The sequence below is a fragment of the Pedobacter frigidisoli genome, from assembly GCF_004331675.1.
Classification (GTDB): domain Bacteria; phylum Bacteroidota; class Bacteroidia; order Sphingobacteriales; family Sphingobacteriaceae; genus Pedobacter; species Pedobacter frigidisoli.
Map to the genome: position 1 here is coordinate 57672 of NZ_SJSN01000014.1, position 57671 is coordinate 115342.

At 37.1% G+C, this 57671-nt stretch carries 56 protein-coding genes (2 of these 56 cut by a window edge); 36 read left to right on the forward strand and 20 right to left on the reverse strand.

The annotated features are described in order from the left end of the window. Positions 1 to 514 carry the 3' end of a ferredoxin--NADP reductase gene (locus EZ449_RS16680; protein WP_131560934.1) on the forward strand. Its footprint begins 530 nt before the window's first position, so only the last 514 of its 1044 coding nucleotides appear in the window; its start codon lies beyond the left edge, outside the window; the stop codon is at positions 512 to 514. 207 nt (positions 515 to 721) lie between these two features. Here the strand turns inward: EZ449_RS16680 and EZ449_RS16685 are convergent, their stop codons facing one another. The 3 genes from EZ449_RS16685 to EZ449_RS16695 all read right to left on the reverse strand — a co-directional run bounded on the left by EZ449_RS16685 (position 722) and on the right by EZ449_RS16695 (position 2224). Continuing rightward, positions 722 to 1036: a helix-turn-helix domain-containing protein gene (locus EZ449_RS16685; RefSeq protein ID WP_131560936.1), complete on the reverse strand. Its 315-nt coding sequence runs from the start codon at positions 1034 to 1036 to the stop codon at positions 722 to 724. Beyond that, on the reverse strand, positions 1036 to 1389 hold the full coding sequence (locus EZ449_RS16690) for a type II toxin-antitoxin system RelE/ParE family toxin (protein WP_131560939.1): 354 nt from the start codon (positions 1387 to 1389) through the stop codon (positions 1036 to 1038). Before EZ449_RS16690 ends, EZ449_RS16685 begins: the two co-directional genes overlap by 1 nt. A gap of 253 nt (positions 1390 to 1642) precedes the next feature. Continuing rightward, entirely contained in the window at positions 1643 to 2224 is a 582-nt protein-coding gene (locus tag EZ449_RS16695; protein WP_131560941.1) for a hypothetical protein, read from the reverse strand. A 154-nt stretch (positions 2225 to 2378) separates the two neighbouring features. Here EZ449_RS16695 and EZ449_RS16700 point away from each other — a divergent pair, with 154 nt between their 5' ends. The 6 genes from EZ449_RS16700 (at position 2379) to EZ449_RS16725 (ending at position 11485) form a co-directional block, all read left to right on the forward strand. Continuing rightward, entirely contained in the window at positions 2379 to 3338 is a 960-nt protein-coding gene (locus EZ449_RS16700; RefSeq protein ID WP_131560943.1) for a hypothetical protein, read from the forward strand. 111 nt (positions 3339 to 3449) lie between these two features. Beyond that, the gene (uvrA, locus tag EZ449_RS16705) at positions 3450 to 6359 is read left to right on the forward strand and encodes an excinuclease ABC subunit UvrA (RefSeq protein WP_131560945.1); all 2910 of its coding nucleotides are present in this window, start codon (positions 3450 to 3452) and stop codon (positions 6357 to 6359) included. Positions 6360 to 6490: 131 nt separating this feature from the next. Beyond that, the gene (locus tag EZ449_RS16710) at positions 6491 to 7258 is read left to right on the forward strand and encodes a TatD family hydrolase (RefSeq protein ID WP_131560947.1); all 768 of its coding nucleotides are present in this window, start codon (positions 6491 to 6493) and stop codon (positions 7256 to 7258) included. A gap of 237 nt (positions 7259 to 7495) precedes the next feature. Next, positions 7496 to 8515 carry an asparaginase gene (locus EZ449_RS16715; protein WP_131560949.1) on the forward strand — a complete coding sequence of 340 codons (1020 nt, stop codon included), beginning with the start codon at positions 7496 to 7498 and terminating at the stop codon, positions 8513 to 8515. Positions 8516 to 8977: 462 nt separating this feature from the next. Beyond that, positions 8978 to 10390: an MBL fold metallo-hydrolase gene (locus tag EZ449_RS16720; protein WP_131560951.1), complete on the forward strand. Its 1413-nt coding sequence runs from the start codon at positions 8978 to 8980 to the stop codon at positions 10388 to 10390. Positions 10391 to 10504: 114 nt separating this feature from the next. Beyond that, positions 10505 to 11485 carry a YpdA family putative bacillithiol disulfide reductase gene (locus EZ449_RS16725; protein WP_131560953.1) on the forward strand — a complete coding sequence of 327 codons (981 nt, stop codon included), beginning with the start codon at positions 10505 to 10507 and terminating at the stop codon, positions 11483 to 11485. 160 nt (positions 11486 to 11645) lie between these two features. On the opposite strand, the gene EZ449_RS16730 is transcribed toward EZ449_RS16725, so the two are convergent. From EZ449_RS16730 to EZ449_RS16740, 3 genes are read right to left on the reverse strand one after another with little or no spacing between them, the layout of a single operon-like run. Then, a complete protein-coding gene (locus EZ449_RS16730) occupies positions 11646 to 12455 on the reverse strand; it encodes an alpha/beta hydrolase (protein WP_131560956.1) in 810 nt (269 codons plus the stop codon). A gap of 4 nt (positions 12456 to 12459) precedes the next feature. Beyond that, positions 12460 to 12999: a hypothetical protein gene (locus EZ449_RS16735; protein ID WP_131560958.1), complete on the reverse strand. Its 540-nt coding sequence runs from the start codon at positions 12997 to 12999 to the stop codon at positions 12460 to 12462. 34 nt (positions 13000 to 13033) lie between these two features. Beyond that, complete coding sequence (locus EZ449_RS16740) at positions 13034 to 14026, reverse strand: alpha/beta hydrolase (protein ID WP_131560960.1); 993 nt, start codon at positions 14024 to 14026, stop codon at positions 13034 to 13036. A 289-nt stretch (positions 14027 to 14315) separates the two neighbouring features. Here EZ449_RS16740 and EZ449_RS16745 point away from each other — a divergent pair, with 289 nt between their 5' ends. The 5 genes from EZ449_RS16745 (at position 14316) to EZ449_RS16765 (ending at position 18634) form a co-directional block, all read left to right on the forward strand. After that, entirely contained in the window at positions 14316 to 15287 is a 972-nt protein-coding gene (locus EZ449_RS16745) for a polyprenyl synthetase family protein (RefSeq protein WP_131561112.1), read from the forward strand. Then, on the forward strand, positions 15287 to 16339 hold the full coding sequence (locus tag EZ449_RS16750; protein WP_131560962.1) for a TerC/Alx family metal homeostasis membrane protein: 1053 nt from the start codon (positions 15287 to 15289) through the stop codon (positions 16337 to 16339). Before EZ449_RS16745 ends, EZ449_RS16750 begins: the two co-directional genes overlap by 1 nt. 256 nt (positions 16340 to 16595) lie before the next feature. After that, entirely contained in the window at positions 16596 to 16823 is a 228-nt protein-coding gene (locus EZ449_RS16755) for a hypothetical protein (RefSeq protein ID WP_131560965.1), read from the forward strand. Between the two features lies 1 nt (position 16824). Beyond that, entirely contained in the window at positions 16825 to 17112 is a 288-nt protein-coding gene (locus EZ449_RS23550; protein ID WP_131560967.1) for a type II toxin-antitoxin system RelE/ParE family toxin, read from the forward strand. Between the two features lie 76 nt (positions 17113 to 17188). Next, positions 17189 to 18634 carry a M20/M25/M40 family metallo-hydrolase gene (locus EZ449_RS16765; protein WP_131560969.1) on the forward strand — a complete coding sequence of 482 codons (1446 nt, stop codon included), beginning with the start codon at positions 17189 to 17191 and terminating at the stop codon, positions 18632 to 18634. 81 nt (positions 18635 to 18715) lie between these two features. On the opposite strand, the gene EZ449_RS16770 is transcribed toward EZ449_RS16765, so the two are convergent. Both EZ449_RS16770 and EZ449_RS16775 read right to left on the reverse strand, forming a co-directional pair. Further along, positions 18716 to 19096, reverse strand: a complete 381-nt coding sequence (locus tag EZ449_RS16770) for a hypothetical protein (RefSeq protein ID WP_131560971.1) — start codon at positions 19094 to 19096, stop codon at positions 18716 to 18718. A gap of 78 nt (positions 19097 to 19174) precedes the next feature. Beyond that, positions 19175 to 19603 carry a CBS domain-containing protein gene (locus EZ449_RS16775; RefSeq protein ID WP_131560973.1) on the reverse strand — a complete coding sequence of 143 codons (429 nt, stop codon included), beginning with the start codon at positions 19601 to 19603 and terminating at the stop codon, positions 19175 to 19177. Between the two features lie 318 nt (positions 19604 to 19921). Between EZ449_RS16775 and ahcY the strand changes: the two genes are divergently transcribed. Together ahcY and EZ449_RS16785 are read left to right on the forward strand one after the other, a co-directional pair. Continuing rightward, a complete protein-coding gene (gene ahcY, locus EZ449_RS16780; RefSeq protein ID WP_131560975.1) occupies positions 19922 to 21238 on the forward strand; it encodes an adenosylhomocysteinase in 1317 nt (438 codons plus the stop codon). A gap of 312 nt (positions 21239 to 21550) precedes the next feature. Next, positions 21551 to 21889: a DUF6370 family protein gene (locus EZ449_RS16785; RefSeq protein WP_131560977.1), complete on the forward strand. Its 339-nt coding sequence runs from the start codon at positions 21551 to 21553 to the stop codon at positions 21887 to 21889. A 166-nt stretch (positions 21890 to 22055) separates the two neighbouring features. On the opposite strand, the gene EZ449_RS23155 is transcribed toward EZ449_RS16785, so the two are convergent. The 4 genes from EZ449_RS23155 to EZ449_RS16800 form a co-directional block, all read right to left on the reverse strand. After that, positions 22056 to 22532 (reverse strand): polysaccharide deacetylase family protein, encoded by a 477-nt coding sequence (locus EZ449_RS23155; protein ID WP_225872351.1) that lies wholly within the window; start codon positions 22530 to 22532, stop codon positions 22056 to 22058. Then, complete coding sequence (locus tag EZ449_RS23160) at positions 22526 to 23035, reverse strand: hypothetical protein (RefSeq protein WP_225872352.1); 510 nt, start codon at positions 23033 to 23035, stop codon at positions 22526 to 22528. Before EZ449_RS23160 ends, EZ449_RS23155 begins: the two co-directional genes overlap by 7 nt. A 175-nt stretch (positions 23036 to 23210) precedes the next feature. Further along, entirely contained in the window at positions 23211 to 23591 is a 381-nt protein-coding gene (locus tag EZ449_RS16795; protein ID WP_131560979.1) for a GtrA family protein, read from the reverse strand. Between the two features lies 1 nt (position 23592). Beyond that, positions 23593 to 25233 carry an ArnT family glycosyltransferase gene (locus EZ449_RS16800; protein ID WP_131560981.1) on the reverse strand — a complete coding sequence of 547 codons (1641 nt, stop codon included), beginning with the start codon at positions 25231 to 25233 and terminating at the stop codon, positions 23593 to 23595. 83 nt (positions 25234 to 25316) lie between these two features. Between EZ449_RS16800 and EZ449_RS16805 the strand changes: the two genes are divergently transcribed. The 4 genes from EZ449_RS16805 (at position 25317) to gcvP (ending at position 31178) form a co-directional block, all read left to right on the forward strand. Then, positions 25317 to 26033, forward strand: coding sequence for a pyridoxine 5'-phosphate synthase (locus tag EZ449_RS16805; protein WP_131560983.1), 717 nt, complete (start codon positions 25317 to 25319; stop codon positions 26031 to 26033). A gap of 125 nt (positions 26034 to 26158) precedes the next feature. Further along, positions 26159 to 27049 carry an EamA family transporter gene (locus EZ449_RS16810; protein WP_131560985.1) on the forward strand — a complete coding sequence of 297 codons (891 nt, stop codon included), beginning with the start codon at positions 26159 to 26161 and terminating at the stop codon, positions 27047 to 27049. A 149-nt stretch (positions 27050 to 27198) separates the two neighbouring features. Continuing rightward, on the forward strand, positions 27199 to 27762 hold the full coding sequence (locus EZ449_RS16815; RefSeq protein WP_131560987.1) for a hypothetical protein: 564 nt from the start codon (positions 27199 to 27201) through the stop codon (positions 27760 to 27762). Positions 27763 to 28301: 539 nt separating this feature from the next. After that, complete coding sequence (gene gcvP, locus EZ449_RS16820) at positions 28302 to 31178, forward strand: aminomethyl-transferring glycine dehydrogenase (RefSeq protein ID WP_131560989.1); 2877 nt, start codon at positions 28302 to 28304, stop codon at positions 31176 to 31178. 11 nt (positions 31179 to 31189) lie between these two features. Here the strand turns inward: gcvP and EZ449_RS22720 are convergent, their stop codons facing one another. After that, complete coding sequence (locus EZ449_RS22720) at positions 31190 to 31363, reverse strand: hypothetical protein (protein WP_165499797.1); 174 nt, start codon at positions 31361 to 31363, stop codon at positions 31190 to 31192. A gap of 540 nt (positions 31364 to 31903) precedes the next feature. Between EZ449_RS22720 and EZ449_RS16825 the strand changes: the two genes are divergently transcribed. Beyond that, the gene (locus EZ449_RS16825; protein ID WP_131560992.1) at positions 31904 to 35767 is read left to right on the forward strand and encodes a TIM-barrel domain-containing protein; all 3864 of its coding nucleotides are present in this window, start codon (positions 31904 to 31906) and stop codon (positions 35765 to 35767) included. A 454-nt stretch (positions 35768 to 36221) separates the two neighbouring features. On the opposite strand, the gene EZ449_RS16830 is transcribed toward EZ449_RS16825, so the two are convergent. Next, positions 36222 to 36584, reverse strand: coding sequence for a VOC family protein (locus EZ449_RS16830; protein ID WP_131560994.1), 363 nt, complete (start codon positions 36582 to 36584; stop codon positions 36222 to 36224). A 356-nt stretch (positions 36585 to 36940) separates the two neighbouring features. Between EZ449_RS16830 and EZ449_RS16835 the strand changes: the two genes are divergently transcribed. After that, positions 36941 to 37525, forward strand: coding sequence for a YceI family protein (locus tag EZ449_RS16835; protein ID WP_131560996.1), 585 nt, complete (start codon positions 36941 to 36943; stop codon positions 37523 to 37525). Between the two features lie 468 nt (positions 37526 to 37993). On the opposite strand, the gene EZ449_RS16840 is transcribed toward EZ449_RS16835, so the two are convergent. Further along, positions 37994 to 38758 (reverse strand): MBL fold metallo-hydrolase, encoded by a 765-nt coding sequence (locus tag EZ449_RS16840; protein ID WP_205943029.1) that lies wholly within the window; start codon positions 38756 to 38758, stop codon positions 37994 to 37996. A gap of 52 nt (positions 38759 to 38810) precedes the next feature. Between EZ449_RS16840 and recJ the strand changes: the two genes are divergently transcribed. The 8 genes from recJ (at position 38811) to EZ449_RS16880 (ending at position 45100) form a co-directional block, all read left to right on the forward strand. Continuing rightward, positions 38811 to 40511, forward strand: a complete 1701-nt coding sequence (gene recJ, locus EZ449_RS16845; protein ID WP_131561001.1) for a single-stranded-DNA-specific exonuclease RecJ — start codon at positions 38811 to 38813, stop codon at positions 40509 to 40511. Positions 40512 to 40570: 59 nt separating this feature from the next. Then, a complete protein-coding gene (gene lptB / locus EZ449_RS16850; RefSeq protein WP_131561003.1) occupies positions 40571 to 41311 on the forward strand; it encodes an LPS export ABC transporter ATP-binding protein in 741 nt (246 codons plus the stop codon). Between the two features lie 9 nt (positions 41312 to 41320). After that, on the forward strand, positions 41321 to 42844 hold the full coding sequence (locus tag EZ449_RS16855) for a GH3 auxin-responsive promoter family protein (protein WP_131561005.1): 1524 nt from the start codon (positions 41321 to 41323) through the stop codon (positions 42842 to 42844). 30 nt (positions 42845 to 42874) lie between these two features. Further along, positions 42875 to 43279 carry a hypothetical protein gene (locus tag EZ449_RS16860; protein WP_131561007.1) on the forward strand — a complete coding sequence of 135 codons (405 nt, stop codon included), beginning with the start codon at positions 42875 to 42877 and terminating at the stop codon, positions 43277 to 43279. A 96-nt stretch (positions 43280 to 43375) separates the two neighbouring features. Continuing rightward, positions 43376 to 43810, forward strand: coding sequence for a YkvA family protein (locus tag EZ449_RS16865; RefSeq protein ID WP_131561010.1), 435 nt, complete (start codon positions 43376 to 43378; stop codon positions 43808 to 43810). Continuing rightward, positions 43791 to 44114, forward strand: coding sequence for a DUF2752 domain-containing protein (locus EZ449_RS16870; RefSeq protein WP_131561012.1), 324 nt, complete (start codon positions 43791 to 43793; stop codon positions 44112 to 44114). The genes EZ449_RS16865 and EZ449_RS16870 overlap by 20 nt, the downstream gene beginning before the upstream one ends. Positions 44115 to 44119: 5 nt before the next feature. Beyond that, positions 44120 to 44593, forward strand: coding sequence for a CCC motif membrane protein (locus EZ449_RS16875; protein ID WP_131561014.1), 474 nt, complete (start codon positions 44120 to 44122; stop codon positions 44591 to 44593). 96 nt (positions 44594 to 44689) lie between these two features. After that, positions 44690 to 45100 (forward strand): BrxA/BrxB family bacilliredoxin, encoded by a 411-nt coding sequence (locus tag EZ449_RS16880; protein WP_056088318.1) that lies wholly within the window; start codon positions 44690 to 44692, stop codon positions 45098 to 45100. Positions 45101 to 45183: 83 nt separating this feature from the next. Here the strand turns inward: EZ449_RS16880 and cdaA are convergent, their stop codons facing one another. Together cdaA and folP are read right to left on the reverse strand one after the other, a co-directional pair. Then, positions 45184 to 45975, reverse strand: coding sequence for a diadenylate cyclase CdaA (cdaA, locus tag EZ449_RS16885; protein WP_131561016.1), 792 nt, complete (start codon positions 45973 to 45975; stop codon positions 45184 to 45186). Between the two features lie 82 nt (positions 45976 to 46057). Beyond that, entirely contained in the window at positions 46058 to 46909 is an 852-nt protein-coding gene (gene folP, locus EZ449_RS16890) for a dihydropteroate synthase (RefSeq protein WP_131561018.1), read from the reverse strand. 99 nt (positions 46910 to 47008) lie between these two features. On the opposite strand from folP, the gene EZ449_RS16895 reads away from it, so the two are divergent. From EZ449_RS16895 to EZ449_RS16910, 4 genes are all read left to right on the forward strand, one after another. Beyond that, positions 47009 to 47554, forward strand: coding sequence for a DUF1599 domain-containing protein (locus EZ449_RS16895; protein ID WP_131561020.1), 546 nt, complete (start codon positions 47009 to 47011; stop codon positions 47552 to 47554). Continuing rightward, a complete protein-coding gene (locus EZ449_RS16900; RefSeq protein ID WP_131561022.1) occupies positions 47554 to 48705 on the forward strand; it encodes a BT_3928 family protein in 1152 nt (383 codons plus the stop codon). The genes EZ449_RS16895 and EZ449_RS16900 overlap by 1 nt, the downstream gene beginning before the upstream one ends. Continuing rightward, on the forward strand, positions 48705 to 49760 hold the full coding sequence (locus tag EZ449_RS16905; RefSeq protein WP_131561024.1) for an ABC transporter permease: 1056 nt from the start codon (positions 48705 to 48707) through the stop codon (positions 49758 to 49760). The genes EZ449_RS16900 and EZ449_RS16905 overlap by 1 nt, the downstream gene beginning before the upstream one ends. 77 nt (positions 49761 to 49837) lie before the next feature. Next, positions 49838 to 50380 (forward strand): shikimate kinase, encoded by a 543-nt coding sequence (locus tag EZ449_RS16910; RefSeq protein WP_131561026.1) that lies wholly within the window; start codon positions 49838 to 49840, stop codon positions 50378 to 50380. On the opposite strand, the gene crtD is transcribed toward EZ449_RS16910, so the two are convergent. Next, positions 50381 to 51844, reverse strand: a complete 1464-nt coding sequence (crtD, locus tag EZ449_RS16915) for a 1-hydroxycarotenoid 3,4-desaturase CrtD (RefSeq protein ID WP_131561028.1) — start codon at positions 51842 to 51844, stop codon at positions 50381 to 50383. It lies immediately after the preceding gene. 2 nt (positions 51845 to 51846) lie between these two features. After that, positions 51847 to 53550: a M28 family peptidase gene (locus EZ449_RS16920; protein ID WP_131561030.1), complete on the reverse strand. Its 1704-nt coding sequence runs from the start codon at positions 53548 to 53550 to the stop codon at positions 51847 to 51849. Between the two features lie 220 nt (positions 53551 to 53770). On the opposite strand from EZ449_RS16920, the gene EZ449_RS16925 reads away from it, so the two are divergent. Continuing rightward, positions 53771 to 54949, forward strand: a complete 1179-nt coding sequence (locus EZ449_RS16925) for an ATP-binding protein (RefSeq protein WP_131561032.1) — start codon at positions 53771 to 53773, stop codon at positions 54947 to 54949. Here EZ449_RS16925 and EZ449_RS16930 read toward each other — a convergent pair. Beyond that, complete coding sequence (locus tag EZ449_RS16930) at positions 54940 to 55398, reverse strand: DoxX family protein (protein WP_131561034.1); 459 nt, start codon at positions 55396 to 55398, stop codon at positions 54940 to 54942. The genes EZ449_RS16925 and EZ449_RS16930 overlap by 10 nt on opposite strands. 215 nt (positions 55399 to 55613) lie before the next feature. Here EZ449_RS16930 and EZ449_RS16935 point away from each other — a divergent pair, with 215 nt between their 5' ends. The 3 genes from EZ449_RS16935 to EZ449_RS16945 all read left to right on the forward strand — a co-directional run. Beyond that, positions 55614 to 55724 (forward strand): phenylalanyl-tRNA synthetase subunit alpha, encoded by a 111-nt coding sequence (locus EZ449_RS16935; protein WP_131561036.1) that lies wholly within the window; start codon positions 55614 to 55616, stop codon positions 55722 to 55724. A 153-nt stretch (positions 55725 to 55877) separates the two neighbouring features. Beyond that, positions 55878 to 57290, forward strand: a complete 1413-nt coding sequence (gene rlmD / locus EZ449_RS16940) for a 23S rRNA (uracil(1939)-C(5))-methyltransferase RlmD (protein ID WP_131561038.1) — start codon at positions 55878 to 55880, stop codon at positions 57288 to 57290. A gap of 132 nt (positions 57291 to 57422) precedes the next feature. Further along, positions 57423 to 57671, forward strand: the 5' portion of a protein-coding gene (locus EZ449_RS16945) for a hypothetical protein (protein ID WP_131561040.1). Its footprint extends 159 nt past the window's final position; only the first 249 of its 408 coding nucleotides appear in the window; it begins with the start codon at positions 57423 to 57425; the stop codon falls past the right edge of the window.

Genomic DNA, 57671 nt, shown 5'->3' on the forward strand with positions numbered 1-57671 from the left:
TAAAAACCTAATGACCGCCCGGTTAAATAAGTTTTATATCGAAAGACTTTTGAAAGAACATTTACATTTCGATAGAAGCAGTACGCTATTCTACACCTGCGGACCAATTATTTACATGGATTTATGTAGAATAACTTTGTTAGGAATGGGTTTTGACATCCAACAAATTAAAAGAGAAACGTTTGTGCTGCCTGAAGATGAAGTGGATGAAGATGACAGCTCAGAAAAGATTGTAGATAAAAATACCTATTCGGTTATATTGAATTTTAAGGGAGAAAGTTACAATCTCGATATTCCTTGGCCTAAACGAATTTTAGATGTTGCGCTTGAGCATAAAATTAAACTTCCTTATAGTTGCCGTGGAGGGGTTTGTAGCACTTGTGTAGCCAATTGTACAAAGGGCAACGTTCGTATGGATTATAATGAAGTGCTTACTGATGATGAAATTGAAAGGGGTAGGGTTTTGGTTTGTACGGGTCACCCGACGGAGAATGGAACGACGGTAGAGTGGTAACCCAAGTTTTAGTTGCCAGGTTATGCGATTATAAAAAGAAGAATTGTATTATATCTCCAGTCCAATATAATGTTATAGTTTACAGGGACGGGGATTTTTAATGCTGAAGTTCAATTGAAAAACGAAAGTTAAACCTTGAACCTTATACAAATGTCCAATCGAAGCTGTTCAGCCCCCGCTTTTAGCAATACCTTGTTATGTACAGTATTATTGTCCAATACTTATATTTAGGTTTGCCAATTCTACTTGTAGCCTCACTTTTGCTTTTAACGCTGTAAATACTCTCAATAAAGTGTCCATTGTTACATTGCTAGCGTTGTTTTCAAGACGTGAAATTTGTGCTTTTTGAACGCCAATAAGTTTGCCTAATTCTTCCTGTGTCAAATTACGTTCTTGTCGGGTTTGTTTAATCGCTTTTCCGATTAAGTCCATTTGAAGTTCATACTCAAAAAGGTTTCTTTCCGCAGTTCCTATCTTTCCGATAAGCTCGTCTTGCACTTGGTCTAATGTGTATGTTTTCATTATTTCTTATTTTTTAATTGTTTCTGTTCAAAATATTTTGTTCGTTGTCCGATTGCTTTTTGGATTTCATTGTCGGGAACTTTACTTCGTTTTTTTATAAATCCGTGTGTCGAAATAACCAACGTTTCAGTAGTAGAGGTTGTGTCCCAAAATGCAAGTAATCTATATTGAAGTCCTTGGTATAAAGCTCTGAATTCCCAAATTTCGTTATTAAGTTTTTTGAATAATTCAGGGTCGTGTTGAGTTTGTGCTCTACGAATGTTATAAAGAATTTTTTCGTAATGCTTTCTATCTAATCCTTTCAAGAATTCAAATGCTTCATCTAAAAATGTTATTTCAAAAAGTTTGTCCATTCATTAATTTGGTCAACGGTGCAAAGATAAGATAAGTTTCGTTATAACGAAACTTATGAGAGGTTTATCTTGTCGCGAGTATTCGGAAAAAATGGCACGTAACGGTTTGGCGCTTGGCGAATTTTTGATTTTATTTTCAGCAATTACCCACAGCACTAACTTAATAAATAATTACTGAACTCGCATATTGCTTGTCGCCCAAAAATTTGCAAAGCAACTGTTATGCGTTCGGCATTATTCGTCAGTTTTATTGTCATGGTAAAAACCAAGCTCGCCAACCACCCCAATAGTCGAAGTAATTCTCTCTAAATGTCCTAAGTTCATTTATTAAGGGTAAGTTGTTTTTTGTTGCAAACTCTACGTAATCTTTTGTTGTCTTAAATTCTGTGAACACTTTTTCGTCCAGGTCATAGATAAAAAAAGAATTTTTATAATCGTAAAATCCACTTTCTAAATTTCCAATTATTTTGTCGTTAACCACTTTAAATTTCGTCATTTCTATTTTCATGCTGTCACTGGTTTCAGCAACATTCATGTATCCATACTCTTCCCAATTTGTGTTGTCAACAACTACACCGTGTCCAATTGGAATTCTTGGTCCATCCCCAAATCCATGAAAACCCCAATGAGTAAAAAGGTAACATAAAAGTCCAGCCGAGAAAACGGAACTACTTATCAACCATAGTCTTATTTTTTTAGTTGACGCTCTGTCGAACCAACTATTAGGTTTGAATTTTGTGATTAATCTAAAAGATGAGAGAGTTAGAAGTGCATAGATTGAACTTAAAATTGAAATTTTTATTAATGATCCGATAAAGCCAATTATTACTTCCATTTTCTGTATGCGATGGTCTTGGTTTGTTCGTTTTGAGCTGCTTCTGGCAACTCACCACATTTTTAAACATTTCTTAACGAATATAAACGTTAGACTTAATTATGTTCTGATTACTTATAAAAAACCAACATTCATCTCACATCGTTTATCTGTTATGATGAAAACTTTCCTTTCGCTCTTTCTTTTTCTATTTGTTTCTCAACTTCATGCCCAAGACTCCTTAACCATCAAAAGAGAATCCGCCAATAAACAATACATCAATCTCTACAAGGAAAATTCTGATTTTGCCTACACTTCCCCAGCTGGAGAAATCGGTGCACCATCAAAATATGTCATCAATGGAAGATTGACCACAACCTATATGTTGCTTGGGAGTTATAAATCGCCGATTGCTTTTTCCATTATTCCCGATTTTACGGTTCGTGTTCGAAATGAGGCTTCAGCTGGTGTGCGTACACCAAGTTACAGGTTGGGTTTTGCAGCTTACGCCAGACTCAATACAAATCCAGAAAATTACAAATATGCTGAGTTGGCTTTTACTCACCATTCTAATGGACAAGATCAAGAGGCAATTAATACCGATGGATCAATTAACACCCTAACCGGAAATTTCAACGCCAATTATTTAACGGCGTCTTATCGCTTCGGTCATTTAACGCCGACTAATCCAGATGAAAGTTATTATTCTTTTAACCATCGTATCGGCTTACAATGGTTTAAGTTTTTTCGATATGAACCAGCGTTAGATTTAGGTTTTGGCTTTACACGGGTGTTGTATAATTTCTCTTGGAGGAAGTATGATGAGATTGAAAAAAATGCAAAGAATAAATCAAAAGTTAAAACCGAAAAAGAAACCTGGCGTTTGAATACAGAGTTATCTTATGCGGTTAATAAGATTCCGGTGAAAAATTTAGTAAATTTTGGGAAAAGGTTAAATGCGGAAATCAATTTTAATTATAGCTTTCCATTTATGAATAATGTGTTTTTAATGGCTGCAGTTGGCTATTATGGAGAGGATAATTACAATATTTATTTTCAGGATCACTATGGGTATATGCGTTTTGGTTTCTCCTCAGGTTTCCTTAGAAATAGAAGCCGACATTATGACAATTAATCCTTAATACAGATTGAATTACACTTTCTTTTTGATAAAATTTTTAGCATTTTTGCAGATTGGAATTCGGCCCTGTTTTTCGCTAAAATTCCATCCAATTTTCAATTAAATATGAGCAACAAATCTATCGACCTTGGCGAGCAGAAAGAAGTAGAAGTTTACGGAGCTAGGGTACATAATTTAAAAAATATTGATGTGAGTTTCCCTCGAAACCAACTGGTAGTTATTACTGGTTTGAGTGGAAGTGGGAAATCATCTTTGGCTTTCGATACCATTTACGCTGAAGGGCAACGCCGCTATATGGAAACATTTAGCGCATACAGTCGCCAGTTTATGGGTGGCATGGAGCGGCCAGATGTAGATAAGGTTTCAGGTTTAAGTCCGGTAATTGCCATTGAGCAAAAAACCACCAGCAAAAACCCACGCTCTACGGTTGGTACCATTACCGAGATTTACGATTTTATGCGTTTGCTTTACGCCCGTGTTGCCGATGCTTACTCATACAATACAGGTGAGAAAATGGAGCGCATGAGCGAAGACCAGATTCTGCAAAACATCTTCAATAAGTTTGATGGTGCGGCAGTAAATATTTTGGCGCCTGTTGTTAAAGGTAGAAAAGGGCATTATCGCGAACTATTCGAGCAGATCAGAAAGCAAGGTTATGTAAAGGTTCGTGTTGATGGAGAAATTAAGGATATTTCTGCGAAAATGCAGGTAGATCGTTATAAAATCCATGATATTGAGGTGGTAATCGATCGTTTAATTGTTGATGATAAGGATAAAAAACGCCTGTTAGACTCGCTACAAGTTGCCATGAAAATGGGTAAGGGCGTAATTAAAATCAGCGATAAGGATAACAATGTTGCCCATTTCAGTAAGTTTTTGATGTGCCCAACTACGGGAATCTCCTATGATGAACCTCAACCCAATAGCTTTTCGTTTAACTCGCCTTATGGTGCTTGCGAACGTTGCGATGGTTTGGGCTACATTTTCGTGGTGGATAAGGAATCGGTAATGCCGAACCCAAAATTGAGTATCTTGAACGGTGGTTTGGCTCCGCTCGGCGAATATCGCGATACCTGGATGTTCCAGGTTTTAAAGGCCTTGGCAAAGAAATACAGCTTTTCTTTATCAACCCCGATTGAAAAATTAGGTGATGAGGTAATCGATATTATCTTAAATGGTGCTCAGGATCTGATCAAGGTTGAGGTTGAATACAATAAATGGAACGTTCAGAATTACAACATTACTTTTGATGGAATCATCAAGATGTTGGAAGAGCAGAACGAGAAAAGGTCGGAAAGTGCGGTTGATGATATGGAGGCTTTTAGGAAACTAAAAACCTGCCCTGAATGCCATGGCGCAAGATTAAAAAAAGAAAGTCTGCATTTTAAAGTTGATGGAAAGAACATTTTTGATCTGGCATCAATGGATATTACAAATCTTCATTCATGGTTTAAACATGTTGACGAGAGACTTTCTGATCGCCAAAATATAATTGCAAAAGAAATTTTAAAAGAGATAAATGCTAGAATTGGTTTCCTGACTGATGTAGGTTTAACTTATTTAACTTTAGATAGAACCGCTCGCACACTTTCTGGTGGCGAGGCGCAACGGATTCGCTTGGCTACACAAATTGGGTCGCAATTGATGAATGTAATGTACATTCTCGACGAACCGAGTATTGGCTTGCACCAACGTGATAACGAAAGATTGATTAACGCCTTGAAGAATCTTCGAGATCTGGGTAACACCGTTTTGGTGGTAGAACACGATAAGGATATGATTTTAGAGGCCGACTGGGTAATTGATGTTGGTCCAGGGGCAGGTATTCACGGCGGACAAATTGTTGCTGAGGGAACTGCGAAAGAGATCCTGAAATCTAAAACCTTAACAGCCGATTATTTAAACGGCAAGAAAAAAATCGAAATACCTAAGGTCCGTAGAAAAGGAAATGGGCACAAATTATCCATCACTAAAGCTACAGGTCATAATTTAAAAGAGGTTTCGGTCGATTTTCCTTTGGGTAAATTCATTGCTGTAACTGGCGTTTCTGGTTCTGGAAAATCGAGTTTAATTACCGAAACTTTATACCCAATTTTAAATCATCATTTCTTTAGGGCAAAGAAAACGCCACTGCCTTACGAGAAAATTAGTGGTTTGAAAGAGATTGATAAGGTTATCGAGATCGATCAGGCGCCAATTGGGAGAACACCTCGTTCCAATCCATCAACTTATACAGGTGTTTTTTCTGATATTAGAAATCTGTTTGTTCAATTGCCAGAAGCGAAAATCCGCGGTTACAAACCAGGTCGTTTCTCTTTCAATGTTAAAGGTGGAAGATGCGAAACTTGCCAAGGTGGCGGGATGAAAGTTATTGAAATGAATTTCTTGCCAGATGTTCAGGTGCGTTGCGAAGAATGTGGTGGAAAAAGATATAACCGTGAAACTTTAGAAGTTCGTTTCCGCGGAAAATCGATTAGTGATGTTTTAGATATGAGCATTGAGGATGCTTGTGTTTTCTTCGAGAATATTCCGATCATTTATCGCAAAATTAAAACATTAAAAGATGTTGGTTTAGGCTACATCACGTTAGGACAATCTTCGGTTACTTTATCTGGTGGAGAGGCGCAGCGTGTTAAGTTGGCTACCGAACTTTCAAAAAAGGATACAGGTAAAACTTTCTATATTTTAGATGAACCTACAACCGGACTTCACTTTGAAGATATTAATGTGCTTTTAGGTGTGCTTCAAGAACTGGTTGAAAAGGGCAATACCATTTTAGTGATCGAACATAATTTGGATGTTGTAAAAGTTGCCGATTGGGTTATCGATTTAGGCGAAGAAGGTGGAGCAGGCGGAGGAAGAATTCTTTTCGAGGGCACGCCAGAGGGCTTAATACAAAACCCGATTAGTTTAACCGGAAAGTTTTTGAAGAAAGAAATGGCTTTAGAGTCCGAGGTCGGAAGTCTGAAGTCCGTAGTTAAAAAGCCGAAAAAAGCAAAAACCGAGAAGAAATAGTTAGGCTTTCGTCATTGCGAGGCACGAAGCAATCTTAAAGCGTAACGCTTTTGCATTAGGATTTATTCTTGCCTTGCAATGGCTAATATCGCATATCATCCATTTTCCATCACCCATCTTACATCATACCCATGTTATTTACCGATACCCATACCCATTTATATTACGAGCAGGATGCCGAAAAGCAAGGCCAATTAATGGAGCGTTGCTTTGAAAATGATGTAAATCGTTTGTTTTTACCCAATGTAGATGTAAAATCGATTGCGATGATTGATGATTTGGTGGCTAAATATCCAGACAATTGTTTTGCAATGGCGGGTTTACATCCTTGCGATGTAAAGGAAGATTATCTTTCACATTTGGATGAAATTTACAAAAGTATTTCGGACAGAAAAATTTATGCCATTGGCGAAATTGGTATCGATTTATATTGGGATAAAACCACTTTAGCCATTCAGCAAGACGCTTTTAGAAAACAGATTGGTTGGGCGAAAGATTTAGGTTTACCAATTGTAATTCATTGTCGCGAAGCTTTTGATGAGGTTTTTGAATTGCTGGAAAGTGAGCGTGACGAAAAATTACGAGGCATTTTTCATTGTTTTACCGGAAATGTTGCTCAAGCAAATCAAGCTATCGATCTTAATTTTTATTTGGGAATTGGTGGTGTGGTTACTTATAAAAAATCTGGTCTGGATGCGGTATTATCTGAAATCCCTTTAGCTAATCTAGTTTTAGAAACCGATTCTCCTTACTTGGCTCCAACGCCTTTCCGAGGTAAACCAAACGAAAGCAGTTATCTAATTTACATCGCTCAAAAATTAGCCGATATTTATGGTGTTTCTGTTGAAGAGATTGCGAATGTAACCACAGAGAATTCGAAGAAAGTTTTTGGAGTTTAAGGTTCTTCTCGCCTCATCGTCCTTGCGAGGCACGAAGCAATCTTTAAACTATGGCTTTTATAGCGATCGCATTAAGATTACTTCGTGCCTCGCAATGACGACCGTTCATACATGTTTTCTTACCTACTCCAAATATTAGATGAAAATTCTTGGTGTTCTCCGTGCCTTTGTGGTAAAAGCCTCGTAGAAATACAAATCTTTTGCGTTCTTTTGCGGTGAGCAACCTTTACCAACCAAATGACCAAGATCCTAATAATTTATACCGGTGGCACCATCGGTATGGTTAACGACCCTAGCAACGGAATGCTAGTTCCTTTCGACTTCGAGCAGATCAAAGAAAACGTTCCTGAGCTGGCCCGTTTAGATTACCACTTAGATGTGCATTCCTTTAATCCTGTTTTGGATTCATCAAATATGGATCCCGAAATATGGAAAACTTTGGCAGAACTGATTTACAATAAATACGATCTTTATGATGGTTTTGTAATTCTCCACGGCTCGGATACAATGGCTTTCACAGCATCAGCATTAAGTTTTATGTTGGAGAATTTGGGTAAACCTGTGGTGCTAACAGGATCTCAGTTGCCAATTGGCGAAATTAGAACGGATGCAAAAGAGAATTTAATTACTGCATTAGAAATCGCCGCAACCAAAGAAGATGGCAAGGCTTTATTTCCAGAGGTTTGTATTTATTTCGATTCGCAATTATTTAGAGGGAATCGTTCAATCAAGTATAATAGCGAAAAATTTGAAGCTTTCCGTTCACCAAATTATCCAATTTTGGCCGAAGCGGGCGTTCATCTTCAATTTCACAGAAACTATATTCTAAAACCAACATCAGGTAAATTAATCATTCATACCAACTTCAATTCGAACATTGGTGTGCTTAAATTATATCCCGGCATTACGCCACAAGCGGTTTCAGCTATAACCGATTCTAAGGTCGATGCCATTATTTTAGAAACCTTTGGCTCTGGAAATACCACAACTGCTCAGTGGTTCTTGGATAGTTTAAGGCAAGCAATCCTAAATGGAAAAATCATCATCGATATTTCTCAATGTAAAAAAGGATCGGTTCAATTGGGCCGTTACGAAACCAGTAGAGAATTACAAAAAATGGGTATTCTAAGCGGTTACGATTTAACTTTTGAGGCCACGGTTACCAAGTTGATGTTTGTTATGGGGCTGGGTTTAAGTCATGAGGAAAATCGGCAGTTAATGGAAGAATCGCTTCGTGGAGAACTTACAAAGGATTAATTTTTTGTAAGGCAATTGCTTAGCTTTTTTTAATGTCAGCCCCGCTCTTCGTTCAATCTTTTTGTTTAGGCATTTACATATCTAAAGGTTTGAGCAACAAAAAGGATATCACTGCCATCGGGCTTAATTGGCTAAAATAGTAACCCTAAACTGCGTAAAATAAGCCCGACCGGCAGCGGTATGCCGATTTTTCATCGGCATTTAGCAAAGGGTGGGACTAATGTAGCCTATTAACCACAGCTTTTGCTTTCCAAAATGTGCATCATCAATATAATATCCTTTACGGAGTGCTTTCGCTTACGATAATGTTATTAAGTAAAACTTCTGCAATTATGATGTTCATCATTTCGGTTATTCGTATTTAGCCCTATTTTTGTTAAACATATTCGTCATGCTGAACTTGATTCAGCATCTATTCAATAAGACCATGAAATAAATTCAGGGTGACGAACAAGGAAATACATGAAAATAGAACAAATATATACAGGTTGCCTAGCAGAGGCCGCATACTACATCGAAAGTAATGGCGAAGCGGCAATCATCGATCCACTTAGAGAAGTTTCCACTTATTTAAAGAAAGCCGAAAAAGCCGGAGCCAAAATCAAATATATTTTCGAAACTCATTTTCATGCAGATTTTGTTTCTGGTCATGTAGATTTAGCAGAGAAGTCTGGAGCTGACATTATTTATGGTCCGACAGCCAAAACAGAATTCAAATCGCACATCGCTAAAGATGGTGAGCAGTTTAAAATTGGTGCTTTAACCGTTACAGCATTGCATACACCCGGACATACGTTAGAATCTACAACTTATTTATTAACCGATGAAAATGGAAAAGACTACTGTATTTTCAGTGGGGATACGCTGTTCATTGGCGATGTTGGTCGCCCAGATTTAGCTCAGAAAGGAAGTTTAACAATGGAAGATTTAGCCGGAATGCTTTACGATTCGTTGAATGATAAAATCAAACCTTTGGCTGATGATGTAATCGTTTATCCCGCTCATGGCGCAGGTTCGGCATGTGGCAAGAGCATGAGTAAGGAAACTTTTGATACTTTAGGTCACCAAAAAGAAGTGAACTATGCTCTAAAGGCCGAAACCAAAGAACAATTTATAACTGAAGTTACGGACGGTATGATGCCACCGCCACAATATTTTGCTAAAAATGCAGCCATGAACAAAGGCAGCGTAGAAAGCATTAACGAAGTTTACGAAAAAGGTTTGAATGCTTTAACGCCTCAACAATTTGAAGACTTGGCAAACCAAACTGGAGCAATTATGTTGGATACTCGCGATCCACAGGTTTTTGCAAAAGGGTTTATTCCAAACGCTGTAAATATAGGTTTGAATGGACAATTTGCACCTTGGGTTGGTGCATTAATCACCGATCTTCAACAACCAATTTTATTAATTACCGATCAAGGTAAGGAACAAGAAACCATTACTCGATTAACCAGAGTTGGTTACGATAGTACAATCGGCTACTTGGATGGTGGTTTTGAAAGGTGGACAGATGCAGGAAAGGAAATCGATACCATTGAATCAATCTCTGCAGATGCTTTTGAACAAGCCGCACAAGAGAATGAAATTATTGCTTTAGATGTTCGTAAACCTGGAGAGTATGAATCGGAGCATTTGGATTTCACTTTAAGCCGACCGTTGGATTTTATTAACGAGTGGACAGGAGAAATCAATCCAAAATCAACATATTATATTCATTGTGCTGGCGGTTATCGTTCAATGATCGCTGCATCAATTTTAAAATCGCGTGGTGTAGAAAACGTAATCGACGTAGCTGGCGGCTATGGTGCAATCAAAAACACAGGTTTAAAAAGAACCGATTTTTCTTGTCCAAGTAAAGCAATGAAAGTTTAATCGAGGGTTTTGAACCACCTAAGAGACCTAATCATACCTTAGACAATTGCTCAAATATTTAATACAACAAACTTAAATGATCTTAGATGTCTAAGGTGGTCAATATTTTTTAGAATGTCTCAGAATCAAAATCATTACGATATATTAATAATCGGCGCTGGCCCCATCGGTATGGCTTGTGCAATCGAGGCACAAAAAGCAAATCTCAGCTACGTCATTATCGAGAAAGGCGCTCTAGTAAATAGCTTATTTAACTACCCAGTATTCATGACGTTTTTTTCCACTTCACAAAAGCTGGAAATTGGCGGTGTTCCGTTCGTTACGATTAGTCCGAAACCTAATCGCAATGAGGCTGTAGAATATTATCGTCGTGTTGCAGAGAAATTTAATCTAAATATTAAGCCTTTTGAAACCGTAAAGCAAGTAATAAAAAACGCCGATGTTTTCGAAATATCTACTTCAAAGGCTGAGTACACTGCTAATAATGTTGTAGTAGCAACAGGTTTTTACGATGTACCATTATTGATGAACATCCCTGGTGAGGATTTACCAAAAGTTACACACTATTACAAAGACCCACATTTATACGCTTTCCAAAACGTTGTGGTGGTTGGTGCCAATAATTCTGGTGTTGATGCCGCTTTAGAAACTTACCGTAAAGGCGCAAATGTAACTTTGGTTGTACGAAGTGGAGATCTTGGTCCGCATGTAAAATATTGGGTTCGCCCAGATATTCAAAACAGAATTAAGGAAAGTGAGATTACAGCGATTTTCAATTCTGAATTATTAGAAATAAGAGATGGTGAGGTGGATATTAAAACACAGGGTGGAATCAAAACTATTCCTAATGATTTTGTAATTGCCATGACTGGCTATCAACCCGATTTTTCGATGTTAAGAAAATTCGGAATCGATTTGCCAGAAAGTTTATGTCCTGCTTACAACGAAGAAACCATGGAAACCAATGTTAAAGGTTTGTATCTGGCTGGCGTAGTTTGCGGTGGATTGGATACGCACAAACTTTTTATCGAAAATTCGAGGATTCATGCTGGAATGATTGTGAAAAATATCGTGAGCCCGACTTACGAAGTTTAGTTGGCTTCTGTATTGGCGAACTTCGTCAGTCTCTAGGTTTTATAACAGCTAACAAGAACTGTCGTCATCCTGAACTTGATTCAGGATCTCAATGACAGGAAATATCAATCCACAAGCAACTTCAGTGGAGCAAGCTAATAGTTTAATTCTTCATACTTTTTTACTTCGTTTTTTGAAAAATAAATTCAAGGCCTTGGTAGGCGCTATTATGAAGAATAGTTAAGTGATCTTCTTTTGGCATGGGATTAAATGTGGTCGAAATATTTTTGTTTACTTTTAAAAGATCAGCTAATTTCTTCGCGTCAACTTCCATTTTTTTGCCTTCAGTTCCAACTGAGATATAAACTTTTGAATCTATAATTTTGGATGAAGCCATTTTTGCCCCTACCAATAATGATTCGTTATCCCACCATAAACTTGGACTAATAATGATATAATTGTTGAACAATTGCGATTTTTTTAATAAGATTTCAGTAGCCAATAAGCCGCCTAAAGATTGGCCAATAATCGTTTTCGATGTGCCCGCTTTATATTTTTCATTGATAAAAGGCTGTAATTCTTTCTCTATAAATGTGATAAAACTTGCTGATTTTCCTGTTGTTGGAAAATCTTTTAAATCTTTTTCTACTGTAGTTGGGAAAGTAAAATCTCGCTTTCTATCTATGTTAGCTATACCAACAACAATGCTCTGAGGCATTTTTTCTATCATTACCAAAAATTGTACAAGCCCAACGATATGTATAAAATCCTCATTGGCAGAACCATCCAATAAATAGATTACGGGATAGGTTTTTGCAGAATCTGCAGAATAACCATCAGGTAGGTAGATGTTTAATGTTCTGGTTTCCTTTAAGATGGATGATTGTATTTTTTGAACTTCTCCAAGCGTAAAAGGTTTAGCATTTTCTTTGTTTTGAGCTAACACTAGAGAACTGGAGATAAAAAATAGGATTATAAAAAGGTATTTCATGGAACTATGAGTTTGGCAAGGTTTGTTTGCCCCATTTGTAGGCTAGATTAATCATGAGAAAAATTATAATCAATTGAATGAACAAAAGAGAACTGCAAAGTATTTCTTGCAAGTCGAAAATTGGAATATGTTTATTTTTCAGAGTAACCTGAACTGGAGGATAAACCGTCCAGCCATTTCCAAGCGATTCGCCATTTGATGCATTCATAAATTTCCCAAACGAAGTAAAGAATGTAATACACCCTACTGATTTTGAAAGTATAAGGATAAGAATAATTCCAAAAAATATTGTAATTATATTTTGAGATTTTCGTTTGTAGCTATGTTTTTTTTCTTTGATTAAATATACCGTAAAACTGAAGATGATAAAAAGAATAGCAAAAAAAGGCCATGCCGGCGTAACTAAATAAGTATCGTGAAGATTGATGTCTATTTTATCGCTGAAAATAGCTGTTCCAAATAAAACTAGGCAGACGAATAATGCAAGGATTGCTGCCGATAACAACCAGAAAATTTCTTTTAAATATAGTTTTGATTTAGGCATTCAGATGTTTTGTTCTCAGTTTGTAAAAGGGATTTTAATTGGTATGTATTTTCAAAACATTCGCAACGAAATTATCAATGGCAGTTTCAACACTTAGTAAATCTTTCGAGGTAATGTACGATCCCATAACATGGTTGCCAGCATTTGGGATAGCCATTTTCCGCTTCAGCTCGCTCGGTGTTCCCAATTCATCGAACATTTTAAGCATGGCGTTTACTCGAACAACGGGATCTTGCTCTAGCTCATTTTTGTAATAATAGAGCATTAACACCGGTTGTTTTACCTTTTTAAAGGTGCTTTTTACCATAGTACTTTCAATAAATTCCTCTAGCTCAACCAACGATTCTAGTCGATAATTAGTGTACCAATATTTCTTGTATTCCTCCGTTCGGTCATCAACTTTACGTTCTTCACCGCCAACAACTTTCCTGGCGATTTGTAGACCCCAAGGATTATTCAATAACCAAGCATTCTTATCATTAATGGCAACATTTGGAGATAAGAGGATTAAACTATTAATCTCAGGATAGGTTGCAGCTAGTTTTAAGGCTACCGTTCCGCCTGTAGATGTACCAACTAAAATTACTTTTTTACCTAGTTTCTTACCGATGGCATAAGCTTCCTTGCTGGTTTCCCATAGCCTATCGGCTGTAAAGTGTTGCATGGGTGCAATGGTATCTATTCCATGATCTGCCAATCGAGCCAAGTATAAATTAGCATGTAATGCTTTCGCTAAATTTAAGTGAATTGGATTTCCCTCCATTTTCGATGCGGAAAAACCATGGAGGTAAACAACTGCATATTCTGTTTGTTGTTGCGTTGAATCGGCCCAAAAAATTTCGGCCTCATTGCCAGGCTTAATTTTGTTCTTGCTTTCTATATGCTGTAAGTAACTATCTAGATCTTTTAAGTCGGGAACTTTGGTAAGTTCAGGGTTGTAGAGTGGTTTCTTTGGTTTCGGTCCTAATAAATAGCTTAAAACCAGGAGTGTAGAAATTCCTATTAATATTTTATAACGCTTTTTCACAATGGTTTCATTTGGATTTGAACCTGGGTTTAAATGTAAGCTTTTGAAAGAAATTAGCAGAATTTATCTGCAATGTCATAAGAACGTTTGAGGGGGATTGCCTGCAGCGAACTTTCAATTTAAACCTGATCGTAGCGAGCATACCGATTTTTCATCGGTATAAAGTGGAGAGCAGGGCGGAAGAAATGAATGATTACCTCCATTCGTTTCCAAAACCTTAATAATGACATTATCCATTATCTTTTTAAGGGAAATTAGCTTAAGTTTGCAATCAAAATTTTTCGACTTAATGCCGGGAATCGACCTGATAAAAAAACCCATAGCTGCCGATATTAAAGCGTTTGAAAAAACCTTTAAAGAATCTATGCACAGCGACGCACCGTTGCTGGATAGGATTACCCATTACATCGTAAAGCAAAAAGGCAAGCAAATGCGACCAATGTTCGTGTTTTTTGCGGCCAAGTTATGTGGAGGAATTACCGAATCTACCCATCGTGGAGCTGCTTTGGTAGAGCTTTTGCATACGGCTACCTTGGTGCACGATGATGTGGTGGATAACGCTTATGAGCGACGAGGTTTTTTCTCGATCAATGCTTTATGGAAAAATAAGATTGCGGTTTTAGTTGGCGATTATTTGTTGGCTAAGGGATTGTTGCTTTCGGTAAACAATAACGAACATCGATTGTTACAAATTGTATCTGAGGCTGTAAAACAGATGAGTGAAGGTGAGTTGCTTCAGGTAGAAAAGGTGCGGAAGATGGACATTTCGGAAGAGTTATATTTTGATGTCATTCGTCAGAAAACAGCATCATTAATTGCTTCTTGTTGTGCTGCGGGCGCTTCGTCTGCGGGCGCTGATGACGAAACCATTGAGAAAATGCGCTTGTTTGGAGAAAAAGTGGGTATCGCTTTTCAAATAAAGGACGATACTTTCGATTTTGGAACAGATGATGTAGGCAAACCTTTGGGCATAGATATTAAGGAGAAGAAAGTAACCTTGCCTTTAATTTACGCTTTGAATAAAGCAGAAAAACCTGAACGGAAAAGGATCATCAACTTGGTGAAAAATCATCAAGACGATCCGATAAAAATTCAGCAGATTATAGATTTTGTAAATGCACAGGAGGGTGTTTATTATGCCAATCAGAAAATGTTGGAATACCAGAATGAGGCCTTTGCAATTTTGCACCAGTTTGAAGCTGGAGAGGCTAGAACTGGTTTGGAGCAGCTTGTACTTTACACCACTGAACGTAAAAAATAATGAGTAACGAATTACTTTTCAGCTTAGGTTTCCTTTTATTTGTAGTACTGATCTTGGCTCTAGATTTAGGTCTCTTTAGTCGAAAAGAGCACGTTATTAGCTTAAAGCAAGCTGGAGTAATGAGTTTGGTAATGGTCGCTTTGGCCATTGGTTTTTACTTTATCTTAATAACAGAAGGGCATCAGCTCCATGGAATTAAGGATTTTGCCCATCTCAAGGAAATCGTAGCCAAACATCAACACCATATTAATCTTATCCCAAACGATTTTGAGGCCAGCCTTGCAATTTACAAGCAAAACCTCGGCTTGGAGTTTTTAACGGGCTATGTAATTGAGTATGCACTCTCGGTTGATAATATTTTTGTAATCGTACTGATTTTTTCTGCCTTTGCTGTTGAGGAGAAATATTACCATCGCGTATTGTTTTGGGGTATTCTGGGTGCTATCATCATGCGCTTCATCTTCATTTTTGTTGGTGCAGCATTGATAGCAAAATTCGCTTGGATACTTTATTTATTTGGTGCTTTCTTGGTTTTTACCGGTGTAAAAATGTTTTTCAGTAAGGAAGAAGACGAAAAAATTGATCCTGAAAATCATCCTGTGGTTAAATGGGCATCGAAGATCTTTTCCATCCACCCGAAATACGAGGGCAAGAACTTTTTCTTTAAAATCGACCATAAAACATACGTTACGCCATTATTCTTGGTGCTTTTAATTGTCGAGTTTACCGATTTGCTTTTTGCGGTAGATTCTATTCCAGCAATTTTTGCCGTAACGAAAGATCCATATATTGTATTTTTCTCCAATATTTTTGCCATCATGGGTTTACGTTCCATGTTCTTTTTATTGGTCAACATTATTCACAAATTCCATTATTTAAAAACGGGTTTGGCCATATTATTAGCTTTTATTGGCGTAAAAATGCTTGGTCATGTTTACTTAGAAAAATGGGGTTTTACCACAGAGCATTCGCTGATTATAATTCTAGGTATATTGGTGATTAGTATTGTGGCATCGCTTGTTTTTCCGAAGAAGAAAGTAGCCCATAAATAAAGCGTTTCGTTGTTGCGAGAAATATTGCCTCTTCCGATTTTGAGAATCAAAGTCTGCATTTCATTTTAATGTTCGTCCTGCTTTCCGTTTTACTTCGTTGACGGCCGCAAGGGCTGCCACTACGTGCTCACTACAATCAGGTTTAAATAACTCGGGTTTTGTAATTCTTGGGTTGAGTTGCAGTATTCAAATACTATAGTGACAAATCAAATCGTATTGTAAATGAAATACTAAGAATCAATGATTATATTTGATTATGGAAACATTTGTAATTCAAACGGAGGGACCATCTCAAACCAAGGCTGTAAAGGATGCGCTAAAAGCCTTGCATGTAAAGATGTTAGCAATTGGAACAGAGGAGAATAAGTTGCTGCCAAGCCACGTTGCCGATTTAATGTATAAGGGATTAAATGAAGCTGACAGGAAAGAGTTTACCATCAATGAAGATTTTATGGAGTACGTTAAGTCTAAATACATAAAGTAAATTGCCGCTTACAATTGTTTGGACCGAAACCGCCAAAGAAACATATATTTATGTTTTAGATTACCTTGATGAATTCTGGGGAAAAAAGCATGTTAATAATTTCATTAAGAAAACTGACAAAGTTTTTAAGCTAGTAGCTTCCAATCCCCAAATGTTTCACAACATCTATGAAAATGACTCTGTAAGAAAAGGACTTCTTCATAAAAATTGCGCTTTCTTATATAGGATATCTGAAGAAAATATAGAATTGCTCGCCTTTTGGGATACAAGACAAGAACCTTTTCTTTAATCGAAAACGCAAAATAAACGTTACAGCTCAATACCTAAAAGTAATTTTTGTACTTTCAGAGCATAAACCATTCTTCATGAAATACCTTTTTTCAACTGCATTAATTTGTACTGCTTTATTCGCAAACGCTCAAGATAAATTTGGCGATGTTTTCGCTAAAATCAATTCTGATGTTCAGCAAAACTCTAAGGCTTATCAAACACTTAAATACGAAACTGAAACCATTGGACATCGATTAACGGGATCTACAAATGGAGCAAAGGCAGAACAATATGCTTATGATTTATTAAAATCTTACGGCTGTGATGTAAAATTTCAACCTTTCGAGGTGGAAAGTTGGGCTAGAAAAACAATCTCTGTAGAAATTGGTGCAGCTAAAAATAGTTTAACTAAAATGAAATCCGTAACACTTGCACATTCTCCAGTAAGTGCAGATGTAACAGGTGATATTGTAGATGCCGGTAATGGATTAGAAGTGGATTATCAGGCCAGTCCAGAAAAGTTTAAAGGAAAAATAGCCTTAATTTATTTGGGTGTTTTGCCAGGTTCGCCTGCTGGAACAAAAACTTTGCACCGTTCAGAAAAAACAGCTATTGCAACCAAATATGGTGCAATTGGTGTAATTATTATCAATACTGTGAAAGACGGTGTTCTCTTAACAGGAACGGCTTCCGTTACTGGTAAACTCATTCCAATCCCAGCGGTTTGTATCGGCTTGGAAGATGGAATAGCATTAAAGGAAAAACTAAAAGCGCAGCCTCAAATAGTGCATATCTCCATGACTAATTTCTCAGGTTTAATAAAAGCCAGAAATGTTGTAGCTACATTCAAGGGTTTAGAAATGCCAAAAGATAAAATTGTAGTTGGTGGCCATTTAGATAGTTGGGATTTAGCAACGGGTGCAATTGATAACGGCATCGGTTCATTCGCCATCATGGATATGGCCCGTACGTTTAAAAAACTGAATCTTAAGACAAAGCGTACGGTAGAGTTTGTATTATTCATGGGCGAGGAACAGGGTTTATTGGGCTCTAAAGCTTACATCGATCAAGCTAAAAAATCAAAAACTTTAGATCAGGTTAAGTTTATGTTGAACTATGATATGACCAATGATCCAAAAGGTTTCTCTACTTCTCGTGCTGAAATGAAAGATTTATTTACTACTTGGGGAACTGATATTGTAAAAATAGACACTGGATTTAAAAACCTTTTCAATGCTGGTGCAGGTTTGCACAGCGATCATCAACCGTTTATGCTGGAAGGTATCCCGACAGGTGGTGGTTTCGGTGGTAAATTGCCAAATAACTCTGGACCATTTTATCATTCAGATGGCGATTCATTTAAGCTGGTAGATGAGCAGGAATTAAAAAATACGGTTCGTTATAGCGCAATGTTAACTTATGCCTTGGCAAACACACCAAAAATCCCTGTAGGTGTGCAAGGTGAAGAAGAATTGAGGGCTTTCTTAGAATCTCAAAACTTAAAAGAACCGTTGACGATTGCAGGTGAGTGGAGGTGGTAAATTGATTGCTTAGATTCCTTCGGGTTGATTACATTGATTTTCCTGCGGTTTGATTGCACTGATAGATGGATTACACAGATCTTAGGATTTATTAAACAGAAAAAATCGAGCTATTAAGATTACTGTTATTGTCCAAAATGAAAAGCCCACCAAAACGTAGTCCCAATGTTGGGCCCACCCGCTTTTATTATTTTTTAATAGTTGTTTATTGGCTAAAATTGCTTGAATCGGTGGCATAAATGGAAATAGAATTATTACTATCTTTTCTTTAACTGTTAAGCCAATATTATTCCTCGCCCTTTTTAAAACTTCATAATTTATTCCGAGCTCATCTAACTTCTCGATTGAAAAATCCCTTTTCATAAATTCTTTTTTGATAACATTTGAAGTGCTACCATCTAAAGATATATCACCATTAATAATATTAAAAAGTTCTTGATCGGTTAGTTTTTCTATTTCCATTTAAATCACAAGTCAGTGCTTATACTTAAAAACAAATTGGGCAGAGTCTAAAATTTTCCTATTTAATCTTTATCCATTCTACCCACTAATATAGCTTTCCAATTGTGAAATCGTTTGTTTCTGATCTGCGATAATAAACTTTACCAAGTCGCCGATGGAAATCATGCCTTTCACTTCTTCGTTTTCTACAATTGGTAAATGTCGAATGTGCTTTTCGGTCATGAGTTCCATGCAATAGTCGATTGTATCACTTAGTTTAATGGTGATCGGATTTGCTGTCATGGCTTCTGTTATCAAGGTATCTTTAGATGATTTACCCTGAAGAATGATTTTTCTTGCATAATCGCGTTCGGTAAATATGCCCGAAAGTTTTTCGTTCTCCATTACCAGCACAGCGCTGATATTTTTATCCGTCATCACTTTTAAGGCATCCAACACGGAAATGCTTTCTGGTACGGCGATTATTCTAGCCTGTTTCGTATCAAGCAGTTGTTTAACTGATTTCATAATGGTTTAATTTGGTTAGAACAATTTAAGTAATAATTCGCTGAAAATCAAATGGTTTATTTTGGTTCTGGTAGGTTCTGCAAATAAAATAGAGTTCTAACTTAAATAAACCTGATGGTACGAAAAGCCTCCAATTTTTTCTATTGGAGCTTGTAGGTACAGCAGGAGTGAAATAGCGGGAGAATTACTGTATTTGCTTTCCAAAAAAGCATTAAATTTTAAACTATTTTACAATTCGCAAACCACCTTGCTCTGCCAATTATTTGGCTTTCACAAAGCTATGCCGTAACTTTGCATTACATTTAAAAACAAATAATTATGTCATCAGTAGAGACAACATACATCCCTTACAAAGTTAAGGACATTTCACTGGCAGAATGGGGCCGTAAAGAAATCGGATTAGCCGAAGCAGAAATGCCAGGTTTAATGAGTTTACGTAAAGAATTCGGTCCATCGCAACCGTTAAAAGGTGCTCGTATTGCAGGCTGTCTGCACATGACTATCCAAACGGCTGTATTAATCGAAACATTAACAGCACTTGGTGCTGAAGTTACTTGGTCTTCTTGTAATATTTTCTCCACACAAGATCACGCGGCTGCTGCAATTGCTGCTGCTGGTATTCAGGTTTATGCTTGGAAAGGCTTAAACGAAGAGGAATTTGATTGGTGTATTGAGCAAACTTTGCACTTCGGCCCGGAGCAACAACCATTAAACATGATTTTGGATGATGGTGGCGATTTAACCAACATGGTTTTTGATAAATATCCTGAACTAATTGCGGCAATTAAAGGTTTATCTGAAGAAACTACAACTGGTGTTCACCGTTTGTACGAAAGAATGAAAAACGGAACATTGCATGTACCGGCAATCAACGTTAACGATTCGGTAACAAAATCTAAGTTTGATAACAAATACGGATGTCGCGAATCTTTGGTAGATGCCATTCGTCGTGCTACTGATGTAATGATGGCTGGTAAAGTTGCTGTTGTTTGCGGTTACGGTGATGTGGGTAAAGGTTCTGCAGAATCTTTAAGCTCACAAGGTGTACGTGTAATCGTTACTGAAATCGACCCAATTTGTGCTTTGCAAGCGGCAATGGAAGGTTATGAAGTTAAAAAACTAGCTACTGCAATTAAAGAAGCAGATATCGTTGTAACTACAACTGGTAACTGTGATATCGTTCGCGAACAACATTTCAGAGCACTAAAGGATAAAGCGATTGTTTGTAACATCGGTCACTTCGATAACGAAATCGACATGGCTTGGTTAAACGGAAACTATGGCGATACCAAAATCGAAATTAAACCTCAAGTTGATAAATATACAATCGACGGTAAAGATGTAATTATCTTGGCTGAAGGTCGTTTGGTTAACTTAGGTTGCGCAACTGGTCACCCAAGTTTTGTAATGAGTAACTCGTTTACTAACCAAACTTTGGCGCAATTAGAACTTTGGACTAACACTGCTGCTTACGAAAACAAGGTTTATGTGTTACCTAAGCATTTAGATGAAAAAGTTGCTCGTTTACACTTAGAGAAAATCGGTGTAGAGTTAGATGTTTTAGATCAACACCAAGCTGATTATATCGGCGTACCTGTAGAAGGTCCTTTCAAGGCAGATAGTTATAGATACTAAAGCCCCACCCCAACCCTCCCCAGTAGGGAGGGAGCTGGATAATACTTAAAAGGGATGTGCATTTTGCATATCCCTTTTTTATTCCCCTCTTTTAGAGGGGTGCCTGCAAGGCGGGGTGTTCATTTAAGGAATTAAATTTATTCTTTTTTTGAAAACGGGCAAGTAGTGGTTCTTTGGGAATTGCAGTCCTGCTATCCATTCCCATCTTTTTATGTAAAAACATAAAAAGGATTTCCATTTCTATCAGGTTTATTTTACAAAATACAGCAATTCTTTTGCACATGAAAACCTACATTTGAAAAAATGAAAACAATGAAAAACCTAATATTTGCCTTGTTCTTTACTGTGTTTGCAATAAATACTAATGCACAAACAACTCCTAAAAATGCTGCAGCTGCGAAAGTAATCACTAAACAGACTGTAGATATTGCCTGTGGTGAATGCCAATTTAAAATGAAAGGCAAAGACTGCGAGCTTGCCGTAAAAATTGATGGTAAACCCTATTTTGTAGATGGGAAAGGAATTGATGATTTTGGCGATGCACATGGTAAACATGGATTTTGCAATGCCGTGAGTAAAGCAGAAGTAACTGGAGAAATTGTAAATAGTCGCTTCAAGGCGAGAGAAATAAAGTTATTGCCTACGAAGTGATACTTAACCGCAAAGGAAGCAAAGTTTATCGCAAAAAAACGCAAAGCTAATTTTATAGGCATTTCGTAATTATGTACTTAGCCTATATTTTCTAAAATGGCTCAAGTTTTGGCGACTAACTTAATTTTTCTTTGCGTCCTTTCTCAGCGTTCTTTGCGGTAAAACCTCATTCATACCCCTTTTCTAACCCTTGCCTTAAATCGAACAGCAACCACTGTTTATTCGTTACCTCTGCTTCTTTCGATTTTAATAACTGGATAAAATCCCTAACACCAATTTCTTCATTTCCATTTCCGTGGATGAGCACAATACTACCAGCATTTGGCTGCTGACCTTTGGCCAACCATGCATCACTTCCGATGGGGATTAAACCATATCCCTCAATTTTTTGAACTATGGTTTTATCAGAAACCAAACCAGGAAAACGGAAAAATACCGATGGAGTTAAGCCATTTTTAAGCATAAGTTTCTCATTTTCCAAGACTTCAACATCTAAATTAGTTCCTGGTGCAAGTAAGAAATTTTCAGCTAATGGCAGACTATTCACCTCGTGATTGTAAGTGTGATTCACCCAAGTAATATTTAACTCTTTTTTCTCTACCAAGTTTTTAAGCCAGTTCAAATCATCCTGATGTTTCAGCATCCACTTGCCTGATACCGAAATAGCCAATGGTGCAGGTTGTTCAATTTTTTTAACTCATCAAAAACCGATTGAAAAATTATCCTGTCTAAAGGCCTGTGTGATGGATAAAGATCGATAGTTAGCGTTATTCCTTTTTCGTTTGGAATGGAATGATCGATGCCTGCATTTTGCAGCTGAATATCTTTTGTAGCAGCGGCTTCTATAGACTTTACATAAGCTGTGTTCTTGAAAATAGCCAAGACATTTGAATATTCCAAGTTGCTAAGCGAATAATTGCTTGCCAAGTCTACTTTTGAATCTAAACTTTCAGGATTAACTAGGAGTAGGTATTTCTGATTGTTATTTATAAAAGCTCTTACAGCAATAAGTTTTTCAGATGCTCTTGTAGCTAGTGAGAAAATAGCCTTGTAACGTTTTATCCCCTGGAAGCTTTGACCTGAAACTGTAAGGTTTGCAAGAAAAAAAACTGCAACGGTTAGAAGAAACGATTTAGATAACCTCATAATTCCTTATTTAAAATCTTTCTAATTTAACTCAAAAATTTTATCTTTACCAATAACGCAATGGACAAAGAAAAAGTAAAGTTATGGTTTAAGCGGATAGGGGTTGTTGGGTTTTTATTCTTCCTGATAAAAGGATTGATTTGGCTTGTTATTTTTTATTTTATTGGCAAGAACGTTACTTAAAGGTAAACAGCATATTAGCCAAGAAATTCCAAACGAACACAATTACAATCGCAAAAAACTTCGCTACATAAAAATTCGTTCCATTTTTACGCTGGTGAAAAAGGTAAATAATAAAAGTATTCAAGCCTAATCCAATTAAACTGACTACTAAGAATTTACTAAATTCTGTGCCCCAATGTGTATTGGTACTCTGAAAAGTCCAAACCCGATTAATCAGATAATTGTTGGTTACCGCTAATGTAAAACCAATTGCATTTGCAACATACTTGTTTACTTTTATCTTTTCCTTAAAAAGCCAGGTCGCTCCAAAATCAATTGCCATTCCCAGCAAGCCAGTTAATCCAAATTTTAAAATGCGGAAGAATAAATCCATATTAATTTATTTTAACCAGATAAAAATGTTCTAAAACTTGAGGGCGAGTTTTAGCGTTGATGAATTTTCCAGTCAATTTGGTGATGTGATAATATTCAAAGGACTTTAACACTTCAGCATGGTATTCGGTTTTTAATCTTTCGAGTTCTGATTCTGATGCATAAATCACTAATTCTTTTTCATCCCTAAATTTGTTTAGTTCCTCGTAGCTCCAAAAATATTTTGCTTCACCGCTAACATAAAAATCAAATGAATAGGCATCGCCATAATTTAATACCGATGCTTTGGCATTCGGATGATTTTCATTTAACCATTTGGCTGCAACCATACCCGATTCATATTTCAATACTGATGGATAGAAAAATCCGGAAAGGAAAATCATCAGGCCTACGGATATAAATGCGCTTCTGGCAATTAATATTTGGGTTTTAATGCCTTTAAAAATTAAAATAGATGCAAGAAGCAGAATAACGGGTATACCAATTGAAAAATATTTACAATCGACCTGAAAAATAATGGCAATTGCTGCCAATAAGATTACAATTAGAAAGGCCAGTACCATTTGGATATTGTAAAATATTCTCAAAATTTTCCCATCAAGCTTTTGCAAAAATACCGCGGTTATAATGGCAAATTGAGGCAAAATAATCAAGATATAGTGTGGAAGTTGAAATTTCGATAAAGAAAACAATAAAAACGTAATGACAGCGCTTGCCCAAATAATAATACTTTCTGCTGGTAATTTTAACCTATTATTCTTTTTAAAAAGATTAACTACTGCCGTATAAAATAAAATCGACCAAGGTAAAAAAGCCCAAAGCGTGGTGTGCAAAAAGAACGATTTGTCGCCTTTGCCTTTTATAGGTCCGTTGTTAAAAAAGCGTCCGAACTGGCTATCCCAAAAGAAAAACTTGATTCCGGATGTTCCCTGTTTGCCAAAAAATAATTTTTCTGGATGTAAATCCCATTGGATGTATAAGGTGTACAGCTCAGGAATAATAAATGCTAAAATAAGTAAAATGGCAATCCACCATTTCGGCTTAAATAACTGCTTCCATTGCTTAGTTAGCAACCAATAAATAATAAATCCACCAAAAACGGGAATCAAAACAAAAATCCCTTTAATCATAATGGCACAAGCGGCAAAGAATGAACCTGCAATTAGGTGCCAAAATGAATTTGTATGTGCCTTGTAATAATGATAAATTGCTGCGAGCGTAAAGGTTGTAATGTATATCTCTGCCCGAACATCGAAAGTTGAAATGAGCACATGCAGCGAGCTTAAGAAAATGAGCACACTGATTAATCCTGTTTTTTCATTGTAAATAGCTTTAGCCAACTTGTAAACATACCAGGCTCCCAGTAATCCGAATAAAAACGAAGCCAGCTTATATGCAAATGCGTTGATGCCGAAAACCTTAAAAAACGCTGCTGCCAGCCAAAAAGTTAAATGTGGTTTATCTAGCCAATCTGCACCACGAACGTACAGGTTTGTCCAATCATTTCGTAAAACCATGTTTTTGGCAATCGATGCATAAAGTGCAGAATCAGGTTCCATCACACCGCCAAAAAGTGCCAACGAACTTACAACAACAATTATTGCAATTAAGATTTTATATACGGAAGTATCCTTTAAGTTCATTTACAGGAAGCAAATATGAGTAAAAAAAAGTCAAATTTATTTAAGGTTTCTGATTAACAGGAGCAAAGCCTTATCTTTGCTGTATGACAAAGTTATCGGTTAATATCAATAAAATTGCTACGCTTCGTAACAGTCGCGGCGGTAATAATCCTGATTTGGTTAAGGTTGCCTTAGATTGTGAGCGTTTCGGTACACAGGGAATTACGGTACATCCCCGCCCTGATGAACGCCACATTCGCTATCAAGATGTTTACGATTTAAAAGCTGCAATTGCTACGGAATTTAACATTGAAGGTAATTGCAGGGAAGATAAATTTGTCGATTTAGTTTTGGCGAACAAGCCTGCCCAAGTTACTTTAGTGCCAGATGCTGAAGGTCAGATTACATCAAACCATGGTTGGGATACCATTAAGCATAAGGATTATTTAAAAGAAATGGTTTCTGTCTTTCAAAAGGAAGGCATTCGTGTTTCCATTTTTGTTGACCCTGTAGTTGAAATGGTAGAAGGTGCTGCTGAAACAGGTACGGATAGAATTGAGTTGTATACCGAAGCTTATGCGCACAATTATTACGGGGATAGAGAAAAAGCAATCGTTAATTATATTGCAGCAGCTCATCATGCTAATCATTTAAAGCTGGGTATTAACGCCGGTCATGATTTAGACCTGCACAACCTGCATTATTTTGCTCAAAGCATCCCCGGTTTATTGGAAGTTTCTATTGGTCATGCGCTAATTAGCGATGCGCTTTATTTGGGATTAGAGACTACTGTTCATAAATATTTACAACAACTTGCTTAGTTTTAACCGCAAAGACTGCAAAGAAATTTGGCGCAAAGAAACGCAAAGTTAGGTGCTTAGTTTAAATTCAGCTTTGCGTGTCTTTGCGTTTTACTTAGTGTTCTTTGCGGTTAACCCTTAACTATATGCTTAAAGGAATTCTCCTTGTTTTTTTCGGTGCCTGCAGTTTCGGCATCCTTTCCACTTTTGTAAAACTTGCCTATCATGATGGTTACACTTTAGGTGATGTTACCGGTGCACAAGCATTTTTTGGGGCTGTGATTTTATGGGTTTTGTTTTTCTTTCAGAGCAGAACCTCAGCTTACAAAGCCAAAGAAATTAAGTTGATTACACCATGGTGGAAGATGATTCTTGCGGGAACTTGTACAGGTTTGGTTTCCGTATTTTACTATCAATGCGTTAAATTGGTTCCAAACTCGGTTGCGATTATATTGTTAATGCAATTTATTTGGATGAGTATTTTACTGGAATTAATCATCTATAAAAGGAAACCGACAGGTCTGCAGTTTTTGGCCATTCTTTTGGTTTTAGGCGGAACAGTTTTGGCCAGCGGAATGATTGAAACGAGCATCTCTAGCATAAATGTAAAAGGTATTGGCTTTGGCCTACTGGCTGCAATTTCTTACGCAGGCTTTTTAATGTTGAGTGGTAGAATTGGAAATGAATACCCGGCATTAAAGAAAAGTGCGCTCATGATTACTGGTGCTTGTATTTTAATCTTCCTAATTTTTCCGCCAACATTTCTATTTAATGGTGCACTAAATGGAAGTTTGTTAAAATGGGGCTTAATTATTTCCGTTTTCGGGACGGTAATTCCACCATTGTTTTATGCGGAAGGTGTGCCACAAATTGGGACGGCTTTAAGCTCGATCTTGAGTGCAGCCGAACTACCGGTAGCCGTAATGATGGCAGGCTTTGTGTTGCAAGAGCAGGTGTCTTTTTTGCGTTGGGTGGGTGTTTGCGTAATTTTATCGGCAATGGTTATGCCAAATCTGAAGTATTTGAAGAGACGTTGATGTTTAACCGCAAAGAAAGCAGAGTTGAATGCGCAAAGATCACAAAGCTGGGTGCTCAAATTTTTTACTTCTCTTCCTTTGCGAAAAACTTTGTGTTCTTTGCGGTTAGAATAAAAAATTAAATACCTTTAAAAAGCAAAATCATAAACATGAAAAAACTTACCATTTATATTTTATCATTCATCATTATTGGCTTCGCCGGATGTAAAACCAAAACCACCATTAATCAGGATGAGGCTGGTGAAGTAATTACTGATTATTTAAAAGCTAATCCTGAATATAAAACTGCTCGTTTTAACTTCGGAGAGATAAAGTTTAATAGCACAAACGATATGTTTGAGCTTGGAAAATATAAATCTTTAGCAAGCAAAGGATTGATAACACTAAGTTTAAAAGAGGCTAAGAAGAAATTTCTTTCAAAGGATAGCAGTTTTGTTTATCAAATCACATTAACGGATAAAGCGAGTCCCTTGGTTTTAAAACAAGATGGCAATAAGGCGACGGTAAAAGTTGTTACTTATGTTTTAGCCGATGAAAAACCCGTAGATTTTGCTCAGGTTAATTCTAGCACTGCAAAGGTGACGGTTTCGCTTAAAATGGTAACTACCGATTTTGAGCCTTTCGATAAAGATGCAAGCAAGAATAGCAACTTCATCACTAAAACTTACAAGTTAAAGTTGAGCAAGGATGAAGGCTGGAAAGTGCAGAAGTAATATAAAACTTAGATTGCCCTTGGCTAATGCCGAATGGCATGAAAAGCTAAAGCCAATATGGTTTATGCTGCAGTGTTAACTCTTAAACAGTAAAGCTAAACTTTATTTTGCAAATTCATTTTCGTCTGCTTTAGCAGACGGAACGTTGAGCAGGTGCAACGGGCTCTAGCCAAAATTGGCGCTTTGCAAACTGTGTTTTTTGCAGTTTCCTGATTTTCTAAACCCGACCGCCGCGAAAATACTTTTGTTGCTTTAAAAAGTTACTAACTCTTCTGAGCTAATCGTAATTAGAGTTAGTAACTTTTGCAATAAAAGATTGTAGCAAACGGCGGGAACAAACTTTAATTTCTGTACAGTCGTTGCTTTCCAAATAAATAGAATTCAAACAAGAATAAACAAACGTTTGTCCTGAAAACACAGCTTAAAATCTACTTTTATACTCGCTTTTAAACGTAAATAAGACACCTTTTTTACATAGGTAAATAGCAAAAAACAATTCCGAAATTCTTACCTTTGCGCCATCTTATTATTCATATAGCATGAGCTTAAATATCCACTACAAAGAAGAGTTTCAAAACCGACATATTGCGCCAAATCAAGAAGATACTGAGGCGATGTTGCAAACCGTTGGCGTAAATTCAATTGATGAACTGATTGAACAAACAGTTCCGGCAGCGATTAGGTTAAAACAGCCTTTAAATTTGCCGCCAGCGAAATCGGAAACGGAATATCTTGGTGCTTTAAAACAAACTTCATTGTTAAATAAAGTTTTCAAAAGCTTTATTGGTCAGGGTTATTATGATACGATTACGCCTGGTGTAATTTTGCGTAACGTATTTGAAAATCCGGGATGGTACACACAATACACGCCTTACCAAGCAGAAATTGCGCAAGGTCGTTTACAAGCGTTATTAAATTTCCAAACGATGGTTATCGATTTAACCGGGATGGAAATTGCCAATGCATCACTTTTAGATGAGGGTACAGCTGCGGCTGAGGCCATGTTTATGCAATATAGTACACGTAAAAATCAAGCTGCGAAAAAATATTTCGTATCGGAATTGGTTTTCGCTCAAACTATAGATATTTTAAAAACCCGTGCCAATCCTTACGGAATAGAATTGATTATTGGAAGTCATTTGGATTTCGTAGCTACCGAAGATTTCTTCGGAGCAATTGTTCAATATCCGGCAGGAAATGGTGAGGTTTTCGATTACAAAAACTTTGCATCAGAACTTCATAATCAAAATATTAAATTAACAGTTGCAGCTGATATTTTAAGCTTAACCTTATTAACGCCTCCGGGCGAATGGGGCGCTGATATTGTAGTAGGTACCACGCAACGTTTCGGTATTCCGATGGGTTTTGGCGGACCGCATGCAGCATTTTTCGCAACTAAAGAAGAATATAAACGTTCAATCCCTGGTCGTATTATCGGTGTAACCATCGATAGTCATGGCGATTACGCTTTACGTATGGCTTTGCAAACCCGCGAGCAACACATCCGTAGAGATAAAGCGACTTCAAACATTTGTACGGCGCAGGCTTTATTAGCAATTATGGCTGGTTTCTATGCAGCTTATCATGGTCCGAAAGGCTTAAATGCCATTGCAGAACGTACACACGGTTTGGCAATCAGCTTGGCTTCTACACTTAAAAACTTAGGCTACGAACAGTTAAGTTCTGTTTATTTCGATACGATTCGTTTCGAATTGGGCGATTTAAAAGGCGGCATCCAATCAGGATGTATTGATAACGAAATCAATTTAAACTATACAGGAAGCATCGCTACTATTTCTTTCGATGAAACCAGCACTTTTGAAGATGTGGCTTTGATTGCTAAAATCTTCGCAAAGGTTAAAGCAATTGCTGCTGATGAAGTGGAAGTTGTAGAAAACGTAGAAACGGTTATTCCAACGGAATTACAACGTACTTCAACCTATTTAACACACCCAATTTTCAATTCGCACCATTCAGAACATGAAATGTTGCGTTACATCAAATCTTTAGAGGCAAAAGATTTATCGCTTTGCCACTCCATGATTGCTTTGGGTAGCTGTACCATGAAATTAAATGCAACTGCAGAAATGATTCCGGTTACCTGGTCTCATTTTGGTCGAGTTCATCCATTTGCTCCAGCCGACCAGGTATTAGGTTATTATTCGGTTTTCAATGAGTTAGATAAATGGTTAAGTGAAATTACAGGTTTTGCAGCAATGAGTTTACAGCCAAACGCTGGTGCGCAAGGCGAGTATGCTGGTTTGATGGTTATCCGTGCTTACCACCACGATAGAGGCGATTTCCACCGTAACGTAGCTTTAATTCCTGCATCTGCTCACGGTACAAACCCTGCTTCTGCAGCAATGGCCGATATGAAAATCGTTGTGGTAAAATCGTTGGAAAACGGTAACATCGATGTTGAAGATTTAAAGGCAAAAGCAGAATTACATAAAGACAATTTATCTTGTCTGATGGTAACTTATCCGTCAACTCACGGCGTATTCGAAGAAAGCATTATCGAAATTTGTGAAACTATTCACGCCAACGGCGGACAAGTTTACATGGATGGTGCGAACATGAATGCACAGGTTGGTTTAACAAGTCCGGCTAATATTGGTGCCGATGTTTGTCACTTAAACTTGCACAAAACTTTCTGTATTCCTCACGGCGGTGGCGGTCCGGGTATGGGCCCAATCGGTGTGGCGAAACACTTAGTGCCTTATCTTCCTGGTCATGCCGTGGTTGATATCGATAAAGGAAAATCAATTTCTGCGGTTTCATCTGCACCTTGGGGTTCAGCATCAATCTTGATTATTTCTCACGCTTACATCGCCATGATGGGTGCTGAGGGATTAACCAATGCTACTAAGTACGCGATTTTAAACGCAAACTATATGAAAGCTCGTTTAGAGCAACATTATCCGGTGCTTTATTCTGGCGCTCAAGGTCGTTGTGCACACGAAATGATTTTAGATTGCCGCTCATTCAAAGCTTTCGGAATTGAAGTTACAGATATTGCAAAACGATTAATGGATTACGGTTTCCATGCACCAACGGTTTCATTCCCGGTTGCGGGTACTTTAATGGTTGAGCCTACAGAATCGGAGCCTAAACATGAGTTAGATCGTTTTTGTGATGCTTTAATTGCGATTAAAAATGAAATTACCGAAGTAGAAAATGGAACATTAGATAAAGTTGATAATCCACTTAAAAATGCACCTCATACAGTTTCGGTAATCACGGCTAATGAATGGGAGCATGCTTACAGCCGTCAAACAGCTGCGTTTCCGCTTCCTTATGTGTTAGAGCGCAAGTTTTGGCCATCCGTTGGTCGTGTTAACGATAGCCATGGCGACCGCTCATTAATTTGTGCTTGCCCGCCTGTAGAAAGTTATTTGGAAGAAATAGTTCCATAGGCCTCACCCTATTAAAGTTTGAGGTAATTGTCGTTTTGTGCAAGTCCCTCTCCAGAAGAGAGGGAACCAAAGATTGCGATTTGAACCATTAGGTTTAATGTTGTGTCCTCAAAACCCTCTCTTCTGGAGAGGGATGCTAAAGCATTTGCCAAAGCACAAACTTTCATTGGGTGAGGCCAAATCATCTGCAAGTTTTATGAATTCATTTTCATAAAGCTTGCAGATTTTTTTTGTTTATCCCCTTTCTGCACCTTGCTATCCCCTTTTGGAGGGGGCTGGGGGAGGATTTTTTTAATTTTAAAGTTTTTTTTTGGAAATGAGCGTCAGTATTTCAACGGAAACACCAGCCCCGCCATTCGTTTCGATCTTATTAAACAACTCCTGTCATTCTGAGGCACGAAGCATCTGTTTCATCGGTTGCAGGTGCTTCGTGCCTCAGCATGACAGCATATTCAAGGTTGCTGCAATCTAAAATATTTCCACTGTTGTCGAGTTTATAAACAATGGTTAAATGCCACGAATTACTAATCTAAAGGCCTTGGTTCGTGTCCTCACGAACTAAAGAGATTAAAAACTGCGCAAACGTTTTCGTATCATTCTCATTACTGCGATTATTTGGAGTTGCTTTTAGTAATTTTATCTTAAGGGAATAAGTCTTTAACTAACGATTTTTAACAGCTTAAATGCCTTTTTTTCTAACTCTAAACATCAAATAAACCTAAATAATGATTAACCAATCTTTAAGTCGGCAGTTAAAATATTCCATCTTATTTGTTTGCACATTTATCTTTTTCAGCATTTGTGTACAAGCTCAAGACAGAAAAAAAACTGAAGTTTCGCAAAGTTCAAATCCTGAAGTAAGCAAAGTTGTAGGTGCCAAAAAAATAAGTTCAACTACTGTTGAAGTTTTGTTTGCAAACGGCCAAAAATTAACTTTCGATTTCTATGGAAATAATATCTTTCGTCTTTTTCAGGATAATTCAGGAGGTGTAATGCGTGACCCTGAGGCTAAACCTGTGGCAAAAATTCTGGTCGATAACACGAGAAAAAGTGTTTCAGGCCTAACAGTAGCCGAAGAAAATAATTCAGTTTTCATTTCAACGGGCGAAGTAAATATTCAACTCGATAAAAATACCTCATCACTAAAAGTTTTTAATCAGAAAACCAAAGCTTTGGCTTTTGAAACTTTAAAGCCAATTGTTATTGAAAAGACGAATACCACATTAACCATCAAAGAAAATCCTGATGAATATTTTTATGGTGGTGGTGTGCAAAATGGTCGCTTTTCTCATAAAGGCAAAGCCATTGCCATCGAAAATCAAAACAGCTGGACAGATGGAGGTGTTGCCTCACCAAATCCTTTTTACTGGTCTACCAATGGTTATGGAATTATGTTCTACACTTTTAAAAAGGGAAAATATGATTTCGGTGGCAAAGAAAAAGGCTTGGTTAAACTATCGCATGAAACCAATTACCTTGATGTTTTTGTAATGGTTAATGATGGGGCTGTTCCTTTGTTAAATGATTTTTATCAGCTCACAGGTAATCCTGTTTTACTTCCAAAATTTGGTTTTTATCAAGGACATTTGAACGCATACAACCGCGATTTTTGGAAAGACGATGATAAAGGAATTCTATTTGAAGATGGGAAAAAATATAAGGAAAGTCAAAAGGATAACGGTGGAGTTAAGGAATCGCTAAATGGCGAGAAAAACAATTATCAGTTTTCGGCTCGTGCGGTAATCGACCGATACAAAGCCCAAGATATGCCCTTGGGCTGGATATTACCGAATGATGGTTACGGCGCAGGTTATGGGCAAACGGAAACGCTTGATGGCAACATTCAAAACCTAAAGAACTTTGGCGATTATGCCCGAAAAAATGGTGTAGAAATCGGCTTATGGACTCAATCTGACCTCCACCCGAAAACAGGTGTTAGTCCGCTTTTGCAAAGGGATATTGAAAAAGAAGTAAAAGATGCAGGTGTTCGTGTTTTGAAAACGGATGTGGCTTGGGTTGGTGCAGGCTATTCTTTCGGTTTAAATGGTGTCGCCGATGTAGCCAAAATTACCTCTACTTATGGCAATAATGCCAGACCGTTTATTATTTCTTTAGATGGCTGGGCCGGGACTCAGCGTTATGCGACCATCTGGAGCGGCGACCAGACAGGTGGTGTTTGGGAGTATATCCGCTTTCATATTCCAACTTATATTGGTTCAGGTTTGTCAGGTCAGCCGAATATTACTTCGGATATGGATGGTATTTTTGGAGGAAAAAACGGTACCATAAATACCAGAGATTTTCAATGGAAAACCTTTACGCCAATGGAATTGAATATGGATGGCTGGGGTGCAAATGAGAAATATCCGCATGCTCTTGGCGAATCTACAACATCCATTAACCGCAATTATTTAAAGCTTAAATCAGAACTTATTCCATACACTTACAGTATTGCAAAGCAAGCAGTAAATGGCTTGCCTATAATCAGGGCGATGTTTTTGGAATACCCAAATGATTATACAAAGGGTAAAAGAACACAATATCAATACCTATACGGGCCATCATTTCTGGTAGCTCCAATTTATCAGGCTACAAAAGCAGATGAAAAGGGAAACGATATTCGTGATGGCATTTATTTGCCCGATGGAATATGGGTTGATTATTTTACAGGAGAGAAGTTTGAGGGCGGACGAATCATCAATAACTTTGACGCCCCTGTTTGGAAACTTCCTGTTTTTGTTAAGAGTGGAGCCATTATTCCTATGGCAAATCCAAATAATAATGTTGCGGAAATCAATAAAAAACTTCGTGTTTTTGAAATCTATCCTGCTGGAAAAAGTTCTTTTACTGCTTATGATGATGATGGAATTACCGAAGCCTACAAACTTGGAAAAGGCACATCAACTTTAATTGAAAGTGATGAAGAGAATAAAAAGGTGAAGATTAATATTTCAACAACTCAAGGTGATTTTGATGGTTTTATAAAGGAAAAAGCTACGGAAATAAGAATTAATGTAACTGAAAAACCTAAATCCCTTTCAGCAAAAATTGGTAAGGAAAAAATTAAACTTAAGGAAGTTAATTCTCTTGTCGATTTTTCAAAATCAGAAAATGTTTATTATTATGATGCTGCGCCAAATTTCAATCAGTTCGCTACAAAAGGAAGCGATTTTGAAAAGGTTATCCTAACGAAGAACCCACAGGTTTGGGTAAAGTTAGCTCCTATCGATGTAACAGCAAATGCAACAACGATAGAAATTCAGGGATTTGTATTCGAACCATTGGATAAGCAAAAGGTAAAAACAGGTGTATTATCAGCACCACAAAATGTCAAGGTTAGCGACAAAAATAGCGAGGCTTACACTTTAAAACCTAGCTGGAGTAAAGTGGATAACGCTGATAATTATGAAATAGAATTCAATAAAATGCTTTACAGCACCATTAAAGATACCACTTTGTTGTTCGATGGTTTAAATCCCGAAACAAATTACAACTTCAAAATTCGTTCGGTGAATATGGATGGCCATTCTGATTGGTTTACATTTGAAGCAAAAACTGATGCCAATCCACTGCAATTTGCAATCCAAGGGATAGTTGCAGAAACCACAGCTAAAAATCAGGAGGGCGAGGAAATTGCCAATCTTTTTGATTTTGATGAAAGTAATATGTGGCACACCTTGTGGGGTGCTAAATCTGTTCCTTTTGAAGTGGTGATGGACTTACGTTCGGTTAACCAACTGGAGAAATTCAACTATGTTCCGCGACCATCACGTGGTAATGGTAACCTATTAAAGGGTACTGTTTATTACAGCAACAATAAAGAAAATTGGACAACTGCAGGAACTTTTGAGTGGGCAAATAACGGCGATGTTAAAACATTCAACTTCGCAAACCAACCAACGGCAAGATATATTAAGTTGGCGGTTACTGATGGAGTTGGTGGTTTTGGCTCGGGTAGAGAATTGTATGTTTTCAAGGTTCCTGGAACTGAAAGTTATTTGCCTGGCGATATTAACAACGACCGCCTGATTGATAGAAATGATTTAATCTCATACATCAATTATACAGGCTTGAAAAAAGGTGATGCCGATTTCGAGGGTTACATCAGCAATGGAGATATTAATAAAAACAACGTTATTGATGCTTATGATATTTCGATTGTGGCAACACAATTGGATGGAGGCGTAAAAGATAGCAATGCAGAAAAGCTAAGTGGGAAAATCGAAATCAGTGTACCAAAACAAAACTATGCAAAAGATGAAACGGTTGAAATCACGGTAAAAGGAATCAACTTAAGTTCTGTTAATGCTTTGAGTTTTGCCTTACCTTACAACCCACAGGATTTTGAGTTCGAAAGCGTAAAAACTATTTCAACCAACTCAATGGAAAACCTAACTTACGATAGGCTTCATACTGATGGTAGCAAAGTGCTTTACCCAACTTTTGTTAACGTGGGCAATAAGGAAACGATTAGCGGCACAAAAGATTTATTCATCATCAAACTGAAAGCCAAACGAAAAGTTAAATTTGAACTTAAGGCGATTGATGGATTATTGGTTGATAAAAAACTGAATTCGGTTAAGTTCTAGGATTTAATAATGCTTTTGCCATGGTCTGTGTCTTCATAGACCATTAAATTTTACGTGTAAACTTCGGTCTGTGGGGACACAGACCGAGGGCGTTTGATGTTGTCATTCTGAGGGATAATTTATGTGATAAAAATCAATACGTGTAATGTCTAAAGCGGTCGTCATTGCGAGAAACTATTCTTCATAGTTTCGTGGCAAACTCATTGCTACTTGTACATTGTAAAAGAGAAAGGTGGAGATTGCCACGAATATTACCGATGAAGAATCGGAGAATATTCTCGTAGGGACCGAAAACGTAAATGGTAGGAACGAAGAATCTTCAAGTAATAGAAACTACCTTAAATAAATTACTGAACTAAATTGGTTCGTTAAATTAAGCAGTGCTAATCGGTTGCGGATTCTTCATTACATTCAGAATGACAGTTTAATTTTGAGGTTGTTGCAAGTATAAAGCTTAACTAAACTCCCCAAAGTGCCACAAAATTCCAGCTGGGTCGTGCAGAAAACATTCTTTACCCCAACTCTCAACTCTGATTGGCGTTAACCTTACATTTTCATATTTACCTGGTAAATCAAGCGCCAAAAGTTCATCATAAAATCGATTGACATCATCAATCTCCATAAAAATCATGGTGTTATCTACCCAATCTTTAACGTAGGCATTTTGCAAATAAAAAGCCATGTTACCACTTTTAAAAACTGACATGCTGTCGCCTAGTGTTACTTCCTCGAAACCTAAATCACGGTAGAAACTTCTTGATGTTTCAAAATTTTTAGCGCCTATAAACGGGCGTATGGATTTTGCGTTGTGCTTCATAATAGAAAAAATTATACTCCAAGGTAATTATTTAACATCAATTTACATCCTGCAACCTTAAATAGGGGCAGTAAATTAATGTGTTTTAAACGGGATTGATTGATATCCTTTTGGCTGTCATTCTGAGCGCAGTCGAAGAATAGCCAAAAGATTTAACGGAAAGCCCGACTAACAATAATATCTAATCTGTATTTGCTTTTCAAATTAAAAAGAAACTTATTAAACCCCAACTACATTTTTTAGTCAATAGGGAAGTTTTATATAAACTGTTGGTTTTTGAAAATCTTAACATACATCAACGGCGTTAATAAAATGCATTACTTACATTTGTATCATAAATTAAAAAAACCAAAGAAATGAAATCAAAAATCTCTTCAATCTTTTTATTAGTTGCAGTTGTGTCATTATCAGCTTTTACAACTATTAAACCAGTTACTTACACAGTAGATGCAGCAAAATCGACCATTACTTGGGTTGGTAAAAAAGTTACAGGTTCACATAATGGAACAATCGCTTTACAATCAGGTACCCTTATTGTGAATGGTAAAAATGTAACTGGTGGCACTTTCACTATCGATATGAACTCGATTAAAGATGCCGATGGTAGTGCAAAATTAGAAGGTCACTTAAAAGCAGACGATTTTTTCGGTACAGCTAAATTCGCAACTTCAACTTTCGTAATTACTAAAGTTGCTGGTTCTGGTGCAAACGTAACGGTAACAGGTAATTTAACCATTAAAGGAATTACTAAACCATTAAGTTTCCCTGCAACTGTAACTGTTAATGCAGATGGAACAGCTTCAGCTTTAGCGGGTAAAATCACTGTAGATAGAACTAAATACGATATCCGTTACGGTTCTAAATCATTCTTTGATAGTATTGGCGACAAAGCAATTGATGATAACTTCGAAATCGGAGTGAAATTAGTGGCTAAAAAATAATTTTTCCGAAACGGGAATAGAAAAAGGTTTGCTCTTCGGGGCGAACCTTTTTTGGTTTAAAGCTTTATTAGGATTTTGGAAAGCAATACCTGTGATTTTTATGATTGTTTGTTCCCGCCATTCGCTACAATCTTTTTATTGGCTTCTGTCATACTGAGGCACGAAGCATCTGTTTCATCGGTTGCAGATGCTTCGTTCCTCAGCATGACAGTTTATTCAGGGTCGCTGAAAATAAAAAGTATTTTCGCTGCTGTCGGGTTTAGAAACCACAGAACTGCGAGAAACGCAGATTGCAAATTGCAGGTTTGGCTAAAGCCTTGCTCGTTTTATTTTATTTTCCGTCAGTTAAAACTGACGGCAATGAAATTTATCGCCAATCGGTTTTGCCAGCTTTAGTCTGTTTGCTTTAGCCTTTGAGCTTTAGTCTTTCACCCTAAACCTTTCGCCTTTCTACCCTCTGCCTCAAAATTATCTTATCCTAAATCCGCCCTCAACCACATCAACAAAGCCCGTTGCGGCACTTTTTCCATGGTAGAATAAACATTCCCAGTTTTCTTCTGCAGCACGTTTACCAAATTCCTTGCGTAATTCCATCGCCTTGCGACCATCGAAATCATATTTGGCAATAAAGTTTTTAATCAGTTCTTCAGGCTCAGGCAAAACATCGCCACCGAAAAATACTTTTTGATTTCCCTCCGTTAAAAGAAAAACCTGGTGATTTGGGCAATGTGCGCCCGTAAACTCGAAAGCTATCGTTTCATCTAAATTGGCATCGCCCTCCACAAATTTTAATTGTGCATTACGTTGCAGGTATTCAAAAATATCAGTGTGGTAAGATGAAGAAGTGCTGCTAAAAGCCGTTTCCCATTCGCCACGATTAATTACATATTCTGCATCAGGGAAACTGAGTTCAGTTTTATCGCCAAGTTTATGAATCATGCCTCCAGAATGGTCGTAATGTAAATGCGACATTAAAACCTTGGTAACATCAGTCGGGTCGAAACCTGCATTGCGAATATTTTTATGCAAAATTAATTCGCCATGGTCATCGCTGAAACCGAGCCCTGTATCGAATAAAATTAAGTCGTTTCTCAGCTCAACTAAAAAAGGTTGAACGTTAATGAATAACGAGCCTGGTCTGTCTTTAAAACTATGAATGGTAGAATCGAAAGGAACAAACTTCTTTGATGCATCAACAGAAAAGGTGCCCTCGAATAAGGTATGAACTTGCAAAATGTAGAGATTTAAATTAAAAAAGTATATTTACTGTTCGGAAACAAATATAATGGAAAAAAGATGGGTGCTGACATCAAATTGCAATGATGACACGGTAAAGAAAATAGCGGAACAACTTAATATAGATCTCTCACTTGCTAAAATATTAGTACAAAGAAACATTTGCGATTTCGATCAGGCTAAGTATTTTTTTAGGCCAGATTTAGATCATCTTCACGATCCTTTCTTAATGAAAGACATGGATAAGGCCATCGAGAGAATCGAAAAAGCTTTAACAACACACGAAAAAATTCTTATTTATGGTGATTATGATGTTGATGGAACAACCTCAGTTGCATTGGCTTACAGTTTCTTTTCTCAACTCACAAAAAATATTGAATACTACATTCCAGATCGTTATTTAGAGGGTTATGGAATTTCTACAGCAGGCATCGATTATGCCAATGAAAATGGTTTTTCCTTGATTATTGCTTTAGACTGTGGTATTAAATCGATCGATAAAATTGATTATGCTAATACTTTTGGAATCGATTTCATTATTTGTGATCACCATTTGCCAGGCGACGAATTGCCAAAAGCCATTGCTGTTTTAGATCCAAAACGTACTGATTGCGAATATCCTTTTAAGGAATTAGCTGGTTGTGGAATTGGTTTTAAGCTGGCACAGGCTTATGCGCAAAAGCACAATCTTCCAAAAGAAACATACCTGCAATACCTCGATTTGGTAATGGTAAGTATCGCTGCCGATATCGTTCCTGTAGTCGGCGAAAATAGAATTTTGGCTTATTATGGACTCAAAAAGCTGAACACCAATCCATGTGAAGGTTTACGGGCTTTGATGGAGGTTTCGGGCAAAACGGAGAATTACACCATTACTGATGTGGTTTTTACTTTAGGTCCACGGATAAACGCTGCGGGCAGAATCGACCACGCCAAACATGCAGTTGCGATGTTGCTTTGCCAGGTTGATGGAAATGCTTTGGAACAAAGTGTAGAAATCAATCTAAAGAACACCGAGCGTAAAACGTACGATCAGGACATTACACGAGAGGCGCTAGCTTTAATTGGCGACAGTGAAATTCTAATCAATAAAAAAACCACCGTTGTTTTTAATGAAAATTGGCATAAGGGAGTAATCGGAATCGTGGCTTCGCGTTTAACGGAAAAATATTATCGCCCAACCATCGTGTTAACAAAATCTAATGGTCATGTTGCAGGTTCTTGCCGATCGGTTGTGGGCTTTGATTTATATGAAGCATTAAGTGGTTGTGCCCATCTTTTGGATCAATATGGCGGGCATAAATTTGCTGCAGGTTTAACCATGCAACAGGATAATGTGGTTGCTTTTGCAGATAAGTTTGAGGAAATTGTTTCAGCTTCTATTACCGAAGAGCTCTTAACGCCCATGATTAAAATTGATGCTGAGATTGAATTGGCGCAAATTGATGGTAAGTTTTATCGTGTGTTATCGCAAATGGGGCCTTTCGGACCAGAGAATATGGCGCCAATTTTTGTTACGCATAATGTTTACCTGGCTCAGCACGCAATGGCAGTAGGTGCTAATCACTTAAAAATTAATATAAAGCAACAAAATTCGCCTATTTTTGAAGGTATCGCTTTTGGTTTGGCAGAATTTCAAAATCTTTTACAACCAAAAGTGCCATTTTCTGTTTGTTATACGTTAGAGGAAAATGTGTGGAGAGATAAGAAGCGTTTGCAACTTAATGTTAAAGGAATAAAAGTTAATTAATTTAAACTTCGAATAAACCTCGCAGGTTTTTAAAACCTGCGAGGTTTAGAATAAAATATATGATATTAAGAGCCGAAAATCTGGTTAAAAAATATAAGCAGCGTACCGTTGTAAATGATGTTTCTTTCAGCGTAAGCCAAGGCGAAATTGTTGGTTTGCTTGGACCGAATGGTGCTGGAAAAACCACTTCGTTTTACATGATTGTAGGTTTAATAAAACCAAACGAAGGGCGTATTTTTTTGGAAGATGAAGACATTACCGAAGATGCAATGTACCGTAGGGCACAAAAAGGCATTGGTTATTTGGCACAAGAAGCATCTGTTTTTAGAAAGCTGACCGTGGAAGATAATATCCTTGCGATCTTAGAAATGAGCAGCATGACAAAGGAGGAACAGAAAGATAAGTTGGAGGAATTAATTAACGAGTTTAGTTTGCACAAGGTTCGCAAAAATCGTGGTGATTTATTATCTGGAGGAGAGCGCCGTAGAACAGAGATTGCTCGTGCATTAGCGGCAAATCCTAACTTTATTCTATTGGATGAGCCTTTTGCTGGAGTAGATCCAATAGCGGTTGAGGAAATTCAAAGTATTGTTGCAAAATTAAAACACAAAAATATAGGTATTTTAATTACTGATCACAACGTTCAGGAAACACTTTCCATTACGGATAGAGCTTATTTACTATTCGAAGGAAAGATTCTTGAGCAAGGTGTTCCAGAGGTTTTGGCTGAAAATGAGATGGTAAGAAAAGTTTATTTAGGAGCTAACTTCGTGTTGAAGCGTAAGAAATTTGACGTTTAATAAAGGCAAATGGCATTTGTAAATTCAATTTTTACTTGGTTAATGAAAAAGCGGATTCATCAGATCGAGCTTTTTATGAAATATCCTCAAGATGTTCAACAGGAGTGGTTTCATACCTTAATAGATAGTGCAGAAAATACCGAGTGGGGAAAACTGTACGATTATAAATCAATTTTAACGCCACAACAATATCAGGAACGTGTTCCAATTCAAAATTACGACACGCTAAAACCTTACATAGAGCGTATGCTTGCTGGTGAGCAAAATATTCTCTGGCCATCAGATATTAAATGGTTCGCAAAATCATCTGGCACTACCAGCGATAGAAGTAAATTCATTCCCGTATCTCAAGAATCCTTGGAGGAATGCCATTTTAAAGGTGGTAAGGATATGCTTTCCATCTATTGCAATAATCGGCCAGATAACCAGATGTTTACGGGCAAAGCGTTGGTTTTAGGTGGAAGTCACCAAGTAAACCAACTAAACGAAGATTGTTTTTATGGGGATTTATCAGCGGTGCTGATTAAAAACTTACCGATTTGGGCTGAGTTTTATCGCACCCCAGATATGTCTATCGCCCTAATGGATAATTACGAAATTAAGATGGATAGAATGGCAGAAGCGACTATTCACGAAAACGTAACCAGCATCTCTGGCGTTCCAACGTGGACAATCGTTTTGGCTAAAAAGGTTCTCGAACTCACTGGAAAGAAGAATTTACTAGAAGTTTGGCCAAACTTGGAATTGTACATTCATGGGGCAGTAAATTTTGCGCCTTATCGTGAGCAGTTCAAACAGCTCATCCCATCAGATGATATGTATTATCTGGAAACCTATAATGCATCTGAGGGTTTCTTCGGAATTCAAGATCAAGATAATTCTGAAGAGATGTTGTTGATGCTGGACTACGGTATTTTCTATGAATTTATCCCGATGGAAAATATTGGACAGGAAAATCCAAGGGCCTTACTTTTGGGCGAGGTTGAATTGAACAAAAACTATGCAATTGTAATTTCAACTAATGGTGGTTTGTGGCGATATATGATTGGCGATACCATTCAATTTACGTCACTTTCTCCATACAGAATTAAGATTACTGGTCGTACAAAACACTTCATTAATGCCTTTGGCGAAGAGGTAATTATTGATAATGCAGAGCAAGCCTTAATGAAAGCCTGCGAGGTTACTGGAGCAGAAATTAAGGATTACACCGCTGGACCGATATATTTTAAAGATGAAAAAGCAGGTGGCCATGAATGGATTATCGAATTCGATAAACAACCGAATGACTTCGAGAAATTTATTGATGTAATGGATCAAACTCTGCGTGAGGTTAATTCAGATTATGATGCCAAACGGTTTAAGGATATGGCTTTGTGTAGGCCGTTAGTACATAATGCGCCAGCAAATACATTTTACAATTGGTTAAAAGCCAAGGATAAATTAGGTGGACAGCACAAAGTTCCACGATTGGCTAATGAGCGCAAATACGTTGATGATATTTTGGAAATGCTGAAATCTGCTGCGGCTTAATTATGATATAGTTTAACCAAATTAATACCCATGAGAGGAATATTTTTTTTATATATCTTCGGATTCTTGAATTTTGTTGGAGTAGCCCAGATTAAAGAGAGTAATAAAGCTAAAATCGCATATAAAATTGTAGAAACTTCTCTGCGATGTAAGTCACTTACCAAAGGGCTTTTTGAACGAATTATTAAAAATGGCGGAACTTCATACGGTGTAATGCTGGAAACCAGCCCAAACCCTAAAACCTATCCTTCGCAAGGATATTCAGCAACCTATAACTTTAATCTGCACGAAAGTTATTCAGACAGGATGCCAATAATTGCAAGGTTCGTTTTTGATCCTAAGAAAAAACAGCTTTATGAGGAAGATACAGCTAATGATAAATTGATTCCGATTTCCTTTAATAAAAACTTGCTAGTTTCATTCGACAAAAAATGAGTTGCATTTTTAAAAACATAATAGATAGCCGCTGCTTTCATACGAATATTCGTATAAAGCTCAACCTTTTGGCCGTTAATTTGTAATGTTATAATCATGAAATTGAACAGACAAAAGATATTAGATTTCTTTAAGAAATCTGAAAATAGGGCAACGGTAATTTTAAAGGATAAGTCGAAAGCCAACGATACCATAAAAGATGCGCTAGGTAAGGCTGTCACAAATAAGGGTGATTTAGAGGGAGTATGGTCAAAAATGGTATTATTGTTTGCCGTTTCTAAAGATTACGTGAACGGCGATTACACTGAGATTCCCAAAAAATCGATAATAGCGATTTTAGGAGGTTTGGTTTATTTTCTTTCGCCAATTGACATTGTTCCAGATTTTGTGCCTGTTTTAGGTTTTATAGATGATATTTTTGTGTTGAACCTTGTTTACAGACAAGTGCTTAAGGATTTGGAAAAGTATAAAGACTGGAAAGATGCTCAAATTAAAATCATTGGTGATGTAGATGGATCGTCAGCTTCATAACTTCCTCGATTGGCTTGGCCATCATCTTTTTGCCTGTCCGTTTAAGACTCACTTTGGCTTTGACTGCCCTGGTTGTGGATTTCAGCGATCGGTTTTATCATTACTTAAGGGAGATTTATTAGAATCGTTTAAGCTCTATCCAGCCACAATTCCATTGTTGTTTATTTTTATCTATACCATCGTTCATCTTCGAATGGATTTAAAAATTGGAGCACAAGTAATAAAAATTGCTTTCGCCGGGGTTGCAGTAATTATCTTAATCAATTACATTTACAAAATATACAACCATCAACTTATCAGCTAATCAACATGTCAGAAGAACAGGAAAACCCTCAAGAAAATCGCCCTATTGATTTAAATAAAAATGAAACGCCACCATTTGGCCCATTAAATTCTGGTCCGAGTGTGCCGCCACCTTTCCAGCAACCTCCACCGTTTGGGCAATTTCCCGGTGGAATGGGCATGGGACAACAGAACTTGCCAAATGCTACAGCAGCCTTGGTATTGGGAATAATCGCTATCCCAGCTTGTTGTTTTTATGGTGTTTTCGGTTTAATATTTGGTGTTATTGCATGGATTTTAGGTGCAGGTGATGTTAAGAAATATAATCTAAATCCTAGTCTATATACAGAGTCTTCCTACAAAAATGCAAAAGCTGGAAAAATCTGTGGAATGATTGCTACAATACTAAGCGTACTTTTTATCGTGTTTGTTGTGTTGATAATAGCAGGAGCGATTACCAATCCAGAAGCTTATGACAAGTTTTTTAAAGGATTTAACTAAGTGCTAATTTTACCTTAAAAATATAAATCGGATGGTGCATGCCATCCGATTTTCTTATTTTTGTACATTCAAATTGTAAATAAAAAACTCAAGATAATGTATCCAGAATATTTAGTAGAACCAATGCGTAAGGAATTAACTAACGTAGGTTTTGAAGAATTAAAAAACGCACAAGAGGTTGATCAAGCCATTAAAGGCGAAGGAACTGTATTGGTTGTGGTAAATTCAGTATGTGGTTGTGCGGCAGCAAATGCTCGTCCGGCGGCTAGAGCAGCAGCAGCGCATGAAAAACATCCAGATAAATTAGTTACTGTATTTGCAGGAATGGAAAAAGAAGCGGTAGATCAAGCTAGAAATTACATGATGCCTTTTCCTCCATCTTCTCCAGCAATGGCTTTGTTTAAGGATGGTAAATTGGTTCACATGATTGAGCGCCATCAAATTGAAGGCAGACCAGCACAAATGATCGCTGATAACTTAATTGGTGCTTTCGAACAATACTGTTAAGAAAAGGATTACACAGATTATTATGATTACACTGATTTGAGCTTCTTGAATCTGTGTAATCTTTTTATCTGTGTAATCATCTTCTAAAAATCCTTATTAAGCAACTTCTCAAGCTCCCCAAAAGAAACATTCATTCTTACCCTGCCTTGTTTGGCATAAGAAATCTCCCCAGTTTCTTCTGATATAATTACAGCTACTGCATCGGTAGTTTCAGAAACCCCAATTCCAGCCCTGTGCCTTAATCCAAACTGCGATGGTAATTGATCGTTATCTGTTAAGGGTAAGATACAGCTCGCACTTTTAATCTTATTTTCAGAGATTACAACAGCCCCATCATGTAAGGGGCTGTTTTTTTGGAAAATACTTTCCAATAAGCGTTTAGATATTTTTGCCTCCACAACCTCGCAACTATTGGCGAAAAATTGCTCGTCGTAAAATTTAACGAAAACAATTAGTGCACCTGTACGTGTTTTTTTCATTGTTTTACAAGCATCAATTATCGGTTTTATGCGTGTAAGGTTATTCCTTTCGATTTCTTTTCTTCCAAATAAATATCCCCACCAAGCTTTATTCTTTTGCAAGAACGCGTTCTTTCCAATAAGAAGCAAGAATCGGCGAATCTCAGGATGGAAAATAACAATCAATGCAATAATGCCCACACTCATAAATTTCTCAATAATCATAGTGAGTAATTTCATGTGTAAGGCATCAACAATATGATAGAATATCGCAATAATGAGCATCCCAACGAGGAGATTTACAGCTAAAGTATTGCGTATAAGCGTATAAACGTAGTAAATTAAAAGTGCCACGAGCACAATATCCACAGCACTTGTAACATCAAATTTTAAGAAATCGAAATCTAAACCTTTCATTAGCGACAAGATAGCAAAACAGTTTTCAGTTTACAATTTTCAGATCATATTTGGTTATCAAATAATAATTAACCAATGGTTTTTACCTAAGCATCCCAACTAACTTTATGCACTCAACTGCTTCCTTTACATCATGTACCCTTAAAATTCCAGCGCCTTTTTGTAGCGCAATGGTATTTAAAACTGAAGTTCCATTTAATGCCTCCGCGGCACTTGTTCCTAAGATTTTATGAATCATTCCCTTGCGGGAGAATCCAACTAAAATGGGCAACTTAAATATTTCAAAGGCTTCCATTCGGTTGAGCAAATCGTAATTGTGTTCGATAGTTTTGCCAAATCCAAATCCAGGATCGATAATTACGTCATGAATATTGAGAGCCTTTAAAGCTGCTATTTTCTTCCCAAGGTAATCGATCACATCCAACAGAACATCATTGTAAACTGGATTCTGCTGCATCGTTTGGGGCGTCCCTTGCATGTGCATCATGATGTATGGAACTTGTAATTTACCCACCGTTTCGAACATTTGTTCATCCATATCGCCCGCGGCTATATCGTTAATAATGTGCGCTCCGGCTAAAATCGTTTCCTCCGCAACTTTCGCCCTAAAGGTATCAATAGAAATAATCGCTTCTGGAAATTCTCTTACTAAGCTTTCGATTACAGGAATGAGCCTATTTAACTCTTCATCAGTAGTAATATCTTTTGCACCCGGTCTGGATGAATATCCGCCAATATCTATAAAGGTTGCACCCTCATTTAAAAATTGTTCGGTTTTTTTAATGGCTTCTTCTATGGTTTTTGTTCGGCTATCGCTGAAAAAGGAATCGGGTGTAATATTCAATATTCCCATCACCTTTGGTGTACTTAAATCGATTAATTTCCCCTTGATATTTAAGCTTTGTTTAGCTTTAAAAAAGTTTTTTTCTGCCATAATAAACCCTTTCGGGATTTGGGTTTCGCTTTAAAAATGTATCTTTAGCCTTTGTCTTTTCAGAACAAAAATACACTAAAAACTAAATAATTATTGGCTTTGGCACAAACAAATACCTCTGTAGAATTTGATGAAGTGATTGCGGTTTGCAGATCATTATTTTTAAAAAAGACCAAAGATTATGGTACTGCGTGGCGCATTTTAAGGCTCAGCTCTATCACGGATCAAATTTTTATTAAGGCACAGCGTATCCGTACCTTGGAAGAAAAAAAAGTGAGCAAGGTAGGGGAGAACACCACTTCAGAATACATTGGGATTGTTAATTATTGCGTAATTGCGATGATGCAGTTGGAGCTTACAGATGCCGATCCAAATGAAATGCCTTTTGCTCAAGTAGAAACTTCTTTTGAAGAAAAGGTAACAGAAACCAAGGATTTAATGTTTGCCAAAAACCACGATTATGGTGAGGCTTGGAGAGATATGCGCATTAGTTCCTTAACAGATTTAATTTTGATGAAGATTTTTAGGGTGAAGCAAATTGAAGATAACGAAGGACAAACCCTGGCTTCAGAAGGTGTAAAGGCAAATTATCAAGATATGCTAAACTATTCGGTTTTTGCATTAATTAAATTAGGTGTTAAATAATGAGAGATAAAATATTAGGCTTTTCCAGATTTTTCGTCGGCGCATTATTCATCTTCTCAGGCCTTATAAAAGCCAACGATCCGCTTGGATTTGGCTATAAACTGCAAGAATATTTCGAAGTGTTCCACATGAACTTTCTAAGTGGAGCAGCGACTGGAATTGCAATCTTACTCTGTACGCTGGAAATTGTACTTGGGGCTTTGTTGCTCTTAGGTTTTTGGAGCAAAAAAGTTGCGTGGGGTTTGTTATTACTCATCATCTTTTTCACGTTATTAACTTTTGTTTCAGCTGCATTTAAAGTGGTAACAAGTTGTGGCTGCTTTGGCGATGCTATTCCGCTTACACCTTGGCAATCGTTTGGAAAAGATTTAATTTTATTGGTGCTCATTATTATTATTTTCATCAATAAAAATCATATTCAACCTTTATTTAAGAAAGAATCTACCCAGAGAAATATTGCCATTGCTGTAACCGCAATCTCTTTAGCTTTTGGCTTGTTTACCTACAACGTGCTTCCAATTATCGATTTTCTACCCTATAAAGTAGGTGCGCACATACCATCATTAATGGTTATTCCTCCCGGAGAAAAGCCAGATGAATTTGAGATTATGTATCACCTGAAGAATAAAAAAACCAAGGAAGAAAAAGATTTAAGCGATAAGGCTTATTTAAAAACAGAGATTTGGAAAGATAACAATTGGGAGATTATTGGAGAACCTATAAAACGCTTGGTTAAAAAAGGCTTTGAACCAAAAATTAAGGATTTAATTATCACCGATGCATCGGGTACGGATTATACGAAAGAACTGATTGAAAATCCTTACTACAGTTTAATTTTTGTTGCTTATGATCTCAATAATACAAACGAGCAAGCCATAGGTAAATTAAATGCTTTGGCCATAAATGCCACTCAACAATTTAATATTCGTACGGTTTTATTAACTTCAAATTCAGCTCAAGATGCTGAAGCCTTTATTAAAAGGAATAATCTTTTTTCAGAGGTTTTTTATGCTGATGCCGTACCCTTAAAGAGTATGGTTCGGGCCAATCCTGGAGTCTTGCTTTTAAAAAATGGCGTAATTGTTAATAAATGGAACAACCACAATGTTCCAACTTTCGATCAGTTAAGTAGAAAATACTTCGATAAATAATGATTGGTTACGCACTAAAAAAACTGATGTATGGTTTTCTGGTTATGGCCGGAGTAATATTGGTGGTTTTCGTGCTTTTTAATATCTTACCTGGTGATCCAGCACGAATGACAATGGGGCAACGGTCTGATGTTCAATCTTTAGAGGCTGTGCGAAAAGAGTTTGGTTTGGATCGTTCAAAACCAATGCAATTTGTTTTGTATATAAACGATCTATCGCCTATTAGTTATTTGGATAATGATAGTACAACTCAAAAGAAATATCATTACGCCAAAATAGTTAGTTTCGATAAAAAAGCTTTAGTGGTGAAGTGGCCTTACTTAAGGAGTTCGTATCAAACCAAACGAGATGTAACGGCAATATTATCAGAGACTGTTCCGAACACATTTATTTTGGCGCTTACCGCCATGGTTTTTGCAACAATTATTGGTGTGTTTCTAGGTGTAATCTCAGCAGTTTACAAGGATTCTTGGATTGATAAATCGGCTAATGCATTTGCAATTGTAGGTATTTCTGCACCATCATTCTTTGCGGGAATTATTATCGCCTGGCTTTTTGGCTTTGTTTTAAGTGAATATACTGGCTTGAAAATGAGCGGCAGTTTATATTCTTATGATCCCTTTAATGGCGAAGTATTGACGCTAAGAAATTTATGGCTTCCGATGATAACCTTGGGTTTAAGGCCTTTGGCGATTATTGTGCAATTGACCAGAAGTGCCATGTTGGATGTTTTGGCTCAAGATTATATTCGTACAGCAAGAGCAAAAGGATTGGGCAGAAATGCAATTATTTATAAACATGCTTTAAAAAATGCGATGAATCCTGTAATCACAGCAATTTCTGGCTGGTTTGCGTCATTGCTTGCTGGATCATTTTTTGTAGAATATATTTTTGGTTACAATGGATTAGGAAGAACAACTGTTGCGGCATTAGAAATGTCTGATTTTCCCGTCGTAATGGGATCGATACTTTTTATCGCTTTCGTTTTTGTGGTGATTAATATATTGGTGGATATTCTTTATGCTTATGTGGATCCAAGAGTAAAATTGGCTTAACCCCCCAGCCCCCTGAAGGGGGAGTGAAAAGCATGTAGGAAACACATGAATTAAAAAATATAACTAAAACATTATATATGACCGTTGGAAATTCAAGTTCCCCTTTAGGGGCGGAGGGGTTAATCTTTCTTATCGGATATATGGGCTGCGGTAAAAGCACAAAGGCAAAGCAATTAGCGCATCGTTTAGAATGTCCTGTTGTTGACTTAGATGCGGAAATCGTTGCCAAATCTGGCAAAACCATTGCCGAATATTTCGCTGAATTTGGGGAAGATGGTTTTAGAAATTACGAAAGTGAAATGCTTAAAACATTCGATTATCCAAAAACTTGCGTCATCGCTACTGGCGGAGGTTTGCCATGCTTCTTTGATAATATGGATTGGATGAACGCCAACGGAGAAACGGTTTACCTTCAAATGGAACCTGCTGCATTGGTTTCCAGATTGCACAATCGTCAAAAACGCCCATTAATTAAAGATTTGGATGATGAACAACTTTTAGATTTTATAAAAGTTAAACTTCAGGAAAGAGAACCATTTTATACTAAAGCCAAGGTAATTGTAGATGCCTTTGATTTAGATGCCGAACAGTTGGAAGAAGCGATAAGGAAAAAAAATTAGCTAATTCACTAAATCCTGATCAATTATTTTAGCTGATAACAAAGCCAAAGGTATTCCACCTCCGGGATGAACACTTCCCCCACAAAAATAAAGTCCATCGATTTTCGAACTGAAGTTTGAATGCCTCATAAAAGCCGCAAATTTGTTGTTTGAGCTGTTTCCATAAAGGGAGCCTTGATAAGATCCAGTTTTGTTTTCTATACTTCTCGGATCGAGAATTTGCTCACAAATAATGTTCTCAGCAATATCAACTTTTAATATTCGACTTATCTTATTTAGGATGTTTTTTTTTGCATCAATAATTAGGGTATCCCAATTTTGCCCATTATTTGATGGAACATTAATCATTACAAACCAATTTTCACAGTCTGCAGGAGCATCAGATTGAAAATGTTTTGAGGTAATATTAATGTAAATGGTTGGATCGTTATAAATCGTTTTCGCTGTCCAAATCGCATCAAATTCTGCTTTGTAGTTTTCCGCAAAAAGAATGTTATGTAATCCCAATTCTGGATAATCACCTCTTACTCCCCAATAAAAAATCAGCGCAGAACTGCTTCTTTCCTGACTTAAAAGTTTCTCGGGAGAAGATAGGTTTTTGAGCAGATTCCGATAAGTGAACCAAATATCTAAATTGGAAGTCACCACATCAGCAGCAATCGTTTTTTTATCAATTGTAATTCCAGTGACTTTATTCCTTTCATAAGTTATTTTATCAACCTTGGAATTAAAATGAAATTTTACGCCCAAATCTTTAGCCAATTTTAGTAGAGATTTTGTGATGCTATACATTCCATTTTTAGGTAGAAAAGCACCAAAATGAAATTCAAAATGCGGAATTACATTTAGTGTTGCTGGTGCCTGATATGGATTTGACCCATTGTAAGTAGCATATCTATTAAAAAGTTGCACAATTCTATCATCCTTAAAAAAGGATTTGTTTGCGCTTGCTTGACTTCTGAAAGCATCTATTTTTCCGAAGCGAAATACAGATTTCAGCGTGTCCCAGTGTAAATAGCTTTTTATTTTATGAAGCGACCTTTCTAAAAAAACTTTGTTGGTTACCTCATAAATAGTTTCACTTTTTTTGAGGAATCGATGTACTTCACTTGCTGTAGAATTTGTCTTTTGTTCAATTTCAACAGCAAACTTATCAATATCGGCATGAGCAGTTAATCTCAATCCATCTTCATAAAAGTATCTGCAAACTTCATCTAATTGCTCGTAATCAAAGTAGTCCTTTGGGTTTTTGCCAGCCAAGGTAAAGAGTTCATCTACATATTGGGGCATGGTAAAAAGACTTGGTCCGGCATCAAATCTGAAACCATTAATGTTGATTTCTGCCAGTTTGCCTCCCGCATGTGGATTTGCTTCAAAAACTTCAACCTCATATCCCTTTATGGCCATCCTTATAGCAGAAGCTATTCCTGCAATTCCAGCACCGATGATTATTGCTTTTGGCATCGTTACCTCAACTCCTCTAAATATACTTTTGTTTGCTGCTCCAACTCATTCGTGGCAACTTTGATCGTAGAGCCTACTTTGGTAGTCTCCGCATTCACTGGCATTTTATTAATTGTTGCGAGTGCATCTACGTACCATTTGCTCCATACTTCAATAATATGTTTTTCTGCAGCAGCAGGTTTGCCATCTGCTATTGCTTTTTTACTGAGCTCGAATTCTGTTTTTAAACGAGCCAATCCATCAGTTTTAACCTGAGCTACAGTCGCTATTCCCGTGTTTTGATCAGCAGAAATTAAAGCATAAGCCGCTGTTAATCCGCTTACGCCAACATTCTTCATTTCGGTTGGAGAAACCTTATCAATTCTATCATTGTCGGTGTGATAAAAAACGTCGGTAAAGTGCCACATCAATAAGCCTGGAATTTTGTTTTGAAGAAACGGAGTATGATCACTTCCGCCCTCGAAAGGATTGTAGTTAACAGTCCAGTTTGCAAACTTGCCTTGAGTTTTGCAGATATCAAAAATAAAATCGTTAAAATAATGTGGGAAGAGATCTTTTTCGCCAACATCGCCAGCGCCCCATTCCGTGTGTTTATCCGTTCCCCTTGTCCAAATGGCAGATGGATCTGGCATCTTTTCAATAAGGAATGAACCGCCAGTTTTTTTGGTGTCTTCGCCAACCATGTCTAAGCTCATGCCCCACATTATTCCTTTCGCATGGGCAGTATCTTCGGTAATGTATCGCTTAGTAGAAACAATTTCATCGCCCCACAAAAATGTAAGTGTACGTAGAGGAGTAATCTTTTTTGCTTGATATAGTTCAGCCGTTAATCTGGCCATTTCTGCCAAAGTACCAACACCACTTGCATTATCATTTGCACCAGGTTCTTGAACGTGTGCACTGAAAACAAAGCGTTCATCAGGTTTAATACTACCTTTTACATTGGCAACTATAGTCAATTCTTTGGAAGTATAAATTTTGGTTTGAATATTAACTTTTAATTTGGTTGTGCCTTTTAAGCAAGTGGCTTTTAATTTTTCTTTTGCTGCATAAGATAAAAGCAAGGTCCACACTTCGCTGTTGGCTTTCATACTGCCAAACTGAATCGATGTTTGATGAATTTCAGGCTGTGTATATTTGGGCATCGAATAACCTAAAACTCCAATTGCTCCGGCTTTTGTTGCCAATTGAAGCAAACGCGATGGATGATTTTCGGAAAATACGATTTTTCCCTTTAGGTCTATTTTCTCCAGATCTGCGGGTGATGTTTTCTCCAGAAAAACAACTTCAGCAGTAACGCCACCAGTCGGTGTAGATCCACAATTGATGGGAATCATGTTGCGATTGGTTTTGTACGAGATTAAGGGTTTTGATTCGCCAACGATATCAATGTTTGCATCTACAGGCTCCCAAGTATTATTCTTCATGGAACGTTTTTCTATTCGATAAGTTAATGGCGCCTCAAATTCATTTTGTTTCTGTTCTACAAATCCAGCCTTTTTTAAAATGCTTTCTACATAATGGATGCTGGCATTAAAACCCGTATTGCCTGGAACGCGAAAATATTTTTCTACAAAGGCAGTAGTTTCATAAGCATTTTTCTCTTTGAAGCCATTACGGGTAAGCTTAAAATATTGATCGGTTGTGTTTTGAGCGTAAGTTCCCAATCCAGCAAAAAGTAGCGCTAAAAGTATCCTTGTTTTCATTGTTAAATTAAAAGCGAAAGATACTAAGAATATGAATCAACTTTAATTAAAATGAGATGAGCTAAACCGTTATTTTATCAGATAATTAAATTAATAGTATATATATTCTCAATTTTAACTACGTAATTGTAATATTTGATGTTAGATTTGCATGGTTAATTGATGTTGAATTTTAGTTTCAAACTATGTAATTGTAATATTTAATATTAGATTTGCATAGATGTTAAAGCGAAAATTAGAAGATATAGTTAGGCTTGACTTACTTAGAAGTCCTGTTGTGGCTTTAATGGGTCCACGCCAAGTTGGTAAATCAACCTTGGCTTTAGATATTATGGCTGAAATTCCGGCTGTGTATATAGATCTTGAGAATAGACTTGATTTAGAAAAGGTAAAAGACATTGTTGCGTTTCATAACAATAATAGCGATAAATTAATTATACTGGACGAAATGCAACGCTTGCCAGAGATATTCACCGAGATTAGGGGAATTGTTGATACGGAAAGACGAAAGGGAAATAAAGTAGGGCAATTTCTTTTTTTAGGTTCAGCTTCTTTAGAGCTTCTAAAACAATCGAGCGAATCGTTGGCTGGGCGTATTTCTTATTTGGAACTTTTTCCAATTGATGTGCTGGAATATGCCGATGCCGATTTAGATAAAATGAACGCTCTTTGGCTTAAAGGGGGTTTCCCTGAAAGTTTACTTGCCAAATCAGATAAAAACAGCTTAAGCTGGCGAAGAGATTTTATAAAAACATACTTAGAAAGAGATATTCCTCAACTTGGGCCGCGTATTCCATCCGAAACATTAGAGCGGTTTTGGACAATGCTGGCACATAATCAAGGAACGGTGCTTAATGCTGCTCACTTAGCAAGAAACCTTGATGTGAGTGGTGTAACTATTGCCCGTTACTTAGATTTGATGGTCGATTTGCTCTTGGTAAAACGGCTAAAACCATGGACATTAAATGCAGGGAAAAGGCTTGTTCGCTCACCTAAAATTTATGTAAGGGATAGTGGACTTACCCACGCATTGCTAAATATTAATAGTTATAACGAATTACTTGGGCACCCTGTTGTTGGCGGTAGTTGGGAAGGTTTTGTGATCGAAAATATAATGTCGGTTATTCCTTTTGGGGCACAAACATTTTATTATGGTACGCCAGGTGGCGCAGAAATAGATCTGATTATTGAGTTTAATGGTCAAGAAAAATGGGCGATAGAAATTAAACGAAGCTCTACACCATCTCTAAAAAAGGGCTTTTATATAGCCTGCGAAGATGTACAACCAACTAAGCGCTACGTAATATATGCAGGTAAAGATACTTTTACCATGCAAGGCGGTGTAATTGCCTCCTCGCTTTACAGCCTAATGCAAGAAATCGTAAATTATCAATCGTAACGTTTACCAGTTTTGTGTTTCAAGCCCTCATCAACGGAAAATGGACCAGAGCCGACAACCCAAAACATAATGAGAAGAAGCAGCACAATTACAGATAACCACAATTCTGAATTGGGCATGGAAAAACCAGTAGTAAGGTTAACGAAAAATACAGCGAAAAGTAAGATTGGAATTTGAATCACCACAGCGAAACGAGTAACCAAACCCAAGGTAATTAATACGCCGCCAACCAAATGTGCAAAGGCCACAATGTGTATGGCAACACTAATTAATGCGCCAGAAAAGCCGAAAACGTTATTCTCTGTCATTAGATTTTGCAAAACCGACGTGTCGCTAATAAAGGAAACTCCTTTGCCAAAGATAACTAGGCCCAGGATAATTCGAAGATAATCGAGCCATTTAGAGTGATGAACATCTCCCCAATGTTCAATTTTACGGATAACGTTCATAGCGAACCTCCATTTTTAGGTGAACTGATATATTAAGTTACGGTTTAATTTCTATTTATCATGTAAGAAATTGATAATCAGTTTTTAATGTAATGTTCAAGGTAGATCAAATTGGGTTTAACCAATTGATGTAAATTTAACATAAAATTAATTTATACCGTTTTGGTTTTCGGTATGAATTTTGTATTATTGCTTAAATAGATAGGTTTTTTATCATGAGCAAAGAAATATTAGAGTTTTCTGTACAAGTAGATGAAAAGTTTGACCTAAAATTTAATTGGTTGGAAGGCTTTTGGGGCTCTGCATTTAAATTTTTTGGAAAATAATTTTTTAGCATTGAATTTTCAAATTCGGACAATCCCTTGTTCGGCAGTGAATCAGTACCTTATCATTTCTTAAATCAACACATCCTACATCGTAACTTCTACTTGGTCTTTCAGCTTTAGTCTTTAAGCCCTTTTCACTATCTTTGCAGAATAATGAGTAGAAAAAAACCAGGTACGGTAACCATAATTCCAAACGTACATATAATCGATATCGCTGAAGAAGGAAAAGGCGTTGGCAAAGCCGATGAATTGGTGATTTTTGTTGACAAAGCCGTTCCTGGTGATGTTGTTGATGTTAGGCTAACTAAAAAGAAGAAGAATTTTGCTGAGGCAATTATTGATCAATTGCATGAAGCATCAGCACTGCGTACCGATCCTTTTTGTCCTCATTTTGGAACTTGCGGTGGCTGTAAGTGGCAACACATGGGTTACGATTCTCAATTGAAATTTAAACAGAAAAATGTTGAGGCAGCCCTGCAACGACTTGGTAAAATTGATACTTCGAATACGGAACCAATTTTAGGATCAGTAAAAAATAGATATTACCGCAATAAGCTAGAATTTACTTTTTCGAATAAACGCTGGTTAGAGAAAACAGATATAGAACGCGATGAAGATTTCGACATGAACGCTTTGGGTTTCCACGTTCCATTGCGTTTCGATAAGATCTTAGATATTGAGCATTGCTATTTGCAAGATGAACCATCCAATTCCATCAGAAATGCAGTGCGTAAACATGCATCAGAAAATAACTTATCGTTTTACGATTTGCGTAATCATGAAGGCGTTTTAAGAAATCTAATTATTCGTACTTCTTCCACAGGAGAAGTGATGGTTGCGGTAGTTTTTGCGTATCCTGAACAAAATCAGGTAGATGGATTAATGGAGTTTCTTAAAAATGAATTTCCTCAAATCACCTCGCTTTTGTATATCATCAATCAAAAGAAAAACGATACCATTTTCGATCAAGATGTGGTGCTTTTTGCAGGTCGCGATCATATTTTTGAGGAAATGGATGGTATCCGCTTTAAAATAGGAGTGAAGTCTTTTTACCAAACCAACTCTGAGCAGGCTTTTGAGTTATACAAAATTACCAGAGATTTCGCCGATTTTAAAGGCGATGAACTGGTTTACGATTTATATACAGGTGCAGGAACGATTGCAAACTTTATCGCTAAGAATGTAAGCCACGTAATTGGCGTAGAATATGTGCCAACTGCAATTGAAGATGCTAAATTCAATTCAGAATTGAATAAAATAGATAATACAACTTTTTATGCCGGGGATATGAAAGATATCCTAACGTCTGAATTTATTCTGGCCCATGGTAAACCAGATGTAGTCATTACCGATCCGCCGAGAGCGGGAATGCATGCAGATGTGGTGCAAAGGTTGCTAGAAATGGAATCAGAAAAAATCGTTTACGTAAGCTGTAATGCAGCAACCCAAGCAAGAGATTTAGAATTACTAAAAGAAAAATACGATGTGGTTCGCATTAAGCCTGTGGATATGTTTCCGCACACGCAGCATGTAGAAAATGTAGTTTTATTAAAATTAAAAGGATAGAATAATTTGAATGATAGATTGAGAGAATAATAGAGTGAGAGAATACGGCAATCGCCTATAAACATTCACTCTATCAGTCATTCAAAACTCAATCATTAATAAAATCAATCACTCAAAATTCAATAATTAAATATGGATAGAGAAGAGCTATTAAGCGCAACGCCAGAAGATAGCGGGGAACCGAAAAAACAAGAGAGTCCGCTTGTAAGTTTAGAAAAGGATTTAGAGTTTTATGCCGATGCCATAAAAGAGGTTGCGATTGAGATTATGGTGGAAGGAATATCTACCCATCCCATCTTTATTGCGCATCAGCACGAAGTGAGTATTGGCGAATTAATCTTGAACAAGGAAGAATTAAATACAAATTGGAGTATTCAGGCT

Excerpts from the sequence above, each read along its gene's own strand:
- EZ449_RS16685 (WP_131560936.1), bottom strand. The coding sequence starts at position 1,036 with ATGAAAACATACACATTAGACCAAGTGCAAGACGAGCTTATCGGAAAG.
- EZ449_RS16690 (WP_131560939.1), bottom strand. The coding sequence starts at position 1,389 with ATGGACAAACTTTTTGAAATAACATTTTTAGATGAAGCATTTGAATTC.
- EZ449_RS16695 (WP_131560941.1), bottom strand. The coding sequence starts at position 2,224 with ATGGAAGTAATAATTGGCTTTATCGGATCATTAATAAAAATTTCAATT.
- EZ449_RS16700 (WP_131560943.1), top strand. The coding sequence starts at position 2,379 with ATGATGAAAACTTTCCTTTCGCTCTTTCTTTTTCTATTTGTTTCTCAA.
- uvrA (WP_131560945.1), top strand. The coding sequence starts at position 3,450 with ATGAGCAACAAATCTATCGACCTTGGCGAGCAGAAAGAAGTAGAAGTT.
- EZ449_RS16710 (WP_131560947.1), top strand. The coding sequence starts at position 6,491 with ATGTTATTTACCGATACCCATACCCATTTATATTACGAGCAGGATGCC.
- EZ449_RS16715 (WP_131560949.1), top strand. The coding sequence starts at position 7,496 with ATGACCAAGATCCTAATAATTTATACCGGTGGCACCATCGGTATGGTT.
- EZ449_RS16720 (WP_131560951.1), top strand. The coding sequence starts at position 8,978 with ATGAAAATAGAACAAATATATACAGGTTGCCTAGCAGAGGCCGCATAC.
- EZ449_RS16725 (WP_131560953.1), top strand. The coding sequence starts at position 10,505 with ATGTCTCAGAATCAAAATCATTACGATATATTAATAATCGGCGCTGGC.
- EZ449_RS16730 (WP_131560956.1), bottom strand. The coding sequence starts at position 12,455 with ATGAAATACCTTTTTATAATCCTATTTTTTATCTCCAGTTCTCTAGTG.
- EZ449_RS16735 (WP_131560958.1), bottom strand. The coding sequence starts at position 12,999 with ATGCCTAAATCAAAACTATATTTAAAAGAAATTTTCTGGTTGTTATCG.
- EZ449_RS16745 (WP_131561112.1), top strand. The coding sequence starts at position 14,316 with ATGCCGGGAATCGACCTGATAAAAAAACCCATAGCTGCCGATATTAAA.
- EZ449_RS16750 (WP_131560962.1), top strand. The coding sequence starts at position 15,287 with ATGAGTAACGAATTACTTTTCAGCTTAGGTTTCCTTTTATTTGTAGTA.
- EZ449_RS16755 (WP_131560965.1), top strand. The coding sequence starts at position 16,596 with ATGGAAACATTTGTAATTCAAACGGAGGGACCATCTCAAACCAAGGCT.
- EZ449_RS16765 (WP_131560969.1), top strand. The coding sequence starts at position 17,189 with ATGAAATACCTTTTTTCAACTGCATTAATTTGTACTGCTTTATTCGCA.
- EZ449_RS16770 (WP_131560971.1), bottom strand. The coding sequence starts at position 19,096 with ATGGAAATAGAAAAACTAACCGATCAAGAACTTTTTAATATTATTAAT.
- EZ449_RS16775 (WP_131560973.1), bottom strand. The coding sequence starts at position 19,603 with ATGAAATCAGTTAAACAACTGCTTGATACGAAACAGGCTAGAATAATC.
- ahcY (WP_131560975.1), top strand. The coding sequence starts at position 19,922 with ATGTCATCAGTAGAGACAACATACATCCCTTACAAAGTTAAGGACATT.
- EZ449_RS16785 (WP_131560977.1), top strand. The coding sequence starts at position 21,551 with ATGAAAAACCTAATATTTGCCTTGTTCTTTACTGTGTTTGCAATAAAT.
- EZ449_RS23155 (WP_225872351.1), bottom strand. The coding sequence starts at position 22,532 with ATGCTGAAACATCAGGATGATTTGAACTGGCTTAAAAACTTGGTAGAG.
- EZ449_RS23160 (WP_225872352.1), bottom strand. The coding sequence starts at position 23,035 with ATGAGGTTATCTAAATCGTTTCTTCTAACCGTTGCAGTTTTTTTTCTT.
- EZ449_RS16795 (WP_131560979.1), bottom strand. The coding sequence starts at position 23,591 with ATGGATTTATTCTTCCGCATTTTAAAATTTGGATTAACTGGCTTGCTG.
- EZ449_RS16800 (WP_131560981.1), bottom strand. The coding sequence starts at position 25,233 with ATGAACTTAAAGGATACTTCCGTATATAAAATCTTAATTGCAATAATT.
- EZ449_RS16805 (WP_131560983.1), top strand. The coding sequence starts at position 25,317 with ATGACAAAGTTATCGGTTAATATCAATAAAATTGCTACGCTTCGTAAC.
- EZ449_RS16810 (WP_131560985.1), top strand. The coding sequence starts at position 26,159 with ATGCTTAAAGGAATTCTCCTTGTTTTTTTCGGTGCCTGCAGTTTCGGC.
- EZ449_RS16815 (WP_131560987.1), top strand. The coding sequence starts at position 27,199 with ATGAAAAAACTTACCATTTATATTTTATCATTCATCATTATTGGCTTC.
- gcvP (WP_131560989.1), top strand. The coding sequence starts at position 28,302 with ATGAGCTTAAATATCCACTACAAAGAAGAGTTTCAAAACCGACATATT.
- EZ449_RS22720 (WP_165499797.1), bottom strand. The coding sequence starts at position 31,363 with ATGATTTGGCCTCACCCAATGAAAGTTTGTGCTTTGGCAAATGCTTTA.
- EZ449_RS16825 (WP_131560992.1), top strand. The coding sequence starts at position 31,904 with ATGATTAACCAATCTTTAAGTCGGCAGTTAAAATATTCCATCTTATTT.
- EZ449_RS16830 (WP_131560994.1), bottom strand. The coding sequence starts at position 36,584 with ATGAAGCACAACGCAAAATCCATACGCCCGTTTATAGGCGCTAAAAAT.
- EZ449_RS16835 (WP_131560996.1), top strand. The coding sequence starts at position 36,941 with ATGAAATCAAAAATCTCTTCAATCTTTTTATTAGTTGCAGTTGTGTCA.
- recJ (WP_131561001.1), top strand. The coding sequence starts at position 38,811 with ATGGAAAAAAGATGGGTGCTGACATCAAATTGCAATGATGACACGGTA.
- lptB (WP_131561003.1), top strand. The coding sequence starts at position 40,571 with ATGATATTAAGAGCCGAAAATCTGGTTAAAAAATATAAGCAGCGTACC.
- EZ449_RS16855 (WP_131561005.1), top strand. The coding sequence starts at position 41,321 with ATGGCATTTGTAAATTCAATTTTTACTTGGTTAATGAAAAAGCGGATT.
- EZ449_RS16860 (WP_131561007.1), top strand. The coding sequence starts at position 42,875 with ATGAGAGGAATATTTTTTTTATATATCTTCGGATTCTTGAATTTTGTT.
- EZ449_RS16865 (WP_131561010.1), top strand. The coding sequence starts at position 43,376 with ATGAAATTGAACAGACAAAAGATATTAGATTTCTTTAAGAAATCTGAA.
- EZ449_RS16870 (WP_131561012.1), top strand. The coding sequence starts at position 43,791 with ATGGATCGTCAGCTTCATAACTTCCTCGATTGGCTTGGCCATCATCTT.
- EZ449_RS16875 (WP_131561014.1), top strand. The coding sequence starts at position 44,120 with ATGTCAGAAGAACAGGAAAACCCTCAAGAAAATCGCCCTATTGATTTA.
- EZ449_RS16880 (WP_056088318.1), top strand. The coding sequence starts at position 44,690 with ATGTATCCAGAATATTTAGTAGAACCAATGCGTAAGGAATTAACTAAC.
- cdaA (WP_131561016.1), bottom strand. The coding sequence starts at position 45,975 with ATGAAAGGTTTAGATTTCGATTTCTTAAAATTTGATGTTACAAGTGCT.
- folP (WP_131561018.1), bottom strand. The coding sequence starts at position 46,909 with ATGGCAGAAAAAAACTTTTTTAAAGCTAAACAAAGCTTAAATATCAAG.
- EZ449_RS16900 (WP_131561022.1), top strand. The coding sequence starts at position 47,554 with ATGAGAGATAAAATATTAGGCTTTTCCAGATTTTTCGTCGGCGCATTA.
- EZ449_RS16905 (WP_131561024.1), top strand. The coding sequence starts at position 48,705 with ATGATTGGTTACGCACTAAAAAAACTGATGTATGGTTTTCTGGTTATG.
- EZ449_RS16910 (WP_131561026.1), top strand. The coding sequence starts at position 49,838 with ATGACCGTTGGAAATTCAAGTTCCCCTTTAGGGGCGGAGGGGTTAATC.
- crtD (WP_131561028.1), bottom strand. The coding sequence starts at position 51,844 with ATGCCAAAAGCAATAATCATCGGTGCTGGAATTGCAGGAATAGCTTCT.
- EZ449_RS16920 (WP_131561030.1), bottom strand. The coding sequence starts at position 53,550 with ATGAAAACAAGGATACTTTTAGCGCTACTTTTTGCTGGATTGGGAACT.
- EZ449_RS16925 (WP_131561032.1), top strand. The coding sequence starts at position 53,771 with ATGTTAAAGCGAAAATTAGAAGATATAGTTAGGCTTGACTTACTTAGA.
- EZ449_RS16930 (WP_131561034.1), bottom strand. The coding sequence starts at position 55,398 with ATGAACGTTATCCGTAAAATTGAACATTGGGGAGATGTTCATCACTCT.
- EZ449_RS16935 (WP_131561036.1), top strand. The coding sequence starts at position 55,614 with ATGAGCAAAGAAATATTAGAGTTTTCTGTACAAGTAGATGAAAAGTTT.
- rlmD (WP_131561038.1), top strand. The coding sequence starts at position 55,878 with ATGAGTAGAAAAAAACCAGGTACGGTAACCATAATTCCAAACGTACAT.